The sequence below is a fragment of the Salinicola sp. 4072 genome (assembly GCF_036663415.1).
Classification (GTDB): Bacteria; Pseudomonadota; Gammaproteobacteria; order Pseudomonadales; family Halomonadaceae; genus Salinicola; species Salinicola salarius_A.
In genome coordinates, this window is sequence record NZ_JAXOVV010000023.1 from 1 (window position 1) to 57,671 (window position 57,671).

Here is a 57,671-nt window from a genome sequence, read left to right on the forward strand (position 1 = left end):
GGTAGCCGGAAAACCCGGCTACCAGGGAAAACAGGCCACTTGACGTGGTCAGGTAATAACCGCTGAGGCGATGATCTGGCCAGACTGAACGGTTCAGCCGACCAGAACCGAATTGTTCAGCGTTTCCTTAAAGAATTCGCCGAGCTTATCCCTCTGACTATCCTTTAAATCAAGTGAAAAATTAACAACTTCACTCTCCGACAAAACCTCAACGACATCTAGAAAATCTAAATCATCAGGATACTCATCTTTGAACAACTTTAGAGTTGCCAAAAAAAGACCGCCATTCAAACAATCTTCGATTTCTGTAGCAGGGGAAACAGGGTTCGAATCTATATTTACCAGCTTCGTCACACCTTCACTTCTAATATTTACAAACCTTTTACAAATTAAAGAATCATAATTGTGAACTTTATAGCTCACAAGTTCCGCATCTGTATCGGACAATAAAATTATCCGACCAGACACTTCATCCCTGAACTCTTCATATAATGGCAGAAGGTAGTTGTAAACCTTTTTAATCTCATTAGCCCCACCTACTGGAACTATCCTTATACGCCTATCCTTCATTAAGTCCTGCAAATAGGCAGACAAATAGAGCCTTTCTGTGCTACCCTCACAAATAATCCAAGTAAAAGGTCTCTCCCCAATAACACTGGAAATAATAGACTGAACAAAATCATTCAAGCTTTTCAGCCTAATGTCATAAGGAAGTTTCCCTTTTGACACCTTTGCCAACTTCTTTACTTGCTCTCTATAACTGGATAGATTGATTTGGTCAAAAACATGTCCGTTTTCTCTCTTTGAAATGACAGTAGTGCTACCATTTTCAACAATAGGAAGAAAGCCATACCAATGAGAAGCAAAAAACACTTGCATACATTGTCTACTGATATCATAAAGGGCGTTAAATTGATCAAAACAAGCCGACATATGTAGAGAAGCTTCCGGCTCATCGATCGCTATAACAAGATTCCCGCCTTTATCCCTATGTTTTGCTAGCAAACTGTGAGCCACATCCACTATAGCTTTTTGTTTTTCACCCGAGCTCAATGAGCTAATTTCCAACCAGTGATCGCCTTGCTTTTTGTGCAACTTCCTGATATTAAAAAAAGCTTGGACTATCAAGTTATTAACATCACTCCTTTTGAGATTTTGTTGCCTGTCCGTGGGCGTGCGGTAGGAGTAATGCTCAAGTTCATCGGAAAGATCTTGAATAAAATCATTCAAACTATTATTTATAGCCTGTATCTGCGACTGTGCAACACGACTATTTAGAATTTGAGCAAGCGTTTCCCCCATCAATACTTGTATTTCTTTCGTCTCAAGCTTTGTAAAAGCCTCAGAATCAATTTCTTTTGGTATGTAAATATACTCAACAAGAGACTTTAGCTCAGACAAAAGCGGAGCATATTTATTCAACTCCTCCATTGTCAAACTAAACTCTAACTCGGGAAGGCTATTTTTAGCAGCTTCTACAAGCTCAGGGCTATTAAAAAATGAAAGCGCTACTGAACCATTATGATTAATACCCAACGGTAAAAGAAATTTTCCATCGAGTTCTGCCCGCATCTTGATGCGTTCCCTATGATCGACAAATCTTTTTACATTAACTTTATGTGATGAATTGGCGTTTGCCTCACTAATTTTCATGGCAACTTGGTGAAGCTCCTCAGCCAACGGAATCAAGTTTGGCTTTAACAACTCCTTCTCTATTAAAAATACCGGCACAATTTGTGGCTCTGAATTTTCAAGACCACTTTTCTTAGTAGAAGTGTGAAAATTCCAAGGCCTTCCATTAAAGTAAGTATCCAACGCTTCAAGCACAGAGCTTTTACCTACTCCGTTATTCCCCACCAGCCCGCAAAAAGAACCTGCATCAGTAACAGGAATGTAATTTATGCCTCTATATGTTTTATACCACCTCAAAACCACTCCAACTATCATAAAAACCTCATTAACTTTGAATTAATTATTGCAAACCGCACTGTCCCATCGAACTTCCCAAAAACAATGCTCTGATATTCATAAAAAGCCAACAGACCTTAATGAAATTCACTTTGAAGCTTTAAGCTCTACGGCCTATATTTGATAATACATTCTTCAACTTTATTCTTCCAAAAACGCCACCGTCTGCAACGCTGCAACAAAACCAACTCATTTTGTCCGCAGGCGGAACGACTCGGGAACCTTTCTTCCCCTATCGGCTTACGGATGGCCATGCTTGAGCGCTTCCCGCCCTACCCCGGCTTGGCCGATAGCGTCGATCGTAGCGGGAATGGGATAGACGCTTCCCTGCGCGCAGATGGGGAGCCTATGGCCATCGGGGGGCTATCGAGTCGATGTCGGCCCTTCTAGAGCCAAGCGCTAGGCCAGGGCGGTCTTGCTGACCAGCACCACGCCGAAGACGATCAGCATCACCAGGACCACTTGGCGGAACGTGGCGGCGTCCATCCGCTGGCGCACGATGCCGCCGATCCTGGTGCCGGCATAGACGGGTATCAGCCCCAGCAGCGAGATCCAGATCGACTCGGCCGTCATGAGGCCCAGCTTCGCCAGGCCCACCGCCATGATGACGCTCGACAGGCTGAAGGAGATGTTGATCGCCTGGATGAAACGCTTGGGATCGAGCCGGAGCGCGAGCAGGAACGGCAGCACCGGCATCACTTGCGATCCGGTCATGCCATTGACCAGCCCCGTGAGAAAGCCCGAGACCGGCGCGAGCTTCCGGCCCAGGGCATCCGGCATCGGCCGCCCTGGGCGAAACAGCGTGAAAGCCCCGTAGCCGATCAGGACCACGCCCAGTACCGCCCCGGCAATCAGGCTGTCGATAAGGTCCAGCACGGCGAGGCCCAGCATCAAGCCGGGAATGGTGGCGAGGAACATGGGCCAGAAGCGCCGGATCGTCTCGCCGAAGTGTCCCGCCTGCCTCATGACGATGGCATTGCTGACCAGCGAGGGAATGATGACCAGCGGCATGGCGGATTTCAGGCCCAGGCCAAGCGCGAGGATGGGCAGCGCGGAAGTCGAGAACCCGAGGCCCGTCGCCCCTTTGACGAAGGCGGCCACGAAATAGGCACAGGCGATGATGACAATCGTCTCGACACTCACACGGCCACCAGACTCAAGAAGGGATCGTGAGAGTGTGCGACGGCCTTCCCGGTCTGGCAATTTCCCCGGCCGCCCGTTAACGCGGGCCACTGGGCAAAGCAGGAGGAGAGTCGGGCATCGAGCAGTTGGCGATATGCAAGTATAGCGACCGAATTCGAACAGGCGATATGCCAGACGCTATGCCATAGGCATCCGGATAGATCAGGAACAACGAGGAACGGCGGGGAAGAGAGTGTCTCGAATACCGCTGCATATCAGCAGCTCGCGAGAAAAGTCGTCAACGCGGGAGCGAGGGACTGGCGCCCGAGGCAGGACTCGAACCTGCAACCCACGGCTTCGAAGGCCGTTGCTCTATCCAATTGAGCCACTCGGGCGCACGGCGCAGACGATAACATTACACAGGCCTTCGATGCGAGTGCATCGAAGGCCTCTGACGTATCAGTGCGCCATCATCTCCTCGGCGACCTCTTCGCCGCTCAGATCGGAGGGGTAGTAGGTCGGCCAGTTGACGACTTCTTCAAGCAGCGCGTCGCGGTCATCACCCATGTAGATGTGGTAGTGATCCGCATCGGTGGGCGAAATGGCGTGGTCGCTGAACTGAAAGTACTGCGGGGCGTCTTCATCCCCGCCCTTGCGCTCGAAGATATAGCGGACGCCACGGTTGCCGGCGTCGTAGGTGAGTATCTCGTAGCCGTCGTAGGCGTATTCGCCGGCGTGCGCTTCGTTACCTTCGTGGAACGTGACCTGGTCGCCGTCGATCACGATGCGGTTCACGCCGGTTCGATAGCCCTCTTCGTAGTAGGTCTTGTATTCCTCTGCGGTCTTGTCGCCGTGTTCGACCTTGTGGGCGAATACGGCGTCGAGGGTGCCGTCCTGCAGATAGGGGTAGACGGATTGCCAGTCCCCCTCCCAATCGGAAAGCTGACGATCCTCGACCTGATCGTTGTCGAAGTAGCCGGCATGGATATCCTCGTCATGATCATGACCGTGGGCATGTTCGTGATCGTGGCCATGATCGTCATGCTCATGATCGTGTTCGTGACCAGCCGCCATGGCGGCCGAATAGCTCCCCATCGTCAACAAACCGACGAACACCACACCCGCGCTACGCGCTGACAATAATTTCATGAATTTGGCTCCCTCTTTTTTCGTGACCGAGAACTGATCGGCGACAGAAACAATACGTTATATCATAACATTTTATCAACCGACCGATCGCTCGTGTGATCTCGAGGCAAGAGAATGCGATGGAACGCCCCGCCGATGACGAGGCGTATCAGGAGATAGGAACGGTATCCGGCTTCAGGAGAAAGCGGTACCGAAGGCGCGACGTTCGAGCAGGCGCTGCATGGCGGCGTTGGGCTTCTCGATCTTGTGATAGAAGCGGCTCGCGGCGTAGCTCTCGTTGAAGGCGTCGAAGTAGTCGTCGAGCACGTTGGCGGCGGAGACGTCGCCGGTATTGCGCAGCAGCTCGGCCGCGACCTCGGCGGTACAGAGATGCGAGGCGGAGGCCGGCTTGCGCAGCCGGTAGCGCGTCAGCCGGTCCGTGTGGAGCGGCAGCACCGGCAGGTTTTCCAGGTACGGGCTCTTGCGGAAGATCCGCCGCGCCTGACGCCAGGTGCCGTCGATCAGAATGAAGACAGGAATAAAGCCATCCTGCTTGGCGACGACCACGGCACGCTCGTCGACCACGCGATGCTGATAGTCCGGCTGGTCGTCGGGGAAGACCACGAACGGCACGTAGCGTCGATCCGCCAGCAGTTCGAGCAGGCGGGCCTCCGGCGCGGTGCGATACCAGGTGAAGGTCTGGGTCTGCGGCAGCACATCGGCGATCAGGCGCCCGGTATTGGTGGGCTTGTTGTGCTCGTAGGGGTGCGTCAGCAGCCAGACTCGGGCGTCGCTCGTCGCCGTCACACGGTACGGGCAGAGGCAGTTGAGCACCGGCAGGCGGCACCCGTCGCAGCGTTCGACGAAGCTGCCCCGCGCCTTGAATTCACGGCGCGGCGGGGTCGCGTCTCCGCCGGCCATGTCGCGCCGGGCGTCAGCATTCGGAAATTCGGTCTCGCTCGGCGACCAGGCTCTGGTCGTCAGTTCGGCATCATCACGCATGGATCGGCCCTCTCCGGCCTACGAAAAAGCGGGGCGCGCGCATTCTAGCACTCCGCCCCGCTTTCCTAGCCCCGGAATTAAGACAATATCTGTAGCAATCTCAGCGGCTGATGCTTTCGCTCGTTTCCGATGTGGCGCCACGCTCAGCGATGCCGCGCTGTTTCCAGTAACCCGCCAGCACGGAGCCGGAGACGTTGTGCCAGACCGAGAACAGCGCACCCGGCAGCGCGGCGCCGGCAGTGAAGAACTGGTTGGCGAGCGTGACCGCCAGGCCGGAATTCTGCAGGCCAACTTCGAAGGCGATGGTGCGCGCGGTGCGAATATCGAAGCCCAGCGCTCGGCTCAGCCAGTAGCCGGCGGCAAGGCCGATACCGTTGTGGGCGATGACGGCGATCGCCACGATCGGCCCCAGCGTTGCCAGGTTGCCGGCGTTGAGCGCGACCACGATGGCGATGATCAGCACGATGGCAGCCATGGCGAGCGTCGCCAGTGCCGGTTCGATCTTGCGGATGCGCGCGCCCAGCAGATGATGGACGATGACCCCCAGCGCGATCGGCGCGATGACCAGCTGCGCGATGCTCATCAGCATGCCGAGAACCGGCACGTCGATGCTCTGGCCGACCAGCAGCCAGGTGATGAACGGCGTGGCGACGACCGAGATCACGGTGGAAACCATGGTCATCGAGACCGACAGCGCGACGTGGCCGCCGGCAAGCCAGGTCATGACGTTGGAAGAGGTGCCGCCCGCCGTGGCGCCGACCAGGATCATCCCGGTGGTCAGCTCCGGGCTCAGCCCCAGCACGCGCGAAACCAGCAGCGCGGCGACCGGCATGATCAGAAACTGCAGGATGACACCGACGGCGATCGGCTTGGGCGCCTTGATCACGCGGGCGAAGTCTTCGCGGGTCAATGTCAGGCCCATGGCGAACATGATCACCACGAGCAGTGTCTTGATATCCCCCTTCAGCCCGACGAAGAGCTCCGGTGCGAAGGCGGCGATAACGGCCAGCAAGACGGCCCAGACCGGGAACAACCGGTTGATGCGTTCAAACATGATGATGTGTCCTAGCGATAGTTTGGCTCACCGATTGGCGAACCGGGGCCGCTCGAGCGGCTCTGTTGGGGTCGATCCGGAAACGGCAGCGGATCCGGCATCGACCGGGCGCGCTATTTTGCCGCAGCGCGTGCCGCGACTAAATAGGCAAAAAGGCAGGAAGCGCATCGGAGCGAAAATCCGGGCGGAAAAGCCAGACGGGAAAATCAGTCGGCGAAGCCGCCCTGCTCCCGCCAGCGCGCCACCAGATCCGGCACGCCACGGCTGGCCGGTTCGGCAATCGGGCTGACGCCCGGCGGCGCCAGATCGCGGGCGTGCGGGTCGACCAGCCAGCACGGCGCCTCGAACGGCGCCTGATCCAGCAGCAAGGCAGCAGGCATCACCGCCAGCGAGGTGCCGACGACCAGCAGCGCGTCGGCCCCGGCGACGATATCGCACGCCTCGGCATAGCGCGGCACGGCTTCGCCGAACCAGACCACGTCCGGGCGCAGCTGGCTGCCCTTGTCGCACAGATCGCCCAGGGCAATCCGGCCCCCGGTCGCGGGATCGCTCAACGGGTAGCGCAGGTTGGCATCGACCGAGGAACGCGCCAGCAGGATCTCGCCATGCAGATGCAGCACGTGACGCGAGCCGGCGCGTTCGTGCAGGTCGTCGATGTTCTGGGTGACCACGCTGACCCGAAACCCGGCGGCCTCGAGTTCGGCCAGCGCCAGATGCGCGGCGTTAGGCCGTGCCCGGCGGGTCTGCTCGCGGCGCTCGTCGTAGAAGCGCAGCACGGTTTCGGGGTCGCGCGCCCAGGCTTCCGGGGTGGCGACATCCTCGAGGCGGTGGTTTTCCCACAGGCCATCGCCATCGCGAAAGGTCTTGAGGCCGCTTTCGGCGCTGATGCCGGCGCCGGTCAGCACCACCAGATGCGGGGAACGGGTATCACTCATGGCGACAGGCTTCCTGATGTTCGCTGCTTCACTGTTTCCGAGGCTAGCATGCGTCGGACATCCGGGCACTCGGTCAGCCCCTTGAGATCGCCTTCGCCAGCCCCGACAATAGCGCCCTGTTCTTTTACCCAGGCCAGTGCCATGACCGTGCCGCTTACCCCAACCGAGCGCCTTGGGCCGCTGCCGGTGATCTATCGCGATGCGCGCCTGATAGCCGTCGCTAAGCCGCCCGGCATGCTGGTGCATCGTACGGCGCTGGCCCGCGGGGAAACCCGGTTCGTGATGCAGACGCTGCGCGACCAGATCGGCCAGCATGTCTTTCCGGTGCATCGCCTGGACCGCCCCACCGGCGGCGTGCTGCTGTTCGCGCTGGACAGCGACGCCGCCGCCGCGCTGACGCGGGCGTTCACCGAGCATCGGGTGAGCAAGCGCTATCTGGCCGTGGTTCGCGGCTGGGGGCCGGAGACGGTGAGTGTCGATGCGCCCCTGCGCGAGGAAGATGGCATCCGGCCCAAGGCGGAGATGCCCGCGCACCCGGCGCTGACCCACTTCCGGCGGCTGGCGACGGCGGAGATTCCGGTGGAGATCGATCGCTATCCGCAGTCGCGCTATTCGCTGATGGAAGCACGGCCGGAGACGGGCCGGCGCCATCAGATCCGGCGTCATCTGGCGCGCTGCGGCCACCCGATCATCGGTGATGCCAAGCACGGCAAGGGCGTTCACAATCGCTACTTCCGCGATCATCTGGACTGCCCGCACCTGCTGCTGTCGGCGGTGGCGCTGGAATTTCGCCACCCGTTCGAGGGCCGCCAGCTAAGACTGGAAGCGGCGTCCGACGATCACTTTTCCGCCCTGCTGGCCCGGTTCGGCTGGCAGAGGCATCTGACGCAGAATGGCGCCCACTGGATGACGCCCGCCACGAGCGCGGCCAGGGCCGAATCCGAATCGGTCGACGCTATTCCTTGACCGAAAACCGGTGATCGAAAATCGGTGATCGAAACTCCATGAGCGAGGATTCCATGATCCACGACAGCTCTCCCGGCGCTGGCAGCGTTGACGCCGGCAGCGACGACTACGATTTCCGCTTTGGCGGTATCCGGCGTCTCTACGGCACCCGCGCAGCCAATGCGTTCCGCCGCGCGCACGTCGTGGTGATCGGCGTGGGCGGCGTCGGCAGCTGGAGCGCCGAGGCGCTGGCGCGCTCCGGGATCGGCAAGCTGACCCTGATCGACCTGGACGATGTCTGCGTTTCCAACGTCAATCGCCAACTCCACGCGCTGGACGGCCAGATCGGCAGGCCCAAGGTCGAGGTGCTGGCGGAGCGCTGCCGCGCCATCTGGCCGGGTATCGAGATTCACGCCGATGCGGCCTTCATCACGCCGACCAATCTGGCCGAGCGGATTCCGGCCGATGCCGATCACGTGATCGACGCCATCGACCACGTCGGCGCCAAGGCGGCACTGATCCACTACTGCAACCGGCGCAAGCTGCCGATCACGGTAACCGGCGGCGCCGGCGGCCAGAGCGATCCGACCCGCGTGCGCGTGGCCGATCTCAGCCGCACCGAGCACGATCCGCTGCTGGCCAAGGTGCGCTCGAAGCTGCGCCGGGATCACGGCTTCTCGCGCAATCCCAAACGCCGCTTCGGCGTCGAGTGCGTCTACTCCGACGAGCAACTGGTCTACCCCGGCGACGATGGCGAGGTCTGCCTGCAGAAGCCGGCACCGGGCCAGGCCACGCGGCTCGACTGCGCTGCCGGTTTCGGTGCGGTGAGCGTGGTCACCGGCACCTTCGGTTTCGTCGCGGCCGGCCGTGTGCTGACCCGGCTCGCCGATAAAGCCAGACGCGCGGCAGACGAGTCACCGACATCGGCCGCCACCTCGGCGACGACGTCAACGACAACGACGTCAAAGACGACGACGCCGATAACATCAACGACAACGCCGGCCGCTACCCGGGAGACTTCCTCATGAGTGAACAGCACAAGCCCGTGCCGGGCATCTATCGCCACTACAAGGGTCAGCTCTACGAGGTGCTGGACGTGGCCCAGCACAGCGAAACCGAGGAGTGGCTGGTGGTCTATCGGGCGCTCTACGGCGACTACGGCTTGTGGGTGCGCCCGCTCGCCATGTTCTGCGAGCAGGTCAGCGTCAGCGACGAGCCGGTGGCCCGGTTTGCCCTGGAAAAGGCGTTCCGCTGAACGCTGCCGGCGGATGGCGGTTCTCGCGGGAAAGATCTGCAGTCAATGTCGGCTAAAAGATTAACGGCTGATCGATTAACCGGATTCCCGTACAATTCGCTGCTTTCCAAATGACGGTCCGATAACCCCCTATAAAGGATCGGCGAACCATTTCCCACGGGAGGAAGCATGAGCGTACGCGTCGGCGTGATCATGGGCTCGAAGTCGGACTGGTCGACTCTCTGCCATACCGTCGAGACCCTGGAAAAGCTGGGTATCGAGCATGAAACCAGGGTGGTCTCCGCCCACCGCACGCCGGATCTGCTGTTCGAGTACGCCGAAACCGCCGCCGACCGGGGCCTGGAAGTGATCATCGCCGGTGCCGGCGGCGCCGCCCATCTGCCGGGCATGTGCGCCGCCAAGACGCGGCTGCCGGTGCTCGGCGTGCCGGTGAAGTCGAGCACCCTTTCCGGGGTCGATTCGCTGCTTTCCATCGTGCAGATGCCGGCCGGCATTCCCACCGCGACGCTGGCGATCGGCCGTGCCGGCGCGATCAACGCCGCCCTGCTCGCCGCCGCCATGCTGGCCAACCACGACGAGCGCATCCGCGAGGCGTTGGAAGCCTTCCGCGCCGAGCAGACGCAGCAGGTGCTCGACAATCCCGACCCTCGACCCGAAGACCAGGAGTGACTATGCGTATCGGAATCGTCGGTGGCGGCCAACTGGGGCGCATGCTTGCCCAGGCGGGCGCACCGCTGGATCTGCGTTTCACCTTTCTCGATCCCGGCGCCGAGCCGTGTGCTGCTGCGCATGGAGAGCACCTGCAGGCCGACTGGCAGGATGCCCAGGCGCTGAGCACGCTGACCGCGACCTGCGACGCGATCACTTTCGAATTCGAGAACGTGCCGGCCGAAGCCGTCGAGCGCCTGGCCGAGCAACGCCCGGCCTATCCGCCCGCCTCGGCGCTGGCGACGGCGCGGGACCGCTGGCTCGAGAAGTCGCTGTTCCGCTCGCTGGATATCGACGTGCCGCCGATCGCCCGGATCGACAGCCAGGCCGACATCGACACCGCAGTGGACGAGATCGGGCTGCCGGTGGTGATCAAGACCCGCACCATGGGCTATGACGGCAAGGGCCAGAAGGTGCTGCGCGCGCCGGAAGATGTCGCCGGGACGTTCGACGAGCTGGGCGGCGTGCCGCTGATTCTCGAGGGCTTCATCGATTTCGATCACGAGATCTCGGTGATCGCCGTGCGCGGCCGTGACGGCGAGATCCGCCACTGGCCGGTGGTGCGCAACGAGCATCGCCAGGGCATCCTGCACTGCTCGGTGCCGCAGGTTTCCCATCCGCTGCAGGCGCAGGCGGAAGACTACGCCAGCCGGGTGATGAACGAGCTCGACTATGTCGGCGTGATGGCGTTCGAGTTCTTCGTCACCGCGGCGGGGCTGCTCGCCAACGAGATCGCCCCGCGAGTGCATAACTCCGGCCACTGGAGCATCGAAGGCGCGGTGACCAGCCAGTTCGAGAACCACGTCCGCGCGATCGCCGGGCTGCCACTGGGCGAGACCGCACGCCTGGCGCCGTGTGCGATGCTCAACGTGATCGGCGCCTTCCCCGAGCGCGACGCCGTGCTCGCTCTGCCCGGCACCCGCTGGCACGATTACGGCAAGGCGCCCCGCCCCGGCCGCAAGATCGGTCACATCACGGTGCTCGCGGCCGACGACGAGACGCTGACCCAGCGCATCGAGGCCGTCGAGGCACTGCTGGTCAACGAGCTGGGCTGAGCCGGAAAAATCGGCGGTCCACAGCAAAAAAGCCCCGATGTCGGTGACATCGGGGCTTTTGCGTATGCGTAAAGTGCGTGCCTGATCAGGCGTCGCGCCTCACTCCTTGTCCGTCGTGAACATGTGCTTCTGCAGATAGTTCTGGATGCCGACCTTGTCGATCAGGCCCAGTTCCGCTTCGAGCTTGTCGATGTGCTCTTCTTCGTCGTCGAGGATCTTGATGAACAGATCGCGGCTGACGTAATCGCGGACGGATTCGCAATAGGGAATCGCTTCCTGCAGGTCGGCACGAGCCTTGTGCTCGATCTTGAGATCGCTCTCGAGCATCTCCTGACAGTTCTCGCCGATGTTCAGCTTGCCCAGGTCCTGCAGGTTGGGAATGCCTTCCAGGAACAGGATGCGCTCGATCAGCCTGTCGGCGTGCTGCATCTCTTCGATGGACTCTTCGTACTCCCACTTGGCCAGCACGCTCAAGCCCCAGTCCTTGTACATCTTGCTGTGCAGAAAGTACTGGTTGATCGCGACCAGCTCGTTGCCGAGCACGGTGTTGAGATAGGAAATGACCTTGGCGTCGCCTTTCATTGTCGTATTCTCCTCATTGCCTCGAGCGATTCGCATCGAGTGATTGGTCTCTGGCGATGGGGAGGCACGTTGCGGCCACGCTCTCCCGTCTGGACCACGCTACCACAATCGGCAGCGTCGATCCGGTAGCGTCAGTATTACTCATGAAGAGAAGAAATGACAACTATTACAGTGGGTTACGACAATATCTCATCTGCAATCCGTTGGCAGATGAAAACGCGGCTGATAACGACTTGCGTCTGAGAGTTACGAGCTACGAGCTACGAGCTGCGAGCTGCGAGCTGCGAGCTGCGAGCTGCGAGCTGCGAGCTGCGAGCTGCGAGCTGCGAGCTGCGAGCTGCGAGCTGCGAGCTGCGAGCTGCGAGCTGCGAGCTGCGAGCTGCAAAGACGAATATCGACCAACGCTCGGCGTTCACAATTATTTAGCCCGAAGCCAGCATAAGTAAGCACTCGTAATCCAGCTTATACCGCGTAGGCGAGATCCGGATCCATCGTCAGTTCCTGGCTGATCGCCTCGCGCATGATGCCCTTGCCGGTACAGGCGCATTTGCCGCACTGGCCGGCACAGCCGGTCGCCTCGCGGACTTCGCGCCAGCTGCGGGCGCCGTCGGAAACGGCGTTTTCGATATCGCGGTCGGTGACCCCTACACAGAGACAGACGTACATAAACACCTCGCTTGGCATTACGAAGTGAAATGTAAATTATTCTCATAATGAATCGCAAGACCGAACCGCGAAAAAAACATGGTCGACTTCGCCATCGTTCAGGAGATCCGTGACGCATCCCCCGGCACCCGCACGGCAACTGGCACCAGCACGGCAACTGGCACCAGCACGGCAACTGGCACCAGCACGGCAACTGGCACCAGCACGGCAACTGGCACCAGCACGGCAACTGGCACCAGCACGGCAACTGGCACCAGCACACCGCAGATCATGGCAGCCATCATGATATAGCCAAAGGAATCTCAAAGCCCGGCGGGCCAGATCTCGCCAAGAGCGATCAATTCGTCAAGACGGTCGATAAAGCGCAGTCCGGCCGATACCCTCCCAGGTACCGTCAAGCATGGCATAGGCTAGCGCTGCGACCAGCGCTGCTGGTTCCTGCGCGCGCGCTGCACGTAGGGCGACAAGCGAATCAGATTGAAGACCAAGCGGTTGACCAGTGCGCCCGGGAAGCGCATAGGCCGCATGACATCCAGAAACAGCACCACCCTGACGCCGTCGGTGTCGTTCCACACCTCGTGCTCGTAGGTATCGTCGAACAGCAGACTGCCGCCTTCCCGCCAGTAGCCGGTGTCGTCGCCGACGCGGATGCGGCAACGCTCGCGCGGTTCCGGTACCCGCAGCCCCAGATGGTAACGCATCACGCCCTTGTAGGGGCCGCGATGCGGCGGGATGTGCTTGCCGGGTGCGAGGATCGAGAAGAACGCGGTCGTCATTCCCGGCACGCTTTCGATCAGGCGGGTCGTTTGGGGACAACGCGCGCAGTTGTCATCCATGCGATAACCGTAGCCGTAGAAGAAGAAGGTCTTCCAGCGATCATCCTGGCTGATGCGTGCCTGGTCCTGCGAAATGTCCTGGAAATTTGGCAGCGCATCACGCTCGCGCAGGATGTCATCGAGTTCCGTACGAATGGCCTGCCATTCGGCTTCCAGCGGACTGACCCAGGCAAACTCGGCAGGATCGAAGAAGGTGGGATCGCCTACCCGGGAATGACGGGCGATAAAGCGATCTACCGAGACCAGCAACCTGCGCCCGGTCTTGATGTACCAGGGCTTCCTGCGCTTGGCAGGAGGCCCTGCTTCAGTTGGAGGGGGTGAGGACTCTTTCATGATGCTCGTCTCCTCGTATATCAGCGCAGCACACGCTCGCGCAGCAACCGCCACAGTAGCGGCCAGCCGAACAGCAACGGATAGCGGCGCAAGCGGTCATTGACGGAAATTTGCCGGCCACTGTGGCGTTCCAGCTTCCAGGCTATGTAATCGACACCGTTTTCAAAGGTCAGAACCGCCTTCATCAGTCTGGCGATGTGCAGGATATGTCCCTGTCGGCGTCGCCAGCGCCAGACGCGTCGTCCCCGGCGGCGCTGTGCCGCTTCCAGTACATTGCGATAGTGGTCGTTGCCGGTCGCCGACAGCCCAGGCAGCGCCTCGGCCGCCGCTGCCAGCCGCCCGCGGTATTCCGCCTCCTGTCCAGCCAGCAGCGAGGCCGGGCGCGATGCGCCTTCGGGTCGCAGCTCGACACCGTAACTCAGCGCGAGGGCCCGCTGCCAGCCCTCGGCGGCCTCGAAGGTGTCCGGCAGACAGGGCAGCGCAGCATGCCACAACGCGAGCACTGCCCCGGCCAAGGCGTCGTTCACCCGCATCCGGGTGGCTTCATCGCGGCAATAGGCCAGGCGACAGGGCTGGGCGAAGCGCCCCCACAGATAGCTTTCGAACCAGCGTGTCGCCCCCTGTGCGAAGTCATCGAGGGTGATGACCGCGCACTTGGCGCGCAGACGCCGCCCCTGGGCATCCTGTGTCTCGAGATAGAACACGTTAGGTGGCAGCCAGGCGTTGACCAGCCGCAGCAGACGGCGATCGTAGACGGCGGCGTAGCGGTCGACCAGCGCATAGAGATCGACCACGCCATCACCCGGATCGTGGCTACGCAGGCAGGAGCCGTAGAAGAGCACCGCGCAGGTAGCCTGACCGAAACGCTCCTGCACGCGGGCCACCAGCGGTGCCACCCCCTCGGGCTGCGGACGGGCGGCCTGTTCGGCCACCTGAGCGACCAGCGCCGCGGGCGGAGATAAATGGAGGGTACGCATGGGGCCTCGGAGGATGGACGAGAAAATCATGGGAAGACGAGAAAATCGATCGCCAGCGTCGCCGACAGCTCGATGGCCTCGCCAGGTTCGGCGCGGAAGCGTTCACCGTCGAGGATGCCGCCGGCATCGAGCTCCAGACGCAGCGACGTCAGGTTGCGGCTGACATAGCCTTCCCCGTCGCGTACGGCGCGGCCGCCACGCCCGCGCAGAATGGCCGGCAAGCGCCGCCACAGGGCGCGCGGTGGGTAGCGTACCGCGGTAAAATGCAGCGGCGCGGACTGTTCTCCCCAGAACGGTCGCGAGCCCAGCAGCAGCCGCTCGAGGGTCGATACCAGTACCAGCAGGTAACGGCCTTCCAGCACCTCGTCGCGATCCAGCACCAGCCGGCACGACGCAGCAGGCAGCAGCGGATGGGGCCGGCCACGCAGCATCGACACCATCACCCGCAGGAAGGCCAGGCGTGGCCCCCAAGCGCCCGCTACCGGACCGCAACGTACCCGGCTGTTGAAGTAGTCGACGCCGGTCTGGATCGCGCCGCTACCGAAGAACAGGCCATACTGCACCGCCTCCGGGCGCCCCAGCGCCAGGCGCACGAGGGGGCGGGAACAGCAGTGCGGCGCCGGGCCCCTGCGTTCGAGCCAAGCCGCCAGCCTGGTCAGCGCGACAGGCGGCTGGCAGCGCGTGCCGAGATCGGCGGCGCTCATGTTGGTCGTGCCACCGCCAATTACCAGCAGCTTCGGCAAGGTCTCGGCCGGTAGTGCCAGGTCGCGCAGCAGGCCGGTCAGGGCCGCCTGCAGCGTGCCGTCACCCCCCACCACCGCTATCAGTTCGACACGTTCGGCATGAAACGCACGCAACGTCTCGACAATCGCCTCCGGCGTCGTGGCCTCGTGATAGACGAACAACGCCGCCTGCTGCTCGGCAATGCGGCGGATCGCCTCCAGATGGCGGCGGTTGCGCCCGCTGTGCGGATTGCACAATACGCCAACCCGGCGCGGGAGATCAGCGGGATGAAGCATCGGAGGTACCCTACCCGCCCGAGCGGATGGCGGGAAAGGTGAACCAGCGTACCATCAGCGGATGGCGTCCGGCGCGCGGGTCGTCGCTGTATAGCCAGGCCCGAGGCGGCTCGCCCTTGGCGCGGGCCAGCAGCCCTTGCGCGAGGCGCACCGCCAGGACCAGTGTCGAGAGCAGTGTCCAGAGCGTGACCAGGACCAGGCCGATATAGGGCAAGCCTGCCCACCAGGCCAGCGTCAACAGGATCAGATTGGGGTTGCGGCGCGCGGTGACCAGGCGGTTGACCGAGTCGAAGGGGCGCCAGGTGAACATCGAGAATGGCGCCGCGAACTTGAACCCTCCCTCGCACAAGCGTCCGCCGACATAGCCGATCACGGTCAGCCACAACAGCATCGTCACATCCGCGGTGCCGGCGGCCAGGCCAACGCCCCAGGCGATGTACCACAACGGCGGGTGGACCAGGTCCAAGGCGTGATCGAAAACGTTGCCGAAGCGGCTCGACGTCAACGTCACGCGGGCCAGCTTGCCGTCCACCGTATCGAGGAAGGTCATGATCCAGCCGGCGAGCAGGCCGGCGCCGAACTCGCCGTACCCGAACAGCACCCCGGCCAAGATCGCCAGCACGTAGCTCAGCGACGTCACGTGATTGGGCCGCAGCCCCCAGCGCACGCATAGCCGGGTGACGGCGCGTGCCGGCAGCGGCCAGGCCCATTTGGTGACGAGATCGGTCACGCCCTTGTAGGCGGCACTGAACAGGGCGTTTTCGAGACGTCGGCGTGCCGACGCCGACACCCGGGCCACCCAGGGCGTATCGAACTTGCGCAGTTTCGACTGCTCGCTGCTGGCCACGGCGGGAGGCGCCAAGCGTTTCAACGCCGACAATGGCCCATTGGCCAGGGAGGGGCGCGTATTCGGCGGCCACTGATCGGCGCATGCCCGTACGGCGACTACGCTGTCATCGCTGGGGTCAGTGAGCGCGAGTTGCCCGGTTTGGCTATCCAGCAGGCCATTCAGCACGCGTTGATCGTAAATGTAGTCGGCGCGCAGAACGAGGATATCGGTGCCGGGCTGATCGCTGCCGGACCCGGGGGACGTGGCGTCATCCGCGAGGATCACGTTGGACAGCGGTGCCAGCGATTTCACCAGCCGCTGACGAGGCGTCAGACCCCATAACTGGACAGGCGAATCCTCTTCGAAATATACGCGTATCGTCATCATGCCACCAATGATCCTTTTCCTTTCAAAATCCTGCGATTATATTATGCCGATGACGACGAAGGCACCCCCGATTTTCGCTGGGCAAGATATGTCGCTGTGCCTGGCGCATCTCTCCGACCCCCATCTGACCTCTTTCGACATGCCGCCATGGAAAGAGTTGTTCAACAAGCGTGCCTTAGGATACTGGGCTTGGCGACGCAAGCGCCGGCACGTGCATCGGGCGGAGGTGCTGGCGACGCTTGTCGACGACCTGCGCGGTGCGGCGCCCGACCACATTGCCGTGACCGGCGACCTGACGCATCTTGGCACGCCTGCCGAATGTCGTCAGGCGCTGACGTGGCTACAAGCGCTGGGCGCACCGCATGACGTCTCCGTCGTCCCCGGCAATCATGACGCCTATGCACCGGCGCCATGGGCCGGCACCGTCGGGCTGTGGCGTGACTACATGCATGATGAAATGCGTGAAACGATGGGCGACGCAACGGCACCGAGTGATGCACCGCTTGTGCCGCGCTTCCCCTTCGTTCGCTATCGTGGACCGGTCGCGTTGATCGGCGTCTCTACGGCGATACCCACGCACTGGCCTTTGGCTACCGGCGCGCTTGGTGATGCACAGCTCGTGCGCCTGGAGCGCTGTCTGCACCGGGCGGGGCGCGAGGGTCGCTTTCGTATCCTGTTGATCCATCATCCGTTACAGCGCAACGCCGTGAACTGGCGCAAACGCCTCACCGATGCGCCGGCGCTGCGTCGCGTGCTGGCACGCGTCGGCGTCGAGCTAGTCCTGCACGGTCACGCCCATTGCCGCATGGACGCCTGCCTGCCCACGCCGCACGGGCAGGCAGCGGTGTTCGGCGCGCCCTCGGCCTCGCTGCTGCCGAACGACGACGTGACGAAGGCGGCCGGGTACACGCTGTTCCGCATCGCGCGCCAGGTGGATCGCTGGACCCTGACGGCCACGCACCGCTCCCTGAGTGAAGCCGGGCGCTTGCACGTCTGTTCGAGCGCGACTTGGCACTGGGCTTCAGTCCCGTAATGCGCCAAGAATTCGGATAGCGGCAGGCCGGGTTGAAACGGGATTCGACTCAATAACCGCGTTGCATTCAGAAACTGCATCCACCGGATAAGCCTTTGTTCAGGTCAAGATGATACATTCAAAAGTGAATGAGCAGGGTAAAATTGCTAAAGTCGAGTGCCGTAACGAAAGGCAGGTAATGCTCGGCTCTCAGACACTCGGCTCTCAGTACCATGGAGCCTGCGCCCGCCTCCCTGGTCTTCATGTACACCATCACATCATGCACACCACCATACAGACGAGACATCGACCCACCATGCAGCAATCGAATCCTTCGCGGCCACGCCGAGCCATCCTTCTCAGCGCCGGCCAGGGCAAACGTCTATTGCCTTACACCGAACATCGTCCCAAGTGCCTCATTCGCCTTGGCGCTAAGACCGTCATCGAACATCAGATCGATCACCTGCTCGCCGCCGGTTTCGAGCGGATCACTGTTGTACTCGGCTATGGCATCGAATATGTGAGGCAATGCCTGCGTGATCGCTATGCAGACGATCTGGTCGATATCGTCTTCAACCCCTTCTATGAAGTTGCCGATAACCTGGCTAGCTGCTGGATGGCGCGCGAGGCGATGCGGGAAGATTTTTTGCTGCTCAATGGCGATACCCTGTTCGACCTGCCGGTGGTGGAACGCTTGTTGGAGGCGCCGCAGCAGCCGGTCACCCTGGCCATCGATCGCAAGGCACGCTATGACGCCGACGACATGAAGGTCAGTCTGCACGGCGATCGCCTGGTGCGGGTCGGCAAGACGCTCGACCTCGATACGGTGAACGGCGAGTCGATCGGCATGATGACTTTCCGCGGCGCAGGCGCGGCGCTGTTCCGCGACACGCTGGAACGCATCATGCACGACCCTGAGGCGCTCAAGCGCTGGTATCTGAGCGTGATTGACGAACTCGCGGCAAGCGGCAACATTTTCGTCCAGTCCATCGAGGGGTTGCGCTGGGCGGAACTCGACTTTCCCAAGGATCTCGAGCAGGCGCGCGATCTGGTGACTCGCTGGCAGACCCGTGACGCGGCGGTGGAGGCCGCGCGCGGCTGAACGTCTTCTCTCCTTCTCGGACCCGTCGGCTTTTGCGAGCGCTGCCAGGCTCCTAGCCGGTCAGCGTTCGCCGGCGAGAATCGCTTCGACCAGTTGCCGGTCGGCAGGCGTGTCCACGTCGACGGCCGCCTCGGCGTGATCCAGCACTACGGCCCGGATGCGTATGCCGAGCCGGCGGGATAGCCTGTCCAGGGCCTGCTCGAGCGTCAGACGTCCGAGCAGGTAACGCAGCACCGCCCCCCAGCCCAGCGCTCCGCCGATGACCCGCCAGGGCCGCTTGCGTTGCTGCTCGACCTGGCGCCAGAAGTCGGCGAGCGCGCGGCCTTGCGGCGTGGTGAAGACAAACAGGTTGCAACCGCAGTAGGGACCGTCGGACAGCCGTATCGCCGTGCGTCGCGTACCGGGAAAGCGCCTCGTTACAGTCTCCAGGCGTGCCACGCCCACCACGAAATCGCCGTCGCTGGCCAAGGCGCGATCGACAAACGCAGTGACAAGGGTCGGCGTCAACAGGGCATGATCGGCGGTGGTCACCATGACCGGCATATCATCGGGCAGCGACCGCAGGGCGGCGCCGACGCTGGCGCTGGGCGTCGCGGCATTTTCCACCCAGTTCACATCGTCGCGGTCAAGCAGCTCGCCAAGCACCGGGGCGTGTTCGATGATCGCCGCCGACGGTCCGGCTAGGCAGATACGCGCGATACGTGTACTGCCGTCGAGTGCGCCGAATACGCGGCGTAGCATCGGTACGCCGGCGACCGGGGTCAACGCCTTGCAAGCGACGCCGGCCTCCCGCGCAACCGGGTCGTCGGCGCCGCGATCCGCCGCCAGCACCACGGCGCCAATCTGCCCTTCAGAGATGCTTTTCATAGAGACGGTAACGTTTGTAGAGGTCGGTTCCGATATGCTCGAGGATATTTCGCATGCCGGCGTTGTCCTCGAGTATCCAGGACATTTCCACGGCTTCGATGCCATGGCGGATGAGCGACGCCTGGATCGACTCGATCAGCACCAGGGCAAGCGTCGGCCCGAGGCGACTGAACTGGTATTCACCGCGCACCCCCATCAGCGGCACGCGCCCGGTCTTTGGCCTGCGCACCTTGAGTCGCCATAGCAGACGCAGCCAACCCATCGGCCACAAGCGTCCGTGCAGTGGTGCGATCGCCTCGTTGAGGTTGGGCAAGCCGACAATGAAGGCGACAGGCTTGGCGTCGATTTCGGCGATCTGAATCAACTCCGGCGGCACCAGCATCTTCAGGCTAGTGCCCAACTCGTGGAATTCGGCGTCGGTGAAGGGCACGAATCCCCAGTTCTTAGCCCAGGCGTCGTTGAAAATGTCGCGTAGAATGTCGAGCTCTTCGTCGAAGCGGTCGCGACGCAGGGGGCGTAGGTGAATTCGGTCGCGCCAGCGATCGACCATGCGCCGCATCGCTGGCGTAAAATTCACCCCATGCGTCGACATCCAGTAGGCGAGCAGATCCTTGGCGGGCGTATAGCCCTGCGCCTCGACGTGGGAGGCATAGTAGCGCCCGGCATGCCCCATCATCATCGAAGGCGGCCACTCGAAACCGTCGATCAGCAACCCGCACTCCTCGTTGATGGTCAAGTTGTAGGGGCCGGTTATGTGCCGTGCGCCACGCTCGTGCAGCCAGGCCTCCGCAGCGGTGAATAGCGCCGCGAACACATTGGGGTCGTCAATGGCGTCGAGCATGCCGAAATGGCCGCTATCAGCGCCGTGATACTGGCGGTGGAGGCTGTCAGTCTGGGCACTGATCCGCCCTACCGGTCTATCGCCAGACCAGGCGATGAATCCCTGCCAGGTGACATGGTCGAAGGCCGGGTTCTTGGTCAGATGCAGGCGTCGCTCCAGGTGCAGCGGTTCAACCCATTGCGGATCATCCCGCAGCAGGTCGCCCGGCAAACGCACGAAGGTAGCCAGATCCCGGCGCCCTTTGACCGGCCTGACGTCGATCTCGGCAGGCGAGTGACGGGGGGCGGCGTGACGAGAAGTGTCGGAAGAGACATGCACTGCGGAAGGAGCGTTACTATTCACGTGAAGCCTTTAAGCATGCCATCGCCTCACACCGAGCAGCATGATGCCTCGCGACAACGGTATTCGGCGGGATGGAAGGCGATCGAAAGCCGTAGCCAGACAAGCGGATCGCTTCAGGAATTTTGCATCGGATGCCGCATCATAGGTATCTTCACGCATCACTGCAACGCGAAGGCGTCTGCGGTTACCATGAAAGGCGTCTGCGGTTACCATGAAAGGCGTCTGCGACTACCATGAAAAAGGAAGAAAGGTTGCCTGGTGATTCTCGATAGATGGCTAGATATATTAAGCCGTCATTAAGGTTTTATTCGTTATACTCGGTATACGGCAAGCAAAGGTGAGACAAGGATCGTGCATACGCAACCACAAGCCGAGCCGAACTCGACGATGGTGAAGTTCGGTGCTCCCGACAATATCGTGCATGACTATCGCCACTGGAGCGTGCTGTTTCGCGATGCCCAAGTGACCTTGGGTGCGCTGGTGATGATCGCCAGAGGGCCGGAAACCGCCTTTCCCGACCTGCCCCGCGAGGCATTTACCGAGTTGGCCGAGGTGACCGCCGACCTCGAAGCCGCTCTGGGCCAGGCTTTTGCCTACGACAAGATCAATTACCTGATGCTGATGATGGTTGATCCTCACGTCCATTTTCATGTCGTCCCGCGCTACGCGACGCCGCGAACGCTCGATGGTCATGAGTTCGCCGATGCCGGCTGGCCCGGCCCCCCCAGACTGGATGCCACCAATACCAGCGATGCTGCGCTCAATACGCGGATATGCTCAGCAATCATGCAGTATTGGGTATGACCATCGCATGACACGCCGCTACTTTCAGTGTCGACGCCGTCAGATGGCATGTCGGTGCGACACCACGCGCAGGGATAAAGATATATCGAGCCGGTCAGAGCCATCCGGGACGCTGCCATTGATTACGGCGCTTCAAACTGGCACGCATTGTCTTTATAACAACCCCCTCTGCTTCGATGATCGAGACTCTCCTCAATAATGACCGAACTCTATATCACCAAAACGTCAACACGGAACCCGCTTCCCCAGCGGCTGGCCGATTTCACCACTCTGGCCGAAGCGCTCGACTATGCCGCGCAGGGTGTGACGGGCTACAACTTCCACGATGGCCGCGGACGCCTCACCGCTCCCTTGCGCTACGCCGAGCTGCGTCAGCGCGCCCTGGCGGCGGCTTACCGTCTATGTCGCCTGGGGTTGAAACGGGGCGACAAGGTGGCCATTATCGCCGACACCAGCCCACTGTTCATGGAGATCTTCTACGGTTGCCAGTATGCGGGCTTCGTTCCCGTACCGCTGCCGATCAACATGAGCCTTGGCAACCATGCCAGTTATGTCGAACGCCTCGCGCGCCTGCTGCGCAGCTGCGAGGCTCGCGTTGCGGTTGCGCCCGCCGAGATGCAGTCTTTCCTGGCGGAGGCCGGCAGCGAACTCGATCTGCTGTTCAGCGGGGGCAACGAGGCATTTCTTAGGCTCGATGCCAATGTGCACGCTCTAGAGCCTTCGCGTCCGGATGAGCTGGCCTATTTGCAGTACACCTCGGGCAGTACCGGCTTTCCGCGCGGCGTGATGATCGACCAGGCCACCGTAATGGCCAACCTGCGCGGGATCGTCACCCACGGCCTGGGGGTGCGCCCGGGCGATCGTTGCGTCTCGTGGTTGCCGTTCTACCATGACATGGGGCTGGTCGGTTTCGTTCTCGGACCGATGGCATCACAGCTGTCGGTGGATTACCTCGGTGCCCGTGAATTCGCCATGCGACCGATGCAGTGGCTGACCCTGCTCAGCCGCAATCGCGGCACTATCGCCTTTGCGCCGCCTTTTGGTTACGACATCTGCGCTCGCCGCCTGCGCAGCGGCGATCTCGAACGCCTCGATCTGTCGAGCTGGCGTGTCGCCGGCATCGGCGCCGAGCCGGTACGTACCGATGTTCTAGAACGTTTCGCCGAATGCTTTGCGCCTGCCGGCTTCGATTCGCGGGCCTTTCTGCCCTGCTACGGTCTGGCGGAATGTTCCTTGGCAGTCAGCTTCGCGCCACTCAGGCAGGGCATCGCCATCGAGCGCATCGACCGTGCCCATCTCGAGCATCATGCTCACGCCCGCCTGGCATCGGCATGTGGGGATATGGCTGTCACTAGCTTCGTCAACTGCGGTCACGCGCTGCCTGGCCATGAAATCGTGATTCGTGATCAGCAAGGCAACCCCCTGCCCGAGCGTGCGGTGGGTCGCGTCACCGTGCGCGGCCCTAGCGTCATGTCGGGGTATTTCCAGAATCCCGAAAAGACTCACCGGGTGCTCCGTAACGGCTGGCTCGATACCGGCGATCTGGGCTACCTGACCCCGGATGGGCTGTTCATCACCGGGCGTCATCGCGACCTGATCTTCGTCAACGGCCGCAACATCTGGCCCGAGGATCTTGAGCATCTCGCCGGGCATTACCATGGCGTCCGGCACGGCGATGTCGTCGCATTCACGGCGGCAGCGGACGACGAGGAGGCGGTTGTGATGTTGGTCCAGTGCCGTCTCAGCGACGCGCAACGCCGACACGAACTGATCAATGAGCTGACCAGCCGGATACGCAGCGATTTTGGTGTCGCCTGCCGGGTCGTCCTGCTGCCCCCCCGCTCGCTGCCGCGCACGTCTTCCGGCAAGCTTTCGCGCAGCGAAGCGTCCAAACGTTACCTGCAGGGGGGCCGCGAGTCGCTGGGCCTGGCATCGCCAGCCGAGTCGCCGGTCGGGACCGGTGCTGCATCCTGATCCTATGGCCATGAGTGTCGCGCTTACCGGAGCCACCGGCTTCATCGGCCGCCGGCTGCTCGCCCGGTTGGTCAAGAATGGCGTGCAAGTGCGTGCCTTGACGCGGCGCGTGCCAGCCGAACCGGAAGGTCCGCATATCCGCTGGATCAGTGGGTCGCTCGATGACACGGCGGCACTCGAGCGGTTGGTCGAGGGGACGGACACGGTCATCCATTGCGCCGGCGCGGTGCGCGGTGCCAATCACGCCACGTTCCATCGCATCAATGTCGAGGGCAGCGGTCGGCTATTCGAGGTGGCGCAGCGTCAGCAATGCGCCCGCCTGCTATTGATGTCGTCGCTGGCCGCGCGCCATCCCGAACTCTCCTGGTATGCCGCCTCCAAACGCCAGGCCGAGCAACGAGTCGCGTCGTCAGCGCGGCCGGCAGTGACGGTATTTCGTCCGACGGCGGTCTATGGACCGGGGGATCGCGAGTTACACCCCCTGTTCGAGATGCTGATGCGCGGCTGGCTGCCGACGGCCGGCCCGCAAGAGGCGCGTCTGTCGTTTCTGCATGTCGACGACCTGGTAGCCGCAGTGATGGCCTGGCTGTGTCACACTCCGGCCGGCGCCCTCGTCGACAGCGGGCCCTTCGAGCTTCACGATGGCTACCCGGGCGGCTACACTTGGCCGCGCATCGCCGCGATCGGCGCTGCCGTGCGCGGTGGGCCGGTACGTCGCCTGCCAATTCCCGCCGGCGTATTGCACGGCATGGCGCTGGTCAACCTGATGCTGGCGCGCGGATTGCATCGTTCGCCGATGCTCACACCCGGAAAGTTCCGCGAGCTGAGACATCACGACTGGACATGCCATAATGATGCGTTTACCCGCGCGACCGGATGGGTACCGCAGATTACGCTGGAGCAGGCGCTTGGCGATCGCCGGCAGTGGGCGGCGGACTGACTTACTGCCTGCGGACATACTCTTTCATCACAATGATCTGGCGCACGTCGCCAGCAACGGGCATAGCACGCATGACCCAACACAAACAGATTCTCGAGCGGTTGATGGTACATCTCGAACGCCTGGCGCCGCCGGACAGCAATCTTCGTCCCGACATCGACCTGGTTAGCGAGTTGGGGCTCGACTCGGTCAAGGTAATGGACCTCATGCTGGATGCCGAAGACGAATTCAATATCTCCGTTCCCCTGAACGTCCTCGCCGATATCCGCACGCCCAACCAGTTGGCCCAGGCGATCAACAAACTGCTCGAGAGCCGATGATGTCTCTGTTCGATAAATTCCAGTCCCTCAGCGATGCGCGCCACGCCTTGATCCAGACGGAACCCAGCCCGATTGGCACACGCATCGACGAAATCCTGTCGTCCACCGAAGGGCGCGTAGATGGCAGGTCGGTAATCCTCGCCGGCACCAATAACTATCTGGGGCTGACTTTCGATCGTGACTGCATCGCGGCGGCACACGACGCTCTCGATCGCGAAGGCACCGGCACCACCGGGTCGCGCATGGCCAATGGTAGCTACGCCAGCCATACCCGCCTCGAGGAAGAACTGGCACATTTCTTCGCGCGCCCTTCCGCAGTCGTGTTCTCCACGGGTTACGTGGCCAATCTCGGCCTGATCGGCACCCTGGCCGGTACCGACGACGTCATCGTGCTCGATGCCGACTGCCACGCCAGCATCTACGATGCGTGTCGTCTCACCGGCGCCGACATCATTCGCTTTCGTCACAACGACGCCAGTGATCTCGAGAAACGCTTGCGCCGTCTAGGCGAGCGCACCACCAATGCCCTAATTGTGGTGGAAGGCATCTACAGCATGCTGGGGGACCAGGCACCGCTGCGCGAGATCGCTGCCGTCAAGCGTCGGCATGGGGGTTATCTGCTGGTCGACGAAGCCCATTCGCTGGGGGTGCTGGGCGCCCACGGCCGCGGCCTGGCCGAAGCCGAGGGCGTCGAGGCCGATGTCGACTTCGTGGTCGGCACTTTCAGCAAGAGTTTGGGCGCCATTGGTGGTTTCGCCACCAGTCATCACCCGCAGCTCGACATGATCCGCTACGCCAGCCGTCCCTATATCTTCACCGCCTCATCCTCCCCGGCGACGATCGCATCGGTACGCACCGCCCTGCAGATCGTCGATTCGCGAGGCGAACTCCGCCAGCGTCTGTGGGCCAATGCCGAGCGTCTGTATCATGGACTGTCACGGCTCGGTTTCGAGCTCGGGCCAGAGCCCGGGCCGGTCGTCGCCACCCTGCTGGGGTCGCCTCAGCAGGGTGTCGCCTTCTGGCACGGGCTGCTCGATCATGGCGTCTATGTCAATCTGGTCTTACCACCCGCCACGCCGGGCGGCCGGGCGCTGCTGCGCATCAGCGTCAGCGCAGCCCATGACACGACCCAGATCGATCAAATCATCGCCGCCTTCGCCGCCTTGAAACCCATGCTCGACCATCACGAGCAAGAGTGAGCACCGGCGGTCGTCGAGACCGCCCACGGATCGCACATGCGTCTGCTTTTTGCCTTCTTCCGTCTCTATCCCCAACGCACGATCATGATGTTGATCTGCCTGCTGTTTGCAGGCATTGCCGAGGGAATCGGCTTGACCACGGTGTTACCGCTGCTATCGGTGGCGCTGGGTCACAACGAGCACCCTAACGCCTTCTCGCAGAAGGTGCTTGCCATCATGGACGCGATCGGGTTACCAACCACTGTCGGCGTAATCCTGTCGATCATCGTCATCGGCATGACGGTCAAGAGCGCCCTGGTCCTGCTCGCCAACCGCCAGGTCGGCTATACCGTCGCTCGGGTCGCCACCGATCTGCGCCTGGAACTGATCCACTCGCTGCTGGCCAGCCGCTGGGAGCATTACCTGCGCCAGCCCGCCGGCGGCATGGCCAACTCGGTGGCCACCGAGGCCACCCGCGCCGCCACCGGCTACGAACACTGCGCCAACGTCATTTCACTGTTCATCCAGGTAGTCGTTTATGCCATCGTCGCACTGATGATCGGCTGGCAGGCAACGATGGTTTCGCTCGGACTTGGCGTACTGATGTCTGTCATGCTGTATCGGCTGGTCCGCGCCTCCAAGCGCGCTGGCAAGAAACAGACCCGGCTGATGCGCGAACTGCTGTCACGCCTGACCGATACGCTGGGCTCGGTCAAGCCGCTCAAGGCGATGGCACGCTACGATGTCGCCGACGCCCTGCTCAAACGCCAGACCCACAAGCTCAACCGCGCGATGGAGCGTCAGGTACTGGCTCGCGAGGGGATGAAGGCCATTCAAGAGCCGATCCTGACGCTGTTCATCGCAGTGGGTCTCTATCTGGCTCTCGTCGTGTGGGGACTTTCGCTGCCGTCGGTAATGGTGATGGTATTTCTGCTGGCGCGCGTGGTCATGCAGCTCAACCAACTGCAGCGGCGCTATCAGCAGATGCAGACTCAGGAGAGCGCCTACTGGGCGTTGAAGGACGCGGTCCAGGCAGCACGCGACAATGCCGAGCCGGTCAGCGGTGATCTGCGCCCGACCCTCGAGCGTGAGATTACCTTCGAGAAGGTCCGTTTCCACTACGGCGACCAGGCAATCCTGAACGTGACCGACCTGACCCTCCCGGCGCGCTCGTTCACTACCCTGATCGGCCCCTCCGGCGCTGGCAAGACCACCCTGCTCGATATCCTGTGCATGCTGCTCGAGCCCAGCGCCGGCCAGGTGCGGATCGACGGTGTACCGATCGACCGGCTCGACCGGCTCGCCTGGCGCCGCCTGATCGGCTATGTGCCGCAGGAGACGCTGCTGCTGCACGACAGCGTGCTCGCCAACGTGACGCTCGGCGATCCCACGCTGACCGAGGCGGACGCCGAACGCGCCCTGCGCCAGGCCGACGCCTGGGCATTCGTCAGCCAGATGCCCGAGGGGATTCATGCTTCGGTGGGCGAGCGCGGTTCACGACTGTCGGGCGGTCAGCGTCAGCGCATCGTCATTGCCCGCGCCCTGGCCCACCGTCCCAAACTGCTGATTCTCGATGAAGCGACCAGCGCGCTCGACATGGAAGCGGAGGCAGCGATCAGCAAGACCCTGCAAGGCCTGAAGAGCGAACTGACCATCGTCGCCGTGTCCCACCAGCCGGCGCTGATGCGCGCCGCCGACCGGGTCTATCGGCTCGAACGGGGGCAATTGGTGGCGGTCGAGAAAAGCGAACTGTCTCGCCTCCCTGCCTGACCGCCGTCGACAACAAGGTACCTCTTCATGCGCATACTGCTTTACAACGCTCTCGAGACGCACCGCATTGCCGGTTTCGACAAGGTCCGTCAGGCCCTCGAGCGCGACGACTTCACCCAGGCGGACGTGCGCAAGGTGGGTGATAACCTCTACCGCGCCCGGCTGAACAAGCGTGACCGGCTGCTGTTCAGTCTCTATCGCCATGGCGACGAGACCTGCTGCCTGATCCTCGAGCACATCGCCAACCATGCCTACGATCGCTCGCGCTTTCTGGCCGGCAACGCGTCGATCGACGAGGCCAGAATCCCGGCGCTCGAGACGCCGGCAGCCGGCGAGGTGCCGGAGGCGCCCTATCTGCACCCCGAGCGCGAGCGCTTTCATCTGCTCGACAAGATCCTCTCCTTCGACGACGACCAGCAGGCGATCTTCGAGCTACCGCCGCCGCTGGTCATCGTCGGCTCGGCGGGCAGCGGCAAGACCGCGCTGCTGCTCGAGAAGATGAAGGAGGCCATCGGCGACGTGCTCTATGTCAGCCTGTCGTCCTATCTGGTCCACAACGCCCGCGACCTCTACTACGCCCACGACTACGACAATCCCGATCAGGAAGCCACCTTCCTCTCCTTCCAGGAGCTGCTCGAGAGCATCCACGTGCCGGCGGGGCGCGAAGTGACGCTGCGCGACTTCCAGGGCTGGTTCGAGCGTCACCGCCGCGGCAGCCACCTGAGCGATGCCCACAAGCTCTTCGAGGAGTTCCGCGGCGTAATCACCGGCCCGCTCAGCGAGGGCGGCTGGCGCTCGCGTGAGGCCTATCTCGAACTCGGCGTCAAGCAGTCGATCTTCGCCGAGGAAGAGCGGCCCAGGGTCTACGACCTGTTCGAGAAGTACCTGGCCTTTCTCGACGAGGCCGGGCTCTACGACCCCAATATCGTTGCCCACCACCACCTCGCCCGGGTCGCGCCGCGCTACGATTTCGTGGTGGTCGACGAGGTCCAGGACATTACCACCGTACAGCTCTACCTGATCCTCAAGACGCTGCGCGAGCCCGGCGCCTTCCTGCTCAGCGGTGACTCCAACCAGATCGTCCACCCCAACTTCTTCTCCTGGGCCAGCGTCAAGTCGCTGTTCTTCCAGGAGCAGGCGTTGACCGGCCACGGCGAGATCGTGCGTGTGCTGCACACCAACTACCGCAACGCCGCGGTGGTGACCGAGGCCGCCAACCGCATCCTCAAGCTCAAGCAGGCGCGCTTCGGCTCGGTGGATCGCGAAAGCCACTACCTGGTGCATAGCGTCAGCCGCCAACCCGGCCAGTTGCAGCTGCTCGCCGCCAGCGACGCCGTCAAGCGCGATCTCGACGCACGTACCGCCCGCTCGACGCGATTCGCAGTGATCGTCATGCACCCGGAGCAAAAGGCCGAAGCCCGGCGCTGGTTCAGCACGCCGCTGGTGTTCGCGATCCAGGAGGCGAAAGGGCTCGAGTACGATAACGTCATTCTCTACGACGTCGTCGGCGGCGAGGCGAAGGCCTTCCGTGACATCGCCGCCGGCGTCGATCCCGCCGCGCTGGAGCGCGACAGCCTCGACTATGCGCGGCCGCGGGACAAGCGCGACAAGTCGCTCGAAGTTTACAAATTCTACATCAACGCCCTCTATGTGGCGCTGACCCGCGCGGTGCGCAACGTCTACCTGGTCGAATCCGACCCCGCGCACCCGCTGCTCGGACTGCTCAAGCTCGAACACCTCGACGACACGCTCAGCCTCGAACAGAGCGAGGAATCCTCGGTCGAGGAGTGGCAGCAGGAGGCGCGCCGGCTCGAGCTGCAGGGCAAGGCCGAGCAGGCGGAGGCGATCCGCAGCCAGGTACTCAAGCAGCAGCCGGTGCCCTGGCAGGTGCTCGACCGCGCCGCCTTCGCCGAACTGCGCACGGCGGCGCTGGCCGACGACGGTGGCAAGAAGGCGCGCCTGGAAGCGCTGGAATACGCCCTGATCCACCACCACCGGCCGACGCTCAACGCCCTCGAGGCGGCCGGCTTCAAACCGGCGCTGAGCAGCGAGGCGAAGGCCGTGAGCCAGCTCAACCGCAACCGCTTCATGGCCTACGCGTTCAGCCAGCCGCGCGCGGTGTTCAAGGAGATCGAGCGCTACGGCGTCGATCACCGCACGCGCTTCAACCTGACGCCGCTGATGATCGCCGCCCGGCTCGGCAACGCCGAACTGGTGGCGGCGCTGCTCGAGCGTGGCGCGGATCCGACGCTGCGCGCCAACAACGGCTTCACGGCACTCCACTTCGCCCTCGAACAGGCATTCATCGACGAAACCTTCGCCCGCCAGCGGCTGGCCTCGCTTTATCCGCTGCTGGCACCGGCAAGCGTCTCGCTGCAGGTCGATGAACGTCTGGTCAAGCTCGACCAGCGGCTGATGGAGACCTTCCTGTTGCACGTGATGACGGCCCTCTTCTACCGCTATCTCGGCCCGGCGCAAGCGAGGGGCAACGCCTACACCGCCAAGCAGCTCGCCGACTGGCTGGCCGGGCTGCCTGAGCGCGTGCTGCCGGCGCGGCGCAAGCAGCGCCCCTATATCAGCAGCATCCTGTCCAAGAACGAGGCCGATGGGCGCGATCCCTACAACCGCAAGCTGTTCGTGCGGCTGCAGCGCGGCCACTACATCCTCAACCCGCGCCTCAAGCTGCGCGACGGCGAGCAATGGCGGCCGCTTTACGCCTGCCTGCCACCTGAGGATCTGGGCATCGTGCGCACCGCGCAGGACATGTCGACCCTGGGACGCAGCGCTCCCGAACAGAAATCCCAATCCTTGGTGGACACTCTCGACGCCCACGGCGAGCGCCGGCTCGGTGATTTCCGGGCGACGCTCGCCAGGCTGGCGGAAGAAGGGTAGAGAACGGGACATGCTTGTTCCCGGACGGAAGATGATGCATTTCGGACGCACCTGGTGGGGCCAGCAGTGGCTGGCCGCTCTCGACGACATCGATTTCAGCAACCGCTTGCCTCGGGGCCGGCGCTACGCGGGCAATGGCTCGGTGCGTTCGATTGCGATCGACGATACGGCGGTCACCGCGCACGTAAAGGGTAGCCGGCCTTCGCCGTACCGGGTCGAGGTAGCGCTGACGTCATATTCCGAGTCACAGCGACAGTTCGTACTGGAGGTGGTGGAAAGCAGCCCGGTATTGCTTTCGCGCCTGCTCAATCGCCAGCTCCCCGCGCCGGTGCTGACGCTGCTCGAAGAGCGCGGGATACGGCTGTTTCCGGGCAGTTGGCAGGACATGACCGCGCGCTGCTCCTGTCCCGATGTCGCGCTGCCCTGCAAGCATATTGCGGCGGTGATCTATCTGATCGCCAACGAGATCGACAAGGACCCCTTCCTGGTGTTCGCGCTCCACGGCCTGGATCTGCCCAGGGCGCTGGCGGCGCGCGCTGGAGTCCGGCCGGCGGCGCTGGCGACCCTGCCGGCGGTTTCGGCGGGCTGGTCCGAGGCATCCACCATCGCCGGTTCCGAGCCACCGGACAGCGACGCCTTCACCGGCATCGACCTCTCCCGCGTGCCGGCACTCGAATCGCGTATCTTCACCATCCTGTCCGCCCAGCCACTGTTCCATGCCAAGGATTTCCGCGCGATTCTGGCGACCCAGTATCAGCGCGCGCGCCGCGCCGCCCGCGCCTTCGACAAAGGCGCCGATACGCCCTGGTTCGAGGCCGAGCAGATCGTGGACTTGACCGCGGTCATCGATGACAGCGGGACCCTCGTCGAACTGCGCGGCGATGGCAAGCGACTGTTCACGGCGGGCCACAAGCAAGATGACGCCGATCCGTTCGCGGCTTACCTGGCCGGCCTGCATGCGCTGCCCGCCGAACGCGAGCCGCGGCTGGCGCATAGCGTGCTGCTGTGGCGCGTGCTGCTGCGCTTCGCGCTCAAGCTCCTCGAGCAGGGTGCTTACGTGCCCTGGGCGGGCGAGAACAATGCTGGCGAGACGCTGATTCAGTGGCGCCCGGCGCGGCTGGACGCCAGCGTCGACGCCCTGTTCGCGCGGCTGTGTGAGCTATGTCCGTCGGATCTCGTGCAGCTTCGCATCACAAGCGGGCGGCGCGAGTATGCCCATGGCGACGCGCCGACGCAGCTCATGGCCGCGCTGCATCTGCTGCTGGGACTGTTCATGCGCAGGGGCTTCGAGAACACCGCAGAGGCGCACGGCGATGATGCCGTCAAGCGGCTGTTCTTCGCCGGCCGGCCGCTGCACTTCAAGCGCTTCGAAACACAGCAGACACCGCAGCTCATCGCCCATTGGCTGCGCCGGCTCACCCTCGGCGAGCGTGCGCACCGGCTGCATCTGATGGTCGGCGAGCGTGGCGGCGACGCCTTGAGTGTCGCGCTGAGCATCGAGTGCGACGACGGTTTCGAGCCCGTCGCCGACTGGCTCGTCCGGGCCGAGGGCGGCCAGGCCAAGGCGGCGGTGCTCGCCGATCTGGCGGTGCTCGCCGATTATTTTCCGGATGTAGAGCGCCTGTATGGCCACGCTGATGCGGGCAGGGCCAATCATGAGCTTGTCTACGCCCTGGATGCCTTCACCCCCATCCTGCGCGAGGTGTTGCCGGCGCTGCGCATGCTCGGCATCGGCGTGATCCTGCCCAAGGCGCTGCACAACCTGGCGCGGCCGCAGGCGAGCCTGTCGTTGTCGCGCTCGGGCGACGCGGCACCGGTGTCCTATCTCAATCTCGAGCGGCTGCTGGACTTCGATTGGCAGGTGGCGATCGGCGATCAGCGTATCCCGGTCGATGCGTTCCGGCGTCTGGTCGACAACGCCTCGGGGTTGGTGCGGGTGCTGGATCAGTACGTCCTGGTCGACGAACGCGAGGTACGCCAACTGCTCGACAAGCTGGCCACGCCGCCGGCCGAGCTCTCACGCGCCGAATTGCTGCAGGCGGGGCTGGCCGGCGAGCTCGACGGCGGCGAAGTGGCCCTGCGGGACGACGCACGGGCGCTGTTCGACCAGCTGATCCGGCCCGAGGCGCCGCCAGCGATACCGGAGACGCTCAAGGCCCAGCTGCGGCCGTACCAGCAGCGCGGCTTCGCCTGGCTGGCCGGCAACGCCCGGCTGGGGTTCGGTTCGCTGCTGGCCGACGACATGGGCCTGGGCAAGACGCTGCAGGTGATCACGCTGCTCGCCCATCTCAAGGCCCAGGGCCGGCTGAACGGATCCTGTGCACTGATCGTGGCGCCGACGACGCTGTTGACCAACTGGCGCCGCGAGATCGAGCGCTTCGCGCCGGCGCTGACGGTACAGGTGTTTCACGGAACGCAGCGCAAGCTCGATCCCGACGCCCACGACGTGGTACTGACCAGCTACGGCCTGGTGCGCAGCGACGCGAAAACCCTGACCAAGCCGCGCTGGGGCGCGCTGGTAATCGACGAGGCACAGGCCATCAAGAATCCCGCAGCCGCCCAGACCAAGACGGTCAAGCGCCTGAAAGCCGATATCAGGATCGCGCTGTCCGGCACGCCGGTGGAGAACCGGCTGCGCGAGTACTGGAGCGTGTTCGACTTCATCAATCCCGGCTATTTGCGCAGCCAGAAACGCTTCGCCGAGGCGCTCGCCACACCCATCGAGCGCGAGCGCGACCAGGCCGCGCTGAAAACATTCCGCGCCATCACCGCGCCGTTCATCCTGCGCCGTTTGAAAAGCGACAAGTCGATCATCGCCGACCTGCCCGATAAGATCGAGGCCAACCGTTACTGTGCGCTCACCGCCCGCCAGGCTGCGCTCTACCAGAACACCGTCGACACGATCATGGACGAGTTGGCCAACAGCGAGGAGAGCGTCGCGCGCCGCGGGCTTATCTTCAAGCTGCTCAATGCTCTCAAGCAGATCTGCAACAGCCCGGACCAGTACCTGGGCCGGAGGCAGGTCGACATCGAGGCCTCCGGCAAGCTGGCGGCGTTCGTCGACATCATGCGCGAGGTCGAGGCGGCGGACGAGAAGGCCCTGATCTTCACTCAATACACCGACATGGGCGAGCTGCTCGTCGCGGCACTGCGCAATGCCTTCGGTATCGAGGTGCCTTTTCTGCGCGGCGGGCGCACCCGCAAGCAGCGCGACGACATGGTCGCCGCCTTCCAGCACGGCCGCGGCCAGCGCGCCCTGGTGATCTCGCTCAAGGCCGGCGGCACCGGGCTCAACCTGACCGCCGCCAGCCAGGTCATTCACTACGATCTGTGGTGGAACCCGGCGGTAGAGCAGCAGGCCACCGACCGCGCCTACCGCATCGGCCAGCGCCGCAACGTCACGGTACACCGCCTGATCACCGAGAACACCTTCGAGGAACGCATCGACGCCATGATCCAGGCCAAGAAGGAACTCGCCGAGCTCACCGTGGCCGACGGCGAGCGGTGGATCACCGAGTTCTCCGACGCCGAGTTGCGCGAGCTGGTGAGCCTGTGAGGCGGGCGGAAACCGAGTCCGACAGAAAAAACATGACCGTTGGCAAGGCCATCGTCAGCTCTGATCTGCCCGTATTGTCTGGCCGAACTGGTGCTCTGGCGGGTATATTGAGAGCGGAGTCACTGATTCAGGCATGACAGAGCTGCTTGAAAACAGAAGTAGCCTTTTTGAAGGCACCGGAGAGAGGAGTCATTCATGAAGACGCGAAAGCTGGGATCTGAGGGGCTCGAAGTTTCCGCGCTGGGCCTGGGCTGCATGGGCATGTCCGAGTTCTACGGGCACAGGGATGAGGCCGAGTCGATCGCCACTATCCACCGCGCGCTCGACCTCGGCATCAGCCTGCTGGACACGGCCGACATGTACGGCCCGTTCACCAACGAGCAGTTGGTGGGCAGGGCGATACGGGATCGCCGCGATCAGGTCGTGCTGGCCACGAAGTTCGCCAACGTACGCGGCGAGAATGGCGAGTTTCTCGGTATCCGCGGTGATGCCGACTACGTGCGGCAGGCCTGCGATGCCTCGCTCAAGCGCTTGGGGGTGGATCATATCGATCTCTACTACCAGCACCGCGTGGATCCCAACGTGCCGATCGAGGAAACGATCGGTGCCATGGCCGAACTGGTCAAGGCCGGCAAGGTACGCTACCTGGGCATGTCGGAAGCGGCCCCGGAGACCCTGAGCCGTGCGCATGCCGTGCATCCGATCAGCGCGCTGCAGACCGAGTATTCGCTGTGGAGCCGCGACGTGGAGGACCGGGTCCTGCCGACGGTGCGCGAGCTGGGCATCGGCTATGTCGCCTACAGCCCGTTGGGACGGGGCTTTTTGACCGGGCAGATCAAGCGGTTCGAGGACCTGCCGGAGGATGACTTTCGCCGTCACTCGCCGCGCTTCCAGGGTGAGAACTTCCGGAAGAACCTGGACCTGGTTGCCGAGGTCGAGCGTATGGCGGCCGAGAAGGCTTGCAGCCCGGCGCAGCTGGCGCTGGCCTGGGTGCTGGCGCAGGGAGACGACATCGTGCCTATCCCCGGCACCAAGCGGCGCGAGCGCCTCGAGGAAAACATCAAGGCGCTGGACGTGCAGCTCAGCCCCGAGGATCTTGCACGCATCGACCGCATACTGCCGCCGGGTGCGGCTGCCGGCGAGCGCTACGATGCCTCTCAGATGCAGGCGTTGAACAAATGAGTGGCGTGACTGATGCTGCGCTCGATGGCCGCGTGGCAATCGTTACCGGCGGCGGACGCGGCCTGGGTCGGGCAATGACGCTCGGCCTAGCTCGAGCCGGGGTACGAGTGGTTGCCACTGCGGCACGTGAATCGGCGGAGATCGAGCAGGTGGCGGTCGAGGCATGCGCCGAATGCGGCGAGGAGCGCGTCCTGCCGCTGGTCGCAGATGTTACCCAAGAGGCCGATTGTGAGCGGGTGGTGGCCAGCGCGCTGGAGCGCTGGCAGAGGCTGGACATCCTGGTCAACAATGCCGGCCGCGGCATGAAGTACGTCAGCGAGCGTTTTCTCACCGAGCCCACTCACTTCTGGGAGGTGACTCCCGAGACTTGGCGCATGGTTATAGAGACCAACGTCAACGGGCCCTTCCTAATGGCGCGCGCAGCGGTACCGCATATGCGTGCCGCCGGTTGGGGCCGCATCGTCAATATGTCGATGAACCACGAAACCATGCGGCGACGGGGCTTTTCGCCGTATGGACCATCGAAGGCGGCGCTGGAATCGGAGACCGTGATCTGGGCACATGATCTCGAGGGCACCGGCGTCACCGTTAATGCGCTGCTGCCGGGCGGCGCGACGCTGACCGGCATGATTCCGCAGGACCTGGATGAACACTTCCGTGCACAGCTGCTCGACCCGCAAGTCGTGGTCGCGCCGCTGCTGTGGCTGGCTTCCCCGGCAGCCGACCATATCAACGGTCAGCGCTTACTGGCCAAGTGCTGGCGTGACGACGATCCGGCGGCGGCGTTCGGAGATGCCGGCTGGGGGCACACTGATCGTTAGGGGCTGTTGACGTTTCATGCACGGCCGCGCCGGAGCCAGTTTTTGTGCGGGGCAAGGCGTGAGGAGTGTGATTTGTTCAGTACATCCCTGTACTTCACCCCTTCGGGGCTGACGCGCAAAAACGCTCCAGGCGTTTTTGTGGTCATTCCAAATGAGCGACGAATAACGCAGCACTGTGCAAAAACTGGCCCGGCCCTTCGGGTTGCGCGGCAAATGGCGCCATGCGGCGTTGCGGGATTGGAAAAGGGAACCACCCTTTTCTGCATCCCGCGCCTGGCCTGGCGCCATTTGGCGCAGCAACGCGGTTCGCGCTGAAACGTCAACAGCCCCTAGGTCGCCCCCGTTTGCCCCAGGTGGAAGTGCCGGAAGGAGCCCTCTTCCTTGAGGCCAGGGGCACCTAACTTGGCAGGCCCAACCGGTCCTTGGCCAGACATTCTATAGTGAGGCTCGAATATATGACGACTCAATGGTGCTGGGGTCTATTGCTCGGCGCTCTCGCCACAACGGTTTCCGCTGAGGGCCTGCTCTCTCTGAAAGTGGAAAACGATGCATTCTCTGCTGGTGGCGATCGCCACTACACCAACGGCATCGAGGCAGTCTGGGCTTTTTTTTGAACCTGTTGACGGGCACTGGGCCCGACATTTCGCAGAGGCGCTTCCGGGATGGCCGGCAAGCAGCCTGGAGGTTGTGGCTTACCGATTAGGGCAACAGGTTTATACAGCGGAAGATATCGAGGTCGAAGCGCTCATCAAAGATGATCGCCCCTATGCCGGCCTGCTCATTGGCGGAGTCTCGCTTTTGAACAATCACCAGCATGACAGATGGCGACTGGCAGAAAGCCTACACGTCGATGTTGGCATTGTAGGGCCGGCTTCCGGAGCAGGGAAGCTACAGAGAGAATTCCACAAGTGGATTGCCACGGACGATCCAAAGGGCCGGGATAACCAACTTCCTGAATCCGTGACTTCGCACGGCTCGAATTGCCGCTCAAGCCTGCAACGACAAGGCTTCGGACGGTATAACAGCACCTGACATCCATTCACCCAGTCAGTGCATTGGCCCATGCGCACCTTCACTCTCCAGCAATCCAAGACCGAAGTCTACACACCCCATGGCGGACTGGCCCTGGTGGGCCACTGCCTGAACCGGCACACGTCATTGACCCAAACCGCGCGAACCGTGGTTAAACGCCACGGCATTCCGAACATCGAGCTGATCCGGACCTATCTGGGCCTGATCACGCTGGGCAAAAGCGACTTCGAGGCGGCGGAGCCAGTGCGGATCGATCCGTTCTTCAAGTCCGCCATGGGCATCAAGCAGTCGCCGTCGTCGGCCCGGTTGCGGCAACGCTTTGATGAAGATGCCAAGGCGCTGACACCCTTGCTGGACGATGCCAGTTCCGAGTTTTTGAAGTCCGTGCAAGCTCCGGTTTCCCCGCGGGGCATGGGCCATGTGGCTCTGGATATCGATGGCTTCCCCATGGACAACAGCCAGACGAGCCAGGAAGGTGTCAGCTACACCGACAAGGGCTACAACGGCTATGCGCCCATTGCCGCGTACCTGGGCCAGGAAGGCTGGTGTATGGGTTGTGAGTTACGCCCCGGTAGCCAGCACGCCAATAACGGCTTTCTGGAAACGCTCAAGCGCGTGTTGCCTCGTGCCCGAACGCTCACCGCTTCGCCGATCCTGTTGCGCCTGGACAGTGCCCATGCTGGATACGCTTGCAGCTCCTCTGCCATCCCAATTGTTGATGCAGCGTGCTAATATGTTCAGCTTAGAACGCAGCGCCAATGAATTTCTTGAGATTCTGTTGCCCGATCATCCATCGATTCACGTTGAGCATGGAATGACGCCATGACAATCCCTACTCCACCCTCCTCGCATCATATGTCCAGCCAGAATACGGGGCAGGAGCGCATCGCGATATTCATGCCTTCACTCGATGCAGGAGGCGGAGAGCGGGTAGCGCTGACATTGGCCAGGGCTTTCAGTGAGCGCGGCCATACCGTAGAGCTGATCGTCACCGATACCAGTGGCCCCTATCGTTCCCATATTCCTGAGAACGTAAAGCTGGTAGAGCTTATACCCTCTACGAGATCAAGGGCCTACTGGCAGATAATGCGTAATGAATGGCGGACGCTTTTCACTACTCTTCCACCGCTTCTCCTGCCGGCGCCAAGATTTAAACGACTGATGCCTTATTTACCAGCGCTTGGTGAATATCTTGAGCGCACCCCGATTCACTCATTGCTGGTGTTCAATACTTATTCCAATATCTTGGCTATATGGGCGCAGCGCTGGGTAGGCCGCTCCATTCGCATAGTACTAAGCGAACGCAACGCCTTCTCCGAATGACTCAAACTTGGCCGCTCATGGCGCAGACAACGCCTCTTGAAGCCCCTAGTCCATCAGACCTATCAACGCGCTCATGCCGTGGTCGGGGTCAGCCAGGCTATCAGCGAGGAGCTCGTGCACCATGCGCGACTCCCCTCCGACCTCGTTCAGACCATCTACAATCCGATCTACGATGAATCGTTATTTGCCACTGTCCACCGGATGCCATCACCTCATCCATGGCTGGATGACGAACGGATGATCCCGGTGATTCTCGGTGCCGGCAGACTGGTGGCGCAGAAGGATTTTATGACCTTGTTGCGGGCCTTTGCCCATGTCGGTGAGCGGCGTAGTGCACGATTAATCATTATCGGTGAAGGTGAGCAGCGGGCAGAAATCGAACGTGAAGCACGAAGCTTGGGGGTTAGCGAATCTGTACTTTTACCGGGATGGATACAAGATCCCTACGTCTGGATGAGTCGAGCCAATCTCTTCGTGCTTTCCTCGATCCATGAAGGTCTGCCCAACGTACTGATCCAAGCCATGGCCTGTGGATGCCCGGTGGTCAGTACCGACTGCCCCCATGGCCCCAACGAAATCCTTGCTGGCGGCCAATATGGTCCACTGGTTCCGGTAGGCGATGTAGAAGCACTGGCAGATGCCATGATCAGACAGCTGGATACACCGCAACCGGCGGAGTACATGCGCTCACGGGCCAGCGCGTTCAGCGTTGACCGTTCGGCACAACATTATCTGCAACTCCTGCACACTGGCCCGAAAGAGCTCCCGCCAAAGGCCAAGATGTTCGCCGCAGCCACGTCACTGTAGCCCAGCGTCTCGCGCATGTAGTGGATACCTTCTGCATCTATATCCACGCCGAAACAGCGTGTGGCCGCTTGGTCGAGCGCCTGGTGCAGCCATCTGCCGCGCTGCATTTTCTTACGGATGCCGGCCGAGCCGTGATCAACACATCCCACGTGAATGACTTGCTTGTCGGCCACCCGTTCGGTGAGCACATCGAAACGCGATCGATACTCGTAATCTGCCGGTTCCAGGTCGAACGTCGCAACCAGATCGTTGGAAAAACATTTTCCTCGCAAAAAGCCAGAGGTGTTGTCGCTAAGTTTCATAGGTTGTCACGTCCGTGGTGAACCGAATTCGAGTTGTTCATAGAGGCTGAGGCTATTCCGGTGTGCGGACCACCTGCGGCATACGCTGAACCTGAACGCCCCGGCAACAATAGATCGAGGTAGCGTCCGGCGCTGCGCTGCAGGCTAAAAGCGGCGCCGCGGCGGCGCAGCATATCCGTCGGCAGCGGCGCATCGAGCGTGCGCGTCATGGCCGCGGTCAGCGCCTCGATGTCATCTACCGGCACCAGTTCGCCAAAGCGCCCGCCCTGCAAGATTTCCGTCGGACCGCTGGGGCAGTCCGTGCTCACCACAGGGCAGCCGCAGGCCAGCGCCTCGATCAAGACATTGCCTAGCCCTTCGTAATCGGAAGAGAGCACGAACAGCGCCGCCCGGGAAAAGGCCGCATAGGGGTTGTCCACGAAGCCGGGCAGTGCCACATCGCCACTTACTCCCAGCGTATGGGTCAGCGTTTCAAGCCGGGGCCGCTCGGGCCCCTCGCCCAGGATTATCAACCGCACCGCACGCTGTTCACGCAGCCGGGCGAAGGCGTTCAGCAGCAACGTAAAGTTCTTCTGTGGCACCAGTCGCCCCGCCGCCACAATGACCGGTGATCCATCATCCTCCAGCCACGGATGCGGTGCCGGCGCGGCGGCACGGACCGCCAACCCCGGCGTGACCACTGGATTGTAGACGGTATCGATGGCGCCGCGCGGCAGCCCGGCGGTAATCGCCAGATCATCGGCGACACCATCGGAAACCGCAGTGATCGCATCGGCCCGTGGGTAGGTGCGTGCGATCAGCGGCGCAATATGACGCCAGCGCCACTTGCGGCTGAGCATGATGGACCGAGAAAGCTGAGTACGCTCGCTGATGACGACACGGGTGGGCGCGCCGCTCAAGCGCCGAGCCCACAGCGCCAGCAGATTGGTGGGCGTCTTGGCGGCGAGCAGCGCCGCCGGGCGCACGCTGGCCAGATAACGAGCCAGATCGGCCAGATAGGGCTGGACGGGCGCCGGATGCCGCGTCAGCAGCACCGGGCGCGCCAATGCAGTGAGGCCGGCGGGGTCCATGCGAACGAGCTCCAGCCGTGTGACTAGATCGCTCCGTGGCTGGAGCGTCACGATGTTGACGCCTGCCGGTATCGCCGATAGATAAGGGCCTTCGGCACGACACAGCACCAGATCCACCGGATGGCCGGCAGCGCAAAACGCTTCAGCCAGATGAAGTATCGAACGGCCTACGCCACCGGCAGCAAGCGAAGGCAATAGCAGGGCAATCCTGGGGAGTTGTTGTGTCACGCAAAAACCGGGCTCATGGTCGAATCGGCGCCAACGCTGCTTTTTGATTTATCGTAGTGTAGCATGCCAACAAACCGCTTTAGGCGCGCTTAATGAAGGGGATTTTCCGTTGACAAGCAATGCTTCATGTCTCAACGAGGAGACCTTGACCATCGCCGCCCGACCGATTCGAGTCGAGCGCGCCGATACCTCGCATCAGCCCCACTGCGTGATACTGCCGGCGTTGACCTCAGCACCCTCGCCGCGTCCTCCGGTGCGCATTTTCCTGGGCACCGAGAAAGCCCAGGTAAGAGCCCAGCGCATATTCTTCTATTCGGTCGAACGCGTACGCGATCCTGCACGGGAATACCGCATCTACCTGATGAAGGATATCGCCGGTTTCGATCAGTCGACATGGCGCACCGGCTTCACCAATTACCGCTTCGCGATTCCCGATTTCGCCGGCCGCGAAGGGCGCGCCATCTATAACGACGTCGACCAGATCTACTTCACCGATCCCGCCGTGCTGTTCGACCTGCCGATGGCCGAACATGGCTATCTTGCCATCTCGGCCAAGGACACGTCGGTCATGGTGATGGATTGCGCCCGCATGGCGCAGTGGTGGAACCTCGATCAGGCCAGGCAGGCCGCCAAGAAGACGCTGACCGACACGCCGGCCGAACAGCCCGGCCTGTGGGGCGAACTCGACGGCCACTGGAACGCCCGCGACGAGGAGTACGAACACAACCGGACCCATGTGCTGCACTATACCGCGCTGCACCAGCAGCCCTGGCAGCCGACGCCGAGGATCTACTCTTATCATCCCAACGCGCTGGGCGATTTATGGCACCGCCTGGAGCAGGAAGCGGATGCTCAGTATTACGGACCCTTTTCCCGCCAGGCGCCAAGCCCCTGGTTCGAGCAGGCGCTGCAAGCGCTCGACACGCCTGATGATAGCGATGAAGCATTGCGCAGCAGCCCCCGCGCCGCACAGCTGGCAAGCGAGTGCGACGCCGCCTCGCTGTTATGGTGCCGGCCCGCTCGGCAGACCGCGCCGCCCTCGCCGCTCAATCTGGAAGCGAGCCAGCTCTGGCATCCTGAGCGCGACGCTGCGGTGGATGCCGCCTTCGATGGTGTCGCCGTCACAGGGGTGCTCGAACATCTTCCCGCCGAAGACATCCATTGGTTCATGGGAGAATTGGCTCAGCGCGCCCGCCGTTTACTCTATGTCGGCATTCAGCTCCCCGATCCCCGGCGCGTCGACGATCAGCCGTTCTACCGTACCCACTGGTGGCGCGAACAGCTGCGCCGCATCAGCGGGGCCTATCCCGATCTCGTCTGGCATCTTGATATCCAGCGCACGGGAACCGGCATGAGAGAGTGCGTCCAGTCCGGACTGAGCGGCGCACGCCAGGGGCATGGTCGCGTTCCACGGGTATGGCTGTTGCTGGGCCGGCATCACGGTGACAATGCGCAGCTGTCACTACTTGCACAGCGACTGGGCTGGCCCAGCGAGGAAAAACGGCTGAACTTCAAACCGTCTGCGCCAAGACCCGCGCTGTTCAGCCGCCCATCTCTTGCCAACATCGATCTGACCCAGTCCGATCGTCTCGAGCCCCCCTGGCCGGATCTGATCCTGAGCACGGGCCGGCGCAGTGTCGGCGCAGCACGCTGGGTCAAGCAGCAGTCAGGAGGATGCACGCAGCTGATTTTCCTCGGCCGCCCGCGCGCGCCATTGGACTGGTTCGATCTGATCATCACCACGCCTCAGTATGGCCTGCCGGCACGGGACAATGTCATCCATAACCTCCTGCCTCTCAACGCGCCCGACCCTGCGGCGCTCGATCAGGCCGCCGCGGATTGGCAAGCGCGCTTCGACGATCTTCCCCGGCCCCGTATCGGCGTGCTGGTCGGCGGCGCAACGAAGACGCAGCACTTCGATGCCACCGTTGCCCGTGCGATGGCTCAGGCCGCCTGTCGCCTGGCCAAGGCTCGCGGAGGGTCACTGCTGATCACCACCAGCCCGCGCACGCCACCCGACGCGGCGGACGCCTTTTTCGCTGGCATCGATGTTCCCAGTTATCGCTACGCCTGGCACCACGAAGACGGTGCAGACAACCCCTACCGGGCCTATCTGGCCTTGTGCGACGCATTCGTCGTGTCAGGCGACAGCGTATCGATGCAGGCCGAAGCCATTCGGACCAAAAAACCGGTGCATGTCTTTCCGCTCGCATTGCCGCCGACATCATGGAGTCGTCTCGGGCATCGGTTTGAGGCGTTCATGCACGGGCGCACACAGGCGACCGGAACCCGCGGCACCCATCGCCAGCAGGACTGGAAAGGCCGACTGTACGACCGTGCATTCGGCTTAGGTCTGATAACCGCACCGCGCAATACCGAGCGCCTGCACAAGGTACTTGCCATGCGCAACCTGCTTGACGATATCAGTATAGTGGACGATGCGACGCTAGGCCGGCAGCGCCTCGAAATTGCCGACGAGGTGCAGGCCACGGTAGAAAGCATTCGCTTGCGCGCCGGCGAGCACTACTGGCGGGAGCGCCGATGAGCACGCCGCGCGTCACGGTCTTTATTCCGGTACATAACCGCCAGCTTTACATCACGACGGCTGTCGACAGCATCCTGGCGCAGACATTCGAGAACTTCGAACTGCTGATCGTCGATGACGGCTCGACCGATGCCACTCTCGAGGTCCTATCCCGCTACCGGGATCCACGCCTGCGCGTGGAGGGCAATGCGCGCAATCTGGGCATTCCGGCAACCCGCAACCGCGGCCTCGAGCTGGCGCGTGGAGAATATATTGCCCTGCTCGATAGCGATGACAAGTCATGGCCGAATCGGCTCGCCCGCCAGGTCGAGACCCTGGACCGCCATCCGGAGCTGGCGCAGGTCGGCAGCGCCTGCGATTTCATGGACGATCAGGGACAGCATCTCAAGCGCGTGCGGCGCCAGCCGTTAGCCGCCGATGACGTCGCCGCCAGCCTGGCGTTCTACTGCGCACTGACCAACCGTACGATCATGGCGCGCACGGCTATTTTGCGCGAGCATGGCTACAGGGAGGATTTTCCGCGCTGTCAGGACTACGAGTTGCACCAGCGACTGTCGCGCACGCAGCGGATGGCCAACCTCGCTGACATCCTGGTCTGCGGACGCGAACACAGCGGACGCTTCACCAAGCAGACCGATGCGCTGGGCCGTGAGCGCAAGCGTGAAATCTGTCGCCGGGCGCTCATCGAGACGGGACTCGTCCCGAGCGAGGCAGATCTCGATCGTCACTATGCGCTGGCGCGACCCAAGAAACTCGGCGCGGCGCTGAACGAAGAATATCTCGGCTGGGCCGATCAGTGGCTGGCTCGGCTCGACGCCGCCAACCGGCGTAGCCGACGCCATGTGCCCGAGGCGCTGACACGGGTCATGACCGAACGCTGGATAGACCTGTGCTGGCATGCACGCCGCCAGCTCGGGTCCGCCGCCTATCTGCGCCTGATACGCTCACCGCTGGCCAGGCGCTTACCCGCGACGCTGTTGCGCCGCCTGGCATCCTGAGGCCGCACGTTCAAGTTCATGGCTGATTCGCCAGCAGACAGAAATTGATCATCAGTGATTATTGAAGGAAGGAACATGTCATGCGTTATCTGGATGTCGACGCACTGGAGCACATGGATGCCAAGGCGTTCCAGCAGCGTTCCCCTTATCCATGGGCCAACCCGGCGGGTCTGCTGACCGAGGAAGGCTACGCGGCATTGCGCGACAGCCTGCCCGCCGCCGAGCACTTCGAGGAAATATTCGGCAAGACGCGTCGTTACGGTCAGCAACCCCACGACCGGCTGGCGCTGGAATACTCGCCGGACATAGAACTGTCGCCGCACTGGCAAGCCTTCATGCAGGAACTGCACGGACCGCACTATCGGCAGTTCATGGCACGCATGTTAGGCACCCAGGCCTTCAGCTTGCGCTTTCACTGGCACTACACGCCGGCTAGCTGTTCGGTCTCGCCACACTGTGACGCCCGCGAAAAGCTGGGCTCGCACATCTTCTACTTCAATGGCGAAGACGACTGGCAGCCCGTCTGGGGCGGGCAAACCGTGGTGCTCGATGACAATGGCCGCTTCGACAGCAAAAGTGCGCCAGCCTTCGAGGATTTCGACAGCGCTACCGAATCCCATGCGATGGGCAACTACAGCTTGCTGTTCACCCGACGTGGTAATTCCTGGCATGGTGTACGCGAGATCAGTTGTCCGCCAGGGCACTACCGCAAGGTCTTTATCGCGGTCATCAACGAACGCCGCCCACTCAAGCAGTTTACCAAGAGGCTCAAGGGGCTGTTCGGACGCGCGGCCTGATCGGTTCAAGGCGCCATGGTCACCACGTCCTCGATAGACGCAATAAGCCGTAACTCCTGCCGACTGCCGATAGACGATGCGTGGGCAACCTGGGCAGGAAGACTGCGACTATGGGAGAGGGCCTGCAGACGCGTCTCGATGATGCTGGTATCGAGCCGTTCTCGTCTGCGCTGCAGCAGCCGACGTCTCGAGAACGGCTTCTTGCTCGAATAGCGCACGAGCAGCGACACCAGCCGCTCGGCGCCAGCAAACTCGGCTTCGCCACCTACGAGACGGTACAGCAGCGTTCGGGCACCCTCTTCTAGCTGCGGTGACGGCAAGAGACGCTTGCCATTGAGTTCATGCAGGAACACGCCAAGATGTATAGCCGCCGAGATGGCGGGATCGTCCGCCATGCTCATCTGCCCGCAGTCGATTGCGCGCAGCGGTGCCAGCGGGTCGGGCGATACCATGACATTGCCGGGATGAAGATCGAGATGAGTGATGCCGGTATCGCGCAACGACGCCAACATGGCGATCAACTTCGACAGTAGCGCGTGGCGTCGGGTTGCCTCGTGCTCATGCGCCTGCCAGACGACGTTGAACGGCTGCCAACCGAGCAGATACTCCTGCAGCAATACCTGCTGTACGGGCAGGCCGTGGCGGAAGCGCTCGCCAAAGGCCAAGGTCCGGACACCATGCACCGTTCGCTCGTGCAATGCCAGGTTATGAGCGAGCTCCGCCGTGCCGTGGCTGAACCCGAGCAGTGCATTGCTGCACCCCAGCAGCGCTCCCAGCCGCTTGCGCGGCGATACCGCCATCTGCTTGACGAAGTGACGCGGTGTTGCCGGCAAGCTCGGCGGCGCAAGAGAATAAAGTCGGCGCGACCTCGCGACTTTCTCACGTAACAGGGTAACGCCGGACCCGGCGCCGGCATGAAAATGATGATCGATCGTCTGCGCTGGCCGATGTGCCTGCCCCTCGCCAAGCCACCACTGCCATCCCGAGTTGGAGAAGGCTACCGGCCCGTCGAAGCGGGCAGTCAGGAACTGCGGTCGGCACCGTTGCATACCTCCCCGCTGGATGCCTAATGCCATTGCCCTGCCCCTTCGCCATCTTTAATAAAATTTTAATATTTTCTTAATATATCGGAATAAGCGCAGACGGGCACACCGAAATATGAAAATTCCAGGCACAAGGGAAGTTCAGCATGCCGCTAAGGAAAGCGTCCAGCGAGCCCACCACCCAAGGTGGCACTCGCTGGCCAAGGCTAAATGAGATGGGAAATTACAGGGAATGACACGCTACCACCCTCATTCCGCTCTCCTGAGCAGGAAAAACCCGACCAGGAAACAGGCCAGGGTGGGCGTCAGTACCGCCCAGATCGGCGAGAAACCGAAGATCGTCGAGGCTGGGCCAAGCAGGTCCTGCAGGTATTTGAACGACAAGCCGACGAGGGTGCCGTAGAAGACCCGCGTGCCGGCGGCAGCGCTTCTGAGCGGTCCAAACACGAACGAAGCAGCGACCAGCATCAGCCCTGCCAGCACCAGCGGCTGCAGCAGCTTCTGCCAGAAATACAGCCAAGTATCGGTGGCGTCGGTGCCCTGAGCATTGAGATAGCGGCCATAGCGCCACAGATCGGCGATCGACTGACTGTCCTGGTCGGTGATGATCTGCTTGAGTAGTTTCGGATCGAGCGATGTCCGCCAGGGCTCGCTGGCATAGGTGTCGGTTACGGTACGGTCTGGCTCGAAATGGGTCTCCTGTACGTTCTGCAACTGCCATCCGCCTTTCATCGGCACGGCGCGCTCGGCATGCAGGGCACTCTCCAGGCGTTGGCCGTCAAAATGGTAGCGTAGGACGCCGATCACGGTATTATCGGAGCGCATCGAGGCGAATCGGTAGAAATCGTTGCCTTCACGCTGCCACCCGCCATCCTGTTCAGCCAAGCCGTTATCCCCTTGGCGCTGCTCCGCCCGCCATGACTTGGCATACTGCTCGGTACTCGGTGCAACGTATTCGCCGACCACCATGGTCAGCAGGATCACCACTCCGAGCGGCTTCATCACCGCCCAGATGATGCGTGCCAGCGACCATCCCGCCGCGCGCATCGTGGTCAGCTCGTTATTCGATGCCATCGCACCCAGCCCGATCAACCCGCCGAGCAGGACACCCACCGGTGCGTATTGATAAAAGCGCCACGGCAGCCGCATGAGGGTGTACAACAGCACCTCGAAAGCACCGTAATGGTTTTCCACGTCATCGAGCCCGGAAATGTAGTTGATCACCAGATCCAGCCCCATCAGAAGGACCTGAACGACCAACATCGCGGCAAGCACATTTCGCGCAGTGTAGCGGTCGATAAGGTTCATAGGACACGTCTCCTGCGTGGACGTCGGCCTCGGTTCAGCCATAAACCGAACGCGAGAAAAGCGATATGGATCGGCCATACCCCCAGCGTCGCCGACAACTGCTCCCTGGCGATGGCGCTCTGTGCCGCCAGCAGCAGGCTCATGTAGCAGATGTACAGAAAGATCGACGGCAGCAGCTTGGCAAAACGCCCGTGGCGTGGATTGGCGCGTGACAGCGGAAGCGCGATCAGGGTCAGGATCAGCACCATCAAGGGCAGGCTGGCGCGCCACTGAAGCGCCCCGCGGGCCTCCGGATCGTCACTGGCAAGCAGGGAAGGCGTGGATAATAGTTCGACGTCGTCGTATTGCGGCGTCGTAGCGGCGCCGGCGAGGCGAATGGCATAGGTCTCGAACTGAAGGCGGTCACTCGCCGCACTACCCGGCACGACGCTGTAACGGTAACCGTTCTTGAGAACCAGATAACGGCTGCCCGTCTCCGGGTCGGTCGCCTGATAACCGCTACGAGCACGCGTGATGACCTGTCTCGGCGGGCCGTTGGCCTGCTCCTCCTGTTCGGCGATGAACAGGTCCTGCATGCGGCTGGCGTCGTCGCCGAGCGACTCGGTGTATGCCGTACGATCGCCAAGCTCCTGGAAACGTCCGGGCGTCAGTGTACTGAAATCGGCGTTCTGCTTTTGATCATCCAGCATGCTCTCGTTATGCACCAGGCCGGCCGGTGTCAACCATAGACTGCAGACACCTACCAGCAGGGCCACGACCGCGGCGGGCCATAATGCCACATGCAACAGCTTGCGCGGGCTGACGCCACAGGCCGCCAGCACGGTGATTTCGCTGTTGAGATAGAGCTGCCCGTATGCCAGCAGGATAGCCAGAAAGAATGCCAGCGGCAGCAGTAACTGCATGAAGTTCGGCAACTGATACAGCATCAAGGTGCCGAGCAGCCTGGCGGGAAAGTCCCCTTGCGCCACATCGGTAAAGTAGCTGATGAAGCGGTTGCCCATGATCACCAATAGCAGCACGCCGGCAACGGCGGCCATGGTGGTGAGTATCTCGCGAGTCAGATAACGAAAAATAATCAAAAGTGTCTCCCGAAATGGCTTCCTTGCTGGCCTGTCTTCCTATCGACGCCGGTTGCCGGTCCATGCAATACGGCACCGCTTTGCGTACACTGAGAAACGTTCGAGGCTGGCGACGTGCCAGCATTATCCAGAAACCGCTCGCCCTTGTCTCTTCGTGAGATGTCGGTGGTGTGGATGAAGCCTCTGTCGTGTGGAGATGTCATGGAATTTTCCGTACTGACCGTCAATCCAGCCAAGGTCGAAACAGCCTGTCTGGTCGTACCGCTGTTTGAGGATGGCGACCTGCTATCCGCCGCCGCCAAGCTGGATGACGCCAGCGAACGCTTGATCGCGCAACTGGTCGAGCGCGGCGATTTCACCCCGGAGCTCGCCAATGTTCAGCTGATTCCGTTCGCGCCGGGTCTCGCCGCCGAGCGTCTGCTGCTGGTGGGGCTCGGCAAGCGGGATACATTCAATGAAGGTGCCCTGCGCAAGTCGCTCGATGCCGCCTTCACCGCGCTGGCCAAACTGCCGGTCGACAGTGCCGCCGCGGCTTTCACGGACGCCATGGTCGAGGATCGCGACGCGGCCTGGAACGCGCAGATGACGCTGGAAGCCGCCACGCGAGCCGTCTATCGCTTCACTCAATGCAAGTCGACTCAGCCACCGGTGCCACAGCTGCGCAATGTCGAGCTGCTGGTCAGCGATGCCAGTCAGGCGGATAACGCCAAGGCCGGGGCTCGCATCGGCGCGGCACTGGGCGATGGCGTCAATCTGGCCCGTACTCTGGGCAACCTGCCCGGCAATATCTGCACGCCCACCTACCTGGCCAATCAGGCCGAGACGCTGGCAGGAGAATCCGCCGGCTCGCTGAGCGTCGAGATTCTCGACGAGGCCGAGCTGGAAGCGCTGGGCGCGCACTCGCTGCTGGCGGTGGGCCGCGGCAGCGCGGAACCCTCCAAGCTGATCGTGATGAAATATCAGGGTGCGGAGGATCCCGAAGAGTCGCCCCATGTGCTGGTCGGCAAGGGCATCACGTTCGATACCGGCGGTATCTCGCTCAAGGCGGGGGCCGGCATGGACGAGATGAAGTTCGACATGTGCGGCGCCGCCAGCGTCTTCGGCACCATGAAGAGCGTGATCGCGCTGCAGCCCAAGCTGAATGTCGTGGCGATCGTCGCCAGTGCCGAAAACATGCCGGATGGCCGCGCGATCAAGCCCGGCGATATCGTCACCACGCTCAAGGGGCTGACCGTCGAGATCCTCAACACCGACGCCGAAGGCCGCTTGGTGCTGTGCGACGCGCTGACCTACGCCGAGCGCTTCGAACCGGCCAGCGTCGTCGATATCGCCACCCTCACCGGCGCCTGCGTCATCGCACTGGGCGATCATGCCAGCGGCCTGTTCTCCAATGACGACGACCTCGCGCTGGACCTGCTCGAAGCGGGTGAGTCCTCCTGGGATCGCGCCTGGCACATGCCGCTGTGGGACGACTACCAGCAGCAGCTGGACTCCAACTTCGCCGATCTCGCCAACATCGGCGGGCGTCCGGCCGGCAGCATTACCGCCGCCTGCTTCCTGTCACGCTTCGCCGACAAGTATCCGTGGGCGCATCTCGATATCGCCGGCACCGGCTGGGACAGCGGCAAGCAGAAAGGCGCCAGCGGCCGCCCGGTAGGATTGCTGACGCGCTATCTGCTGGACCGCGAGAGCGAGCTGATGGTCACACCGGAGGCCTGATCATTGTGGAGTTTGGCCGTGGAGAGCGGCGGCGCCACGCGGGAAAATATCAGCTCGCCGCAGGCAGGCGCTGAAACTCGCAGGCGCCGGGACAGGCGCGGAATCGGGCGCCAGAGATAACCGCCGCCGCCCTCTTCGCAGCCTACGATTTGCATGCTAATTTAAATGTTCCGCTGCCCGTCGGCCGGGCAGCCCCCAACCGAAGTCATCGACCGCCTGCCGCCCTGCTCGCGTCGTCAGGCATCATGGACTGTCAGGAGAAGTCGCAGTGTCCACCTCAGGTTTCGAAGCCCACCTTTCCTCCAACCCGCTCGATGCCGCTCTGCGCAACGAGATTCTTGCCAACCCGGGCTTCGGCCGCTACTTCACCGATCACATGGTACACGTACGCTGGACCAAGTCGGGCGGCTGGCAGCGCGGCGAGATCCGCCCCTACGGGCCGCTGCTGATCGATCCGGCCTCTCCAGTGCTGCACTACGGCCAGGAGATCTTCGAAGGCATCAAGGCGTATCGCCATGCCGACGGTTCGGTCTGGACCTTCCGCCCCGCGAAGAACGCGGCGCGTTTCCGCGCTTCCGCTCGCCGTCTGGCGTTGCCGGAGCTCGATGACGAGACTTTCCTCGGCTCGCTCAAGACACTGGTGGCGCAGGACGCCGCCTGGGTACCGACGCCGAAGAACGATGCCGAAGAGTGTAGCCTGTACCTACGCCCGTTCATGATCGGCAATGGCAAGTCGCTGGGCGTCAAGCCGGCGGCGGAGGTCGATTACTACCTGATCGCCTCGCCGGCCGCCTCCTACTTCAAGGGCGGCGGCAAGCCGGTCTCGATCTGGCTCTCCCAGCATTACAATCGCGCCGCACCGGGCGGCACCGGCGCCGCCAAGTGTGGTGGCAACTATGCGGCATCATTGCTGGCCCAGGCCGAGGCCGAAAGCCACGGCTGCGATCAGGTCGCGTTCCTCGACGCGGCGGAGAACAAGTGGATCGAAGAACTGGGCGGCATGAACCTGTTCTTCGTCTACCGCGATGGCCGCCTGGTAACGCCGGCGCTGACCGGCACCATCCTGGAAGGCGTCACTCGCGATTCGATCCTGGAACTCGCCCGCGATGCCGGCCTGACGCCGGAAGAGCGGCCGATCAGCATCGACGAATGGCGCGACGGCGTAGCCAATGGCGAGATCGTCGAGGTGTTCGCCTGCGGCACCGCCGCCGTCATCACCCAGATCGGCCAACTGGTGACCGAAAACGACCGTATCGTCACACCGGAGATCGAAGGCGAAGCGATCAGCGCCAAGCTGCGCAAGCGCCTGCTCGACATCCAGTACGGTCGCAGCGAAGACACTCGCGGCTGGCTGATGCGGCTGGCCTGATGCCCCACAGGGTCTGAATGATACGACAGGGCCTGATGCACGGTCTCTGATACGACAGGCCCTGGTGCGCAGGCCCTGGTTCCGTCCTACGCTGAAACCGTGCAAGACGCTGAGCTCGGGATCGCATCCCGAGCCCGGAACGACCGCCCACCGGCGGTCGCTTCGTCTCGCGATTCTCGCGACCCACTCACGAAAGGATGATGTGATGAAACCCGTGATGATCATTACCGGTGCCGGACGCGGCATTGGCGCCGCCACCGCCCTCATGGCCGCCCAGAAAGGCTACGCCGTCGCCGTGAACTACCGCAGCGACAAGGCGTCCGCGGACAAGGTCGTGGCCGAGATCGAAGCCGACGGCGGCCGCGCGATCGCGGTCCAGGCCGATGTCGTCGATGAAGCCGCCATCGTCGCCATGTTCGAGACTGTCGACCGCGAGCTGGGCCGGGTCGAAGTGCTGGTCAACAACGCCGGCGTGGTCGACCAGATCAGCCGCGTCGACGAGATGAGCTTCGAGCGCGTCGACCGGATGATGAAGATCAACGTCGTCGGCCCGTTCATCTGCGCCCGGGAAGCGATCAAGCGCATGTCGACCAAGCACGGCGGCAAGGGCGGCGTCATCGTCAATGTCGGTTCGGCCGCTTCGCATCTCGGTGGCGCGGGGGAATACATCGACTATGCCGCCTCCAAGGGCGCCATCGACGTAATGACCGAAGGGCTCTCGAAGGAAGTTGCCGGCGAAGGCATTCGCGTCAACACCGTCCGCCCCGGCGTCATCCGCACCACCATCCACGCCAGCGGCGGCAACCCGGACAAGCCAGAGGTGGCCGGCTCGGTGATCCCCATGGGCCGCATCGGCGAGCCGGAAGAGATCGCCAACGGCATCCTGTGGCTGGCCGAGGCAGGATTCACAACAGGAGCACTCGTCGACATCGACGGCGGCGTCTAGGAGAGGTCGGGCCTGCGCGAGCGATTGGCGTTGTTGCACGACGCGCGCGGGCCTCGCCTAACCCCGTGTTATGTCTCGTTCCTTGCGCGCCGTGCGCCTAGCCACTCATCTCGCTCGGCGCCGACTCGAGCCCGTAGACGAGCCGCCAAGGACAGAATTCGATATCCTGCGACTTTTTTCACGACGTCGTAGCCCGTGACCCGTAGCCCGTAGCCCGTAGCCGGGATTGGCTTTTCTTACCGCGTCCAGGCGCGAAGCGCCGCTCTTGCTGCTTACCGCTCCCCGAAGGGGATTTATGACCAAAGTCGATTTCTACATCCTGCCCGATACCACGCTGGAGGCGCGGTTGAGTTTCGCCTGTCGACTGGCGGAGACGATCTACCGCAAGGGGTATCAGTTGCACATCCATACGCAGGACGAGGCCATGGCCCGCGAGCTGGACGAGCTGCTGTGGACCTTCCGCGAAGAGAGCTACGTCCCGCACCGGGTGGCGGGCGATGCGATGGAGCCGCCACCGCCGGTGACGATCGGCTGGGAAACCGTGCCGGAACCGGGTGTGCAGGCCATGTTGAATCTGCACGACGAGATTCCCGAGTGGTTCTCGCGGGTGGAGCGGGTCGCCGAGATCATCAACCAGCATCAGGACGTGCTGCGTACCAAGCGCGCCTGCTGGAAGACCTACAAGGATCGGGGATACCGCGTCGAGGCGCACAAACTCTGATCCGGGTAATGGCTGGTACCCAGCCCTCGTATCCAACATACCGACCTGACTCCATGGCCGTCGACAAGGTATAATCCCCGCCATTTTTCGCTACGCGGCATTTCGCCGTGCCGCGTGTCGTCGTCACCGATTCGAGCCCGATAGTCGCCATGGACAAGACCTACCAACCCGATCAGATCGAAACCCGCTGGTATGAAAGCTGGGAAGCCGACAACCGCTTCGCGCCGAGCGGAGAAGGCGAGCCCTTCTCGATCATGATTCCGCCGCCCAACGTGACCGGCAGCCTGCACATGGGTCACGCGTTCCAGGACACGATCATGGACACGCTGGTGCGCTGGAAGCGCATGCGCGGCAACAACACGCTGTGGCAGGTCGGCACCGATCATGCCGGCATCGCCACGCAGATGCTGGTGGAGCGCAAGCTGGCTGCGGAAACCGGCCAGACGCGCCACGATCTGGGTCGCGAGGCGTTCATCGACAAGATCTGGGAGTGGAAGGAAGAGTCCGGCGGGCACATTACCCGCCAGCTGCGCCGCATGGGGGCCAGCGTCGACTGGAGCCGCGAGCGCTTCACCATGGACGACGGCTTCTACAAGGCGGTGCAGGAAGTCTTCGTTCGCCTGCATGACGAAGGGCTGATCTATCGCGGCAAGCGCCTGGTCAACTGGGACCCGACGCTGCACACCGCGATCTCCGATCTCGAGGTGGAAAACCGCGAGCAGCAGGGCCAGTTCTGGCACTTCCGCTATCCGCTGGCCGATGGCGCCAGGACCGCCGACGGCAAGGATTACCTGGTCGTCGCCACCACCCGCCCGGAGACACTGCTGGGCGACACTGGCGTGGCGGTCAATCCGGAAGACCCGCGCTACACCTCGCTGATCGGCAAATTCATCGAGTTGCCGCTGGTCGGCCGGCGGATTCCGATCATCGCCGACGAACACGCCGACATGGAAAAGGGCTCGGGCTGCGTCAAGATCACCCCGGCCCACGACTTCAACGACTACGAGGTCGGCAAGCGCCACGATCATGCGCTGATCAACGTCTTCTCGAAAGACGCGACCATTCTCGAACGCGCCGAGGCATTCGACCTGCAGGGGCGGCCGCTGCCGGATATCGACGACACTCTGCCTGCCGCCTACGCCGGCCTGGATCGCTATGTCGCGCGGGAGCGCATCGTCGCCGACATGGAAGCCGCCGGCCTGCTCGAGCAAATCGAGACGGTCACCAACACCCTCCCCTACGGCGACCGCTCCGGTGACGTCATCGAGCCTCTGTTGACCGATCAATGGTTCGTCGCCGTCGAAAAGCTGGCCAAACCGGCCATCGAGGCGGTGGAGAACGGTGATATCGAGTTCGTGCCCAAGAACTACGAGAACATGTACTTCGCCTGGATGCGCGACCTGCAGGACTGGTGTATCTCCCGCCAGCTGTGGTGGGGCCACCGCATTCCGGCCTGGTACGACGCCGAGGGCAACGTGTTCGTCGCCCGCACCGAGCAGGAAGCCCGCGAAAAGTACCAGCTCGCCGCCGATGTGACGTTGACCCAGGACGACGACGTGCTCGATACCTGGTTCAGCTCCGGACTGTGGACCTTCGGCACCCTCGGCTGGCCGGAAAAGACACCGGAACTCGAGACCTTCCACCCCACCAGCGTGCTGGTCACCGGTTTCGACATCATCTTCTTCTGGGTCGCGCGCATGATCATGCTGACTGGCCACTTCACCGGCGAAGTGCCGTTCAAGACCGTCTACGTCCACGGTCTGGTCCGAGACGCCCAGGGCCAGAAGATGTCGAAGTCCAAGGGCAACGTGCTCGACCCGATCGATCTGATCGACGGCATCGATCTCGAAACGCTGGTGGCCAAGCGTACCGTCAACATGATGCAGCCGCAGAAGGCGCGCGCGATCGAGAAAGCGACCCGCAGCGAGTTCCCGGAAGGAATCGAGGCCCACGGTACCGACGCGCTGCGCTACACCTTCCTGTCGCTGGCGACCACCGGGCGTGACATCAAATTCGACATGGGCCGTCTCGACGGTTACCGCAACTTCTGCAACAAGCTGTGGAACGCTTCGCGCTACGTGCTGATGAATGCCGAGGGTCAGGATGTCGGACTTGGTGGCGAGCCCGTCGAGCTGTCGCTGGCCGACCGCTGGATCATTTCGCGCCTGCAGCAGACCGAAGCCCAGGTCACCAGGGCGCTGGAAGAGTACCGCTTCGATCACGCTTCCCAGGCGCTCTACGACTTCGTCTGGAACGAGTATTGCGACTGGTATCTGGAGCTCTCCAAGCCAGTGCTGTGGGAGGATGACGTACAGGGAGGTACTAATGCCGCGGGAGACAGGATGTCGGGAGCGGCCGAGCTGGAAAAAAGAAAGCGCGGCACTCGCCGCACGCTGGTCCGCGTGCTGGAGGTGATCCTGCGCCTGGCGCATCCGATGATGCCGTTCATCTCCGAGGAGATCTGGCAACGCGTCGCGCCGCTGGCCGGCACGCTTGCGCAAACGGCGGATGCCGGCAGCGCAAGCCTGATGAACCAGCCCTGGCCGGAAGCCGATGCATCGCGCATCGACGAGCAGTCGATCCGCGATATCGAATGGCTCAAGGGCGTGATCGTTGCGGTGCGCAACATCCGCGCCGAGATGAACATCGCGCCCGGCAAGCCGCTGGATGTGCTGCTGACCAAGGGCGAAGCCGGCGATCGCGATCGCCTCGAGGCCAACCGCCTGTTCCTGTCGAAACTCGCCAAGCTCGAGAGCGTAACCTGGCTCGACGACCCGGCACAGGCACCGCTGTCGGCGACGCAACTGGTCGGCGACATGGAAGTGCTGGTGCCGATGGCCGATCTGATCGACAAGGACGCGGAACTTGCGCGACTCGCCAAGGAGATCGACAAGCAGGACAAGTTGATCATTGGCATCGAGAAGAAGCTCGGCAACGAAAGCTTCACCGCCAAGGCGCCGGAAGCGGTCGTCGAGAAGGAACGCGGCAAGCTCAAGGAGTATCTGGCGGCGCGTCAGGTACTGGTCGAGCAGCGGACCAAGATCATGGATTTGTAAGTTAGCACGCCACGTTCGATGGCTGTCCATCCAGGACGGCGCTGCGCCCAGGGATGAACCTGGGCGCAAGCCGCCAGCCATCGCTTGGCTTGCCCAGTCAGCGTGACTTGCCCGGCAGCGTGGCTACTGCGCTTGCCGCTGGCACACCCAGCTAGCCCCGCCAAGTCCCTGCCAAATCCCCACACGCATTCGATTTCCGATCGCGGCCGCTTTCGCTCAAGCCTCGCTGGTTTCCAGTGCGCGCTCGACCCCTTGAACCAGACGCTCCGCATTGTCCGATGCCGTCTTGTCCGCGAACCCCTCGGTCACCATCCGGTCGCGTCCCGCGTCCTTGGCGGCGTAGAGCCGGCGATCGGCCAATTCGATCAGATCTCGCAAATGTAGCCCCTCGTCCGACGTCGCGATGCCCATCGAGAGTGTCACCGGCAGCTCGATACCATCGAACCGACAAGGTTGGAGCGCCAGCCGTTTGCGGATCCGCATAGCTGCCGCGATAGCATCGTGCTTGCTCGTATCGGGCAACAGCAGCAGGAACTCTTCACCCCCGACTCGGCCAACGCTATCTTCGTCTCGCAGCGACTGCCGCAGCAGACGAGCCAGATGACGGAGCACGGCGTCACCTGCGGTATGTCCATGGTTGTCGTTGATATCCTTGAAGTGATCGGCGTCCACCAGCACGACGACGAAGTCACGCTGGGCTCGCCAGTAGAACGAAGCCCGCTCGAAGATGGCGCGTCGATTGAGCACGCGGGTCAGGGAGTCGTGCATGGCATCGCGCCGGTAGCGATATTCGTGGCGGTCGGTGATCGTCAACATGCGCAGGATCACCACGCACAGCATGACGAAGACCAGCCCCAGCCCCAAATCGGAGAGCAGCATATCGACCGTCGATAATCTCGCGTCCGTGCCGTACAGCGGAGGCAGAC

Annotated in this window: 49 protein-coding genes, 1 tRNA gene and 2 pseudogenes (1 of these 52 running past the window's edge); 30 read left to right on the plus strand and 22 right to left on the minus strand. The window is 62.5% G+C overall.

Annotation, left to right across the window (positions count from 1 at the left end):
- Nucleotides 1-93: 93 nt before the first annotated feature.
- The 7 genes from R3F72_RS14480 to R3F72_RS14510 form a co-directional block, all read right to left on the minus strand.
- The gene (locus tag R3F72_RS14480) at nucleotides 94-1,947 is read right to left on the minus strand and encodes an AAA family ATPase (RefSeq protein WP_332780007.1); all 1,854 of its coding nucleotides are present in this window, start codon (nucleotides 1,945-1,947) and stop codon (nucleotides 94-96) included.
- A 420-nt stretch (nucleotides 1,948-2,367) separates the two neighbouring features.
- Complete coding sequence (locus tag R3F72_RS14485; protein ID WP_332780008.1) at nucleotides 2,368-3,111, minus strand: sulfite exporter TauE/SafE family protein; 744 nt, start codon at nucleotides 3,109-3,111, stop codon at nucleotides 2,368-2,370.
- A 297-nt stretch (nucleotides 3,112-3,408) separates the two neighbouring features.
- Nucleotides 3,409-3,485 (minus strand) — tRNA-Arg (locus R3F72_RS14490).
- A gap of 64 nt (nucleotides 3,486-3,549) precedes the next feature.
- Nucleotides 3,550-4,239: a ZinT family metal-binding protein gene (locus R3F72_RS14495; protein ID WP_332780009.1), complete on the minus strand. Its 690-nt coding sequence runs from the start codon at nucleotides 4,237-4,239 to the stop codon at nucleotides 3,550-3,552.
- 174 nt (nucleotides 4,240-4,413) lie between these two features.
- Entirely contained in the window at nucleotides 4,414-5,139 is a 726-nt protein-coding gene (locus R3F72_RS14500; RefSeq protein ID WP_071230010.1) for a tRNA-uridine aminocarboxypropyltransferase, read from the minus strand.
- Between the two features lie 181 nt (nucleotides 5,140-5,320).
- A complete protein-coding gene (locus R3F72_RS14505) occupies nucleotides 5,321-6,280 on the minus strand; it encodes a bile acid:sodium symporter family protein (RefSeq protein ID WP_332780034.1) in 960 nt (319 codons plus the stop codon).
- A gap of 200 nt (nucleotides 6,281-6,480) precedes the next feature.
- Nucleotides 6,481-7,209, minus strand: a complete 729-nt coding sequence (locus tag R3F72_RS14510) for an SIR2 family NAD-dependent protein deacylase (RefSeq protein WP_071229952.1) — start codon at nucleotides 7,207-7,209, stop codon at nucleotides 6,481-6,483.
- A gap of 141 nt (nucleotides 7,210-7,350) precedes the next feature.
- Between R3F72_RS14510 and R3F72_RS14515 the strand changes: the two genes are divergently transcribed.
- The 5 genes from R3F72_RS14515 to R3F72_RS14535 all read left to right on the plus strand — a co-directional run bounded on the left by R3F72_RS14515 (nucleotide 7,351) and on the right by R3F72_RS14535 (nucleotide 11,172).
- Entirely contained in the window at nucleotides 7,351-8,175 is an 825-nt protein-coding gene (locus R3F72_RS14515; protein WP_322527833.1) for a pseudouridine synthase, read from the plus strand.
- Nucleotides 8,176-8,213: 38 nt separating this feature from the next.
- Nucleotides 8,214-9,182, plus strand: coding sequence for a tRNA cyclic N6-threonylcarbamoyladenosine(37) synthase TcdA (gene tcdA / locus R3F72_RS14520; protein ID WP_442978355.1), 969 nt, complete (start codon nucleotides 8,214-8,216; stop codon nucleotides 9,180-9,182).
- Entirely contained in the window at nucleotides 9,179-9,409 is a 231-nt protein-coding gene (locus R3F72_RS14525) for a DUF1653 domain-containing protein (protein ID WP_071229954.1), read from the plus strand. Before tcdA ends, R3F72_RS14525 begins: the two co-directional genes overlap by 4 nt.
- Before the next feature lie 168 nt (nucleotides 9,410-9,577).
- Nucleotides 9,578-10,078 carry a 5-(carboxyamino)imidazole ribonucleotide mutase gene (gene purE, locus R3F72_RS14530; protein ID WP_087719950.1) on the plus strand — a complete coding sequence of 167 codons (501 nt, stop codon included), beginning with the start codon at nucleotides 9,578-9,580 and terminating at the stop codon, nucleotides 10,076-10,078.
- A gap of 2 nt (nucleotides 10,079-10,080) precedes the next feature.
- Complete coding sequence (locus R3F72_RS14535; protein ID WP_071229956.1) at nucleotides 10,081-11,172, plus strand: 5-(carboxyamino)imidazole ribonucleotide synthase; 1,092 nt, start codon at nucleotides 10,081-10,083, stop codon at nucleotides 11,170-11,172.
- Between the two features lie 99 nt (nucleotides 11,173-11,271).
- Here the strand turns inward: R3F72_RS14535 and bfr are convergent, their stop codons facing one another.
- The 7 genes from bfr to R3F72_RS14570 all read right to left on the minus strand — a co-directional run bounded on the left by bfr (nucleotide 11,272) and on the right by R3F72_RS14570 (nucleotide 16,798).
- Entirely contained in the window at nucleotides 11,272-11,754 is a 483-nt protein-coding gene (gene bfr / locus R3F72_RS14540; RefSeq protein ID WP_071229957.1) for a bacterioferritin, read from the minus strand.
- Between the two features lie 462 nt (nucleotides 11,755-12,216).
- On the minus strand, nucleotides 12,217-12,420 hold the full coding sequence (locus R3F72_RS14545) for a (2Fe-2S)-binding protein (RefSeq protein ID WP_276232987.1): 204 nt from the start codon (nucleotides 12,418-12,420) through the stop codon (nucleotides 12,217-12,219).
- Nucleotides 12,421-12,518: 98 nt separating this feature from the next.
- A complete protein-coding gene (locus R3F72_RS14550) occupies nucleotides 12,519-12,704 on the minus strand; it encodes a hypothetical protein (protein ID WP_332780010.1) in 186 nt (61 codons plus the stop codon).
- 126 nt (nucleotides 12,705-12,830) lie between these two features.
- Nucleotides 12,831-13,589 carry an aspartyl/asparaginyl beta-hydroxylase domain-containing protein gene (locus R3F72_RS14555; RefSeq protein WP_083387136.1) on the minus strand — a complete coding sequence of 253 codons (759 nt, stop codon included), beginning with the start codon at nucleotides 13,587-13,589 and terminating at the stop codon, nucleotides 12,831-12,833.
- A 20-nt stretch (nucleotides 13,590-13,609) separates the two neighbouring features.
- Nucleotides 13,610-14,566: a hypothetical protein gene (locus tag R3F72_RS14560; RefSeq protein ID WP_322527836.1), complete on the minus strand. Its 957-nt coding sequence runs from the start codon at nucleotides 14,564-14,566 to the stop codon at nucleotides 13,610-13,612.
- A 26-nt stretch (nucleotides 14,567-14,592) separates the two neighbouring features.
- Nucleotides 14,593-15,585, minus strand: coding sequence for a diacylglycerol/lipid kinase family protein (locus tag R3F72_RS14565; RefSeq protein WP_332780011.1), 993 nt, complete (start codon nucleotides 15,583-15,585; stop codon nucleotides 14,593-14,595).
- Between the two features lie 10 nt (nucleotides 15,586-15,595).
- Nucleotides 15,596-16,798, minus strand: a complete 1,203-nt coding sequence (locus R3F72_RS14570) for a CDP-alcohol phosphatidyltransferase family protein (protein WP_071230013.1) — start codon at nucleotides 16,796-16,798, stop codon at nucleotides 15,596-15,598.
- 46 nt (nucleotides 16,799-16,844) lie between these two features.
- On the opposite strand from R3F72_RS14570, the gene R3F72_RS14575 reads away from it, so the two are divergent.
- Nucleotides 16,845-17,834, plus strand: coding sequence for a metallophosphoesterase family protein (locus R3F72_RS14575; protein ID WP_442978356.1), 990 nt, complete (start codon nucleotides 16,845-16,847; stop codon nucleotides 17,832-17,834).
- A gap of 295 nt (nucleotides 17,835-18,129) precedes the next feature.
- Nucleotides 18,130-18,915: a phosphocholine cytidylyltransferase family protein gene (locus R3F72_RS14580; RefSeq protein ID WP_332780012.1), complete on the plus strand. Its 786-nt coding sequence runs from the start codon at nucleotides 18,130-18,132 to the stop codon at nucleotides 18,913-18,915.
- Nucleotides 18,916-18,975: 60 nt separating this feature from the next.
- On the opposite strand, the gene R3F72_RS14585 is transcribed toward R3F72_RS14580, so the two are convergent.
- Together R3F72_RS14585 and R3F72_RS14590 are read right to left on the minus strand one after the other, a co-directional pair.
- Nucleotides 18,976-19,782: a nucleotidyltransferase family protein gene (locus tag R3F72_RS14585; protein ID WP_087718491.1), complete on the minus strand. Its 807-nt coding sequence runs from the start codon at nucleotides 19,780-19,782 to the stop codon at nucleotides 18,976-18,978.
- On the minus strand, nucleotides 19,766-20,965 hold the full coding sequence (locus R3F72_RS14590; protein ID WP_332780013.1) for a hypothetical protein: 1,200 nt from the start codon (nucleotides 20,963-20,965) through the stop codon (nucleotides 19,766-19,768). Before R3F72_RS14590 ends, R3F72_RS14585 begins: the two co-directional genes overlap by 17 nt.
- A 351-nt stretch (nucleotides 20,966-21,316) precedes the next feature.
- Between R3F72_RS14590 and R3F72_RS14595 the strand changes: the two genes are divergently transcribed.
- From R3F72_RS14595 to R3F72_RS14660, 15 genes and pseudogenes are all read left to right on the plus strand, one after another.
- Nucleotides 21,317-21,769 (plus strand): HIT family protein, encoded by a 453-nt coding sequence (locus R3F72_RS14595; RefSeq protein ID WP_332780014.1) that lies wholly within the window; start codon nucleotides 21,317-21,319, stop codon nucleotides 21,767-21,769.
- A gap of 198 nt (nucleotides 21,770-21,967) precedes the next feature.
- On the plus strand, nucleotides 21,968-23,743 hold the full coding sequence (locus R3F72_RS14600; protein WP_332780015.1) for a fatty acyl-AMP ligase: 1,776 nt from the start codon (nucleotides 21,968-21,970) through the stop codon (nucleotides 23,741-23,743).
- 10 nt (nucleotides 23,744-23,753) lie between these two features.
- A complete protein-coding gene (locus R3F72_RS14605) occupies nucleotides 23,754-24,683 on the plus strand; it encodes an NAD-dependent epimerase/dehydratase family protein (protein WP_332780016.1) in 930 nt (309 codons plus the stop codon).
- Nucleotides 24,684-24,754: 71 nt separating this feature from the next.
- On the plus strand, nucleotides 24,755-25,003 hold the full coding sequence (locus R3F72_RS14610; RefSeq protein ID WP_087718489.1) for an acyl carrier protein: 249 nt from the start codon (nucleotides 24,755-24,757) through the stop codon (nucleotides 25,001-25,003).
- Nucleotides 25,003-26,202, plus strand: a complete 1,200-nt coding sequence (gene spt, locus R3F72_RS14615) for a serine palmitoyltransferase (protein WP_087718488.1) — start codon at nucleotides 25,003-25,005, stop codon at nucleotides 26,200-26,202. Before R3F72_RS14610 ends, spt begins: the two co-directional genes overlap by 1 nt.
- Nucleotides 26,203-26,238: 36 nt before the next feature.
- On the plus strand, nucleotides 26,239-27,951 hold the full coding sequence (locus tag R3F72_RS14620) for an ABC transporter ATP-binding protein (protein WP_332780017.1): 1,713 nt from the start codon (nucleotides 26,239-26,241) through the stop codon (nucleotides 27,949-27,951).
- Between the two features lie 27 nt (nucleotides 27,952-27,978).
- Complete coding sequence (locus R3F72_RS14625; RefSeq protein ID WP_087718486.1) at nucleotides 27,979-30,843, plus strand: ankyrin repeat domain-containing protein; 2,865 nt, start codon at nucleotides 27,979-27,981, stop codon at nucleotides 30,841-30,843.
- 31 nt (nucleotides 30,844-30,874) lie between these two features.
- A complete protein-coding gene (locus tag R3F72_RS14630; RefSeq protein WP_179208853.1) occupies nucleotides 30,875-34,399 on the plus strand; it encodes an SNF2-related protein in 3,525 nt (1,174 codons plus the stop codon).
- Between the two features lie 195 nt (nucleotides 34,400-34,594).
- The gene (locus tag R3F72_RS14635) at nucleotides 34,595-35,581 is read left to right on the plus strand and encodes an aldo/keto reductase (protein ID WP_087718484.1); all 987 of its coding nucleotides are present in this window, start codon (nucleotides 34,595-34,597) and stop codon (nucleotides 35,579-35,581) included.
- On the plus strand, nucleotides 35,578-36,402 hold the full coding sequence (locus R3F72_RS14640) for an SDR family NAD(P)-dependent oxidoreductase (protein ID WP_087718483.1): 825 nt from the start codon (nucleotides 35,578-35,580) through the stop codon (nucleotides 36,400-36,402). Before R3F72_RS14635 ends, R3F72_RS14640 begins: the two co-directional genes overlap by 4 nt.
- Nucleotides 36,403-36,857: 455 nt before the next feature.
- Nucleotides 36,858-37,016, plus strand: a complete 159-nt coding sequence (locus R3F72_RS18655; RefSeq protein ID WP_373419400.1) for a lipid A-modifier LpxR family protein — start codon at nucleotides 36,858-36,860, stop codon at nucleotides 37,014-37,016.
- On the plus strand, nucleotides 36,949-37,434 hold the full coding sequence (locus tag R3F72_RS14645; RefSeq protein WP_204352983.1) for a lipid A-modifier LpxR family protein: 486 nt from the start codon (nucleotides 36,949-36,951) through the stop codon (nucleotides 37,432-37,434). The genes R3F72_RS18655 and R3F72_RS14645 overlap by 68 nt, the downstream gene beginning before the upstream one ends.
- 30 nt (nucleotides 37,435-37,464) lie before the next feature.
- Nucleotides 37,465-38,112 (plus strand): annotated as a pseudogene (locus tag R3F72_RS14650) (transposase); the annotation flags it as partial.
- 219 nt (nucleotides 38,113-38,331) lie between these two features.
- Nucleotides 38,332-38,913: pseudogene (locus tag R3F72_RS14655) on the plus strand (glycosyltransferase); the annotation flags it as partial.
- An 81-nt stretch (nucleotides 38,914-38,994) separates the two neighbouring features.
- Nucleotides 38,995-39,564, plus strand: coding sequence for a glycosyltransferase (locus R3F72_RS14660; protein ID WP_332780037.1), 570 nt, complete (start codon nucleotides 38,995-38,997; stop codon nucleotides 39,562-39,564).
- Here R3F72_RS14660 and R3F72_RS14665 read toward each other — a convergent pair.
- Both R3F72_RS14665 and R3F72_RS14670 read right to left on the minus strand, forming a co-directional pair.
- On the minus strand, nucleotides 39,486-39,866 hold the full coding sequence (locus tag R3F72_RS14665; protein WP_306298791.1) for a hypothetical protein: 381 nt from the start codon (nucleotides 39,864-39,866) through the stop codon (nucleotides 39,486-39,488). The two genes, R3F72_RS14660 and R3F72_RS14665, sit on opposite strands and share 79 nt — an antisense overlap.
- Nucleotides 39,863-41,164 carry a glycosyltransferase gene (locus R3F72_RS14670; protein ID WP_332780018.1) on the minus strand — a complete coding sequence of 434 codons (1,302 nt, stop codon included), beginning with the start codon at nucleotides 41,162-41,164 and terminating at the stop codon, nucleotides 39,863-39,865. Before R3F72_RS14670 ends, R3F72_RS14665 begins: the two co-directional genes overlap by 4 nt.
- A 145-nt stretch (nucleotides 41,165-41,309) precedes the next feature.
- Here R3F72_RS14670 and R3F72_RS14675 point away from each other — a divergent pair, with 145 nt between their 5' ends.
- The 3 genes from R3F72_RS14675 to R3F72_RS14685 all read left to right on the plus strand — a co-directional run bounded on the left by R3F72_RS14675 (nucleotide 41,310) and on the right by R3F72_RS14685 (nucleotide 45,504).
- Nucleotides 41,310-43,709: a mitochondrial fission ELM1 family protein gene (locus R3F72_RS14675; protein ID WP_332780019.1), complete on the plus strand. Its 2,400-nt coding sequence runs from the start codon at nucleotides 41,310-41,312 to the stop codon at nucleotides 43,707-43,709.
- Complete coding sequence (locus tag R3F72_RS14680; protein WP_332780020.1) at nucleotides 43,706-44,707, plus strand: glycosyltransferase family 2 protein; 1,002 nt, start codon at nucleotides 43,706-43,708, stop codon at nucleotides 44,705-44,707. Before R3F72_RS14675 ends, R3F72_RS14680 begins: the two co-directional genes overlap by 4 nt.
- Nucleotides 44,708-44,787: 80 nt before the next feature.
- Nucleotides 44,788-45,504 (plus strand): hypothetical protein, encoded by a 717-nt coding sequence (locus R3F72_RS14685; RefSeq protein WP_332780021.1) that lies wholly within the window; start codon nucleotides 44,788-44,790, stop codon nucleotides 45,502-45,504.
- 5 nt (nucleotides 45,505-45,509) lie between these two features.
- On the opposite strand, the gene R3F72_RS14690 is transcribed toward R3F72_RS14685, so the two are convergent.
- The 3 genes from R3F72_RS14690 to lptF form a co-directional block, all read right to left on the minus strand.
- The gene (locus R3F72_RS14690) at nucleotides 45,510-46,580 is read right to left on the minus strand and encodes an AarF/UbiB family protein (protein WP_071229972.1); all 1,071 of its coding nucleotides are present in this window, start codon (nucleotides 46,578-46,580) and stop codon (nucleotides 45,510-45,512) included.
- 216 nt (nucleotides 46,581-46,796) lie between these two features.
- Nucleotides 46,797-47,855 carry an LPS export ABC transporter permease LptG gene (gene lptG, locus R3F72_RS14695; protein ID WP_071229973.1) on the minus strand — a complete coding sequence of 353 codons (1,059 nt, stop codon included), beginning with the start codon at nucleotides 47,853-47,855 and terminating at the stop codon, nucleotides 46,797-46,799.
- A complete protein-coding gene (lptF, locus tag R3F72_RS14700) occupies nucleotides 47,852-48,934 on the minus strand; it encodes an LPS export ABC transporter permease LptF (protein WP_332780022.1) in 1,083 nt (360 codons plus the stop codon). The genes lptG and lptF overlap by 4 nt, the downstream gene beginning before the upstream one ends.
- Before the next feature lie 201 nt (nucleotides 48,935-49,135).
- On the opposite strand from lptF, the gene R3F72_RS14705 reads away from it, so the two are divergent.
- The 5 genes from R3F72_RS14705 to R3F72_RS14725 all read left to right on the plus strand — a co-directional run bounded on the left by R3F72_RS14705 (nucleotide 49,136) and on the right by R3F72_RS14725 (nucleotide 56,745).
- Entirely contained in the window at nucleotides 49,136-50,653 is a 1,518-nt protein-coding gene (locus tag R3F72_RS14705) for a leucyl aminopeptidase (protein ID WP_087718473.1), read from the plus strand.
- A 268-nt stretch (nucleotides 50,654-50,921) separates the two neighbouring features.
- Complete coding sequence (locus tag R3F72_RS14710) at nucleotides 50,922-52,022, plus strand: branched-chain amino acid aminotransferase (RefSeq protein WP_332780023.1); 1,101 nt, start codon at nucleotides 50,922-50,924, stop codon at nucleotides 52,020-52,022.
- Between the two features lie 205 nt (nucleotides 52,023-52,227).
- Nucleotides 52,228-52,968 (plus strand): SDR family oxidoreductase, encoded by a 741-nt coding sequence (locus R3F72_RS14715; RefSeq protein ID WP_071229977.1) that lies wholly within the window; start codon nucleotides 52,228-52,230, stop codon nucleotides 52,966-52,968.
- A gap of 295 nt (nucleotides 52,969-53,263) precedes the next feature.
- Nucleotides 53,264-53,689, plus strand: a complete 426-nt coding sequence (locus R3F72_RS14720) for a DNA polymerase III subunit chi (RefSeq protein ID WP_332780024.1) — start codon at nucleotides 53,264-53,266, stop codon at nucleotides 53,687-53,689.
- A 149-nt stretch (nucleotides 53,690-53,838) separates the two neighbouring features.
- Nucleotides 53,839-56,745 (plus strand): valine--tRNA ligase, encoded by a 2,907-nt coding sequence (locus R3F72_RS14725; protein ID WP_332780025.1) that lies wholly within the window; start codon nucleotides 53,839-53,841, stop codon nucleotides 56,743-56,745.
- Between the two features lie 216 nt (nucleotides 56,746-56,961).
- Here R3F72_RS14725 and R3F72_RS14730 read toward each other — a convergent pair whose 3' ends face one another.
- Nucleotides 56,962-57,671, minus strand: partial view of a GGDEF domain-containing protein gene (locus R3F72_RS14730; RefSeq protein WP_332780026.1) — the 3' portion only. The gene runs 451 nt beyond the window's last position; the window shows 710 of its 1,161 coding nt (coding positions 452-1,161); the start codon falls outside the window, past its right edge — the gene reads right to left on this strand; it ends in the stop codon at nucleotides 56,962-56,964.

Bases quoted from the DNA above. Each gene is read 5' to 3' on its own strand.
- R3F72_RS14480 (WP_332780007.1), bottom strand. From the start codon at position 1,947: ATGATAGTTGGAGTGGTTTTGAGGTGGTATAAAACATATAGAGGCATA.
- R3F72_RS14495 (WP_332780009.1), bottom strand. From the start codon at position 4,239: ATGAAATTATTGTCAGCGCGTAGCGCGGGTGTGGTGTTCGTCGGTTTG.
- R3F72_RS14500 (WP_071230010.1), bottom strand. From the start codon at position 5,139: ATGGCCGGCGGAGACGCGACCCCGCCGCGCCGTGAATTCAAGGCGCGG.
- R3F72_RS14510 (WP_071229952.1), bottom strand. From the start codon at position 7,209: ATGAGTGATACCCGTTCCCCGCATCTGGTGGTGCTGACCGGCGCCGGC.
- R3F72_RS14515 (WP_322527833.1), top strand. From the start codon at position 7,351: ATGACCGTGCCGCTTACCCCAACCGAGCGCCTTGGGCCGCTGCCGGTG.
- tcdA (WP_442978355.1), top strand. From the start codon at position 8,214: ATGAGCGAGGATTCCATGATCCACGACAGCTCTCCCGGCGCTGGCAGC.
- R3F72_RS14525 (WP_071229954.1), top strand. From the start codon at position 9,179: ATGAGTGAACAGCACAAGCCCGTGCCGGGCATCTATCGCCACTACAAG.
- purE (WP_087719950.1), top strand. From the start codon at position 9,578: ATGAGCGTACGCGTCGGCGTGATCATGGGCTCGAAGTCGGACTGGTCG.
- R3F72_RS14535 (WP_071229956.1), top strand. From the start codon at position 10,081: ATGCGTATCGGAATCGTCGGTGGCGGCCAACTGGGGCGCATGCTTGCC.
- bfr (WP_071229957.1), bottom strand. From the start codon at position 11,754: ATGAAAGGCGACGCCAAGGTCATTTCCTATCTCAACACCGTGCTCGGC.
- R3F72_RS14545 (WP_276232987.1), bottom strand. From the start codon at position 12,420: ATGTACGTCTGTCTCTGTGTAGGGGTCACCGACCGCGATATCGAAAAC.
- R3F72_RS14550 (WP_332780010.1), bottom strand. From the start codon at position 12,704: ATGATGGCTGCCATGATCTGCGGTGTGCTGGTGCCAGTTGCCGTGCTG.
- R3F72_RS14555 (WP_083387136.1), bottom strand. From the start codon at position 13,589: ATGAAAGAGTCCTCACCCCCTCCAACTGAAGCAGGGCCTCCTGCCAAG.
- R3F72_RS14560 (WP_322527836.1), bottom strand. From the start codon at position 14,566: ATGCGTACCCTCCATTTATCTCCGCCCGCGGCGCTGGTCGCTCAGGTG.
- R3F72_RS14565 (WP_332780011.1), bottom strand. From the start codon at position 15,585: ATGCTTCATCCCGCTGATCTCCCGCGCCGGGTTGGCGTATTGTGCAAT.
- R3F72_RS14570 (WP_071230013.1), bottom strand. From the start codon at position 16,798: ATGACGATACGCGTATATTTCGAAGAGGATTCGCCTGTCCAGTTATGG.
- R3F72_RS14575 (WP_442978356.1), top strand. From the start codon at position 16,845: ATGCCGATGACGACGAAGGCACCCCCGATTTTCGCTGGGCAAGATATG.
- R3F72_RS14580 (WP_332780012.1), top strand. From the start codon at position 18,130: ATGCAGCAATCGAATCCTTCGCGGCCACGCCGAGCCATCCTTCTCAGC.
- R3F72_RS14585 (WP_087718491.1), bottom strand. From the start codon at position 19,782: ATGAAAAGCATCTCTGAAGGGCAGATTGGCGCCGTGGTGCTGGCGGCG.
- R3F72_RS14600 (WP_332780015.1), top strand. From the start codon at position 21,968: ATGACCGAACTCTATATCACCAAAACGTCAACACGGAACCCGCTTCCC.
- R3F72_RS14605 (WP_332780016.1), top strand. From the start codon at position 23,754: ATGAGTGTCGCGCTTACCGGAGCCACCGGCTTCATCGGCCGCCGGCTG.
- R3F72_RS14610 (WP_087718489.1), top strand. From the start codon at position 24,755: ATGACCCAACACAAACAGATTCTCGAGCGGTTGATGGTACATCTCGAA.
- spt (WP_087718488.1), top strand. From the start codon at position 25,003: ATGTCTCTGTTCGATAAATTCCAGTCCCTCAGCGATGCGCGCCACGCC.
- R3F72_RS14620 (WP_332780017.1), top strand. From the start codon at position 26,239: ATGCGTCTGCTTTTTGCCTTCTTCCGTCTCTATCCCCAACGCACGATC.
- R3F72_RS14625 (WP_087718486.1), top strand. From the start codon at position 27,979: ATGCGCATACTGCTTTACAACGCTCTCGAGACGCACCGCATTGCCGGT.
- R3F72_RS14630 (WP_179208853.1), top strand. From the start codon at position 30,875: ATGATGCATTTCGGACGCACCTGGTGGGGCCAGCAGTGGCTGGCCGCT.
- R3F72_RS14635 (WP_087718484.1), top strand. From the start codon at position 34,595: ATGAAGACGCGAAAGCTGGGATCTGAGGGGCTCGAAGTTTCCGCGCTG.
- R3F72_RS14640 (WP_087718483.1), top strand. From the start codon at position 35,578: ATGAGTGGCGTGACTGATGCTGCGCTCGATGGCCGCGTGGCAATCGTT.
- R3F72_RS18655 (WP_373419400.1), top strand. From the start codon at position 36,858: ATGACGACTCAATGGTGCTGGGGTCTATTGCTCGGCGCTCTCGCCACA.
- R3F72_RS14645 (WP_204352983.1), top strand. From the start codon at position 36,949: ATGCATTCTCTGCTGGTGGCGATCGCCACTACACCAACGGCATCGAGG.
- R3F72_RS14660 (WP_332780037.1), top strand. From the start codon at position 38,995: ATGATCCCGGTGATTCTCGGTGCCGGCAGACTGGTGGCGCAGAAGGAT.
- R3F72_RS14665 (WP_306298791.1), bottom strand. From the start codon at position 39,866: ATGAAACTTAGCGACAACACCTCTGGCTTTTTGCGAGGAAAATGTTTT.
- R3F72_RS14680 (WP_332780020.1), top strand. From the start codon at position 43,706: ATGAGCACGCCGCGCGTCACGGTCTTTATTCCGGTACATAACCGCCAG.
- R3F72_RS14685 (WP_332780021.1), top strand. From the start codon at position 44,788: ATGCGTTATCTGGATGTCGACGCACTGGAGCACATGGATGCCAAGGCG.
- R3F72_RS14690 (WP_071229972.1), bottom strand. From the start codon at position 46,580: ATGGCATTAGGCATCCAGCGGGGAGGTATGCAACGGTGCCGACCGCAG.
- lptG (WP_071229973.1), bottom strand. From the start codon at position 47,855: ATGAACCTTATCGACCGCTACACTGCGCGAAATGTGCTTGCCGCGATG.
- R3F72_RS14705 (WP_087718473.1), top strand. From the start codon at position 49,136: ATGGAATTTTCCGTACTGACCGTCAATCCAGCCAAGGTCGAAACAGCC.
- R3F72_RS14715 (WP_071229977.1), top strand. From the start codon at position 52,228: ATGAAACCCGTGATGATCATTACCGGTGCCGGACGCGGCATTGGCGCC.
- R3F72_RS14720 (WP_332780024.1), top strand. From the start codon at position 53,264: ATGACCAAAGTCGATTTCTACATCCTGCCCGATACCACGCTGGAGGCG.
- R3F72_RS14725 (WP_332780025.1), top strand. From the start codon at position 53,839: ATGGACAAGACCTACCAACCCGATCAGATCGAAACCCGCTGGTATGAA.